A 44,369-nucleotide genomic window follows, 5' to 3' on the forward strand; every position below is an offset into this window, starting at 1 on the left:
ACTTCTGCTGGTTCTTCGTACGGTCCAGGTCCTGGCCCGCGAAGGCGTGCCGGGTCCGGACGAAGGCGAGCGCCTGCTGTCCGTTGAGGGTCTGCTTGCCCGCCGGGAAGTCGGCGCCGGAGTTCTTGTCCTTGAACGCCTTGGGGATGTCCATCTCCACGCCGCCGATGGCGTCCACGATGCCGGCGAAGCCGGCGAAGCCGATCTCGACGTAGTGGTCGATGTGCAGATGCGTGTTGAACTCGACGGTGCGCACCAGCAGCTCGGGGCCGTCCTCGGCGTAGGCCGCGTTCAGCTTGGTGTGCCGTCCGGTGCCCGGGTACTTCTTGCCCGAGTCGGAGCCGACGAAGGTGGGTATCTCGACGTCCGAGTCGCGCGGCAGCGAGATCAGCGTCGGGCCGTTGGCGCCGTCGTGCAGGATCATCATGGAGTCGGTGCGCTTGCCCTCGGCGGAGCCGGTGTGCAGCTTCTTCTTCTCCGCGGCCGACATGCCCTCGCGGCTGTCCGAGCCCACGATCAGGTAGTTCGTGCCGTCCCCGGTCGCCGGCCGGTCGATGACCTTGCTCAGGTCCACCTGGCGGCGCAGCTTGCCGTCCGCCCAGAAGTACGTGGCGACGGAGGTGACGGCCAGCACCACGACCAGGGTCAGCACGGTCCACTTGATGCGGCGTCCCCAGTTGGGGCGCGGCCGGGCACCGCGGCCGCCCCGGCCGTAGCCGTCCTGGCCGTCGCCGCCGCCCCGGCCGCCACCGCCGTAGACCTGGCCGGTGTTGTAGTCGCTGCCGTAGTCGTCGTAGCCCTGGGACTGCTGCGGCGGCACGGAACCGCGCCGCGGCGACATCTCCGGGGGCAGCGGGGGTTCGCTTCGCGGGTAGCCGGATCCTGCGTCACGCCGCACCTGCCGCATGGCGCGCGCACCTTCCGGATCGGCGCTGTTGCTGCCGCGTCCGTACCGGTTGCCGTTCTGGTCCCCGGACTGCATGTCGGGCCACTCATTCATAACCGGCAGTGTGCACGCCGCGCGGGGGTGCTCCATAGAGCAGGTACCGGATCGGGCCAGGGCTGTTGCAGACCTGATGCAAAGCGACGAGGCCCTTCCGGGCCATATCGCAAGGGGCTGTGACCATTCCGGCGCGAGTGTCGGAACCCTTCATTCCGGATGGTCCGGGACGGGACCGGGGAGACGAGCGTCACGCCGGGAGACAGTGGTCACGAGACGGGCGTCACGTCCGCTCCGGGACGTCCTCACCCCCGCCCCGCTTAGGCTTGGTCCCATGAGCGAACTCGTCACCGACAACCAGGAGGGCGAGGTCGCGGGCAAGCCCACTTCCGTGTCCCGCACGACGTTGTCGCACATCATGACCGCCGGCGACACCAATCTCCTCGGGACGGTGCACGGTGGCGTGATCATGAAACTGGTCGACGACGCGGCGGGCGCGGTGGCCGGCCGCCACTCCGGCGGCCCGGCCGTGACGGCCTCGATGGACGAGATGGCCTTCCTGGAGCCGGTCCGGGTCGGCGACCTCGTGCACGTCAAGGCCCAGGTGAACTGGACCGGCCGCTCCTCCATGGAGGTCGGCGTGCGGGTCCTGGCCGAGCGGTGGAACGAATCCACCCCCGCCCAGCAGGTCGGCTCCGCCTATCTCGTCTTCGCCGCCGTCGACGAACACGGCAAGCCGCGCCGGGTGCCGCCGGTCCTTCCGGAGACCGAGCGCGACAAGCGCCGCTACCAGGAGGCCCAGATCCGCCGCACCCACCGGCTCGCCCGGCGGCGCGCGATCATGGAGCTGCGGGAGCGGCGGGCGGCCGAGGGACTCGACGAGGTGTAGCGGCGCGCCCGTGGCGGTCTTGCCGGGCGGGGGAGGGGCGGCCAGTCTGGTCGCACCGGGCCGCCGGCCGCCGGCGCGCCCTCTCGCACACCTGGAGTGAGAGTGGCTTCCTTCGTCCTGCCCCACGCCCTGCACGGCCGGGGCCCCCACAAGGTCATCGCCGTCCACGGATGGTTCGCCGACCGCTCCGCCTTCGACCCGGTCCTGCCGGATCTGGACCGCGAGGCGTTCCGATACGCAGTGGTCGACCTCCGGGGCTACGGCGAGGCGAAGGGCGCGCACGGCGCGTACACCACGGGCGAGGGGGCGGCCGATGTGCTGGCGCTCGCCGATCGGCTGGGCTGGGACCGCTTCTCGGTGATCGGCCATTCGATGGGCGGCAGCGTCGCCCAGCGGGTGCTGGCCGCCGCACCGCACCGCGTCCGCAGGATCGTGGGCATCTCCCCGGTGCCCGCCTCCGGGCTGCCGCTGCCGCCCGAGCAGTGGGAGCTGTTCTCCGCCGCCGCCCACACCCCGCAACACCGCCGGACCATCATCGACCTCACCACCGGCGGGCAGCGCCCCGACGCCTGGCTGGACCGGATGGTGCGACGGTCGTTGGAGTGCAGCGACGCGACGGCGTTCCGGGCCTGGCTGGACTCCTGGGCCGGGGAGGGGTTCGCCGCCGAGGTCGAGGGCTCGGCGGTACCGGCGCTCGCGGTCGCCGGGGCGCTGGACCCCGCACTGACCACCGAGCTGACCCGGCAGACGTGGATGCGCTGGTACGCCAACGGCCGGCTCGTCGAGCTGCCGGCAGCCGGGCACTACGCCATGGACGAGACGCCGCTGGAGCTGATCCGTGCGGTGGAGGACTTCCTGCGCGCCGACGGCACCGAGGACGCCGAGGACGCCGGAGAGGTCGAGGACGGCGGAGAGGCCGATGAGGCCGATGAGGCCGGAGGGACCGGCACCGGGAGCGGCCGGCCGAACGTCGGATGACCGGGCCCGTCGTGGGCGCCGCGGCAGCGGACGTGCCGGACGTCTTCGACCCCCGCCGCTATGCCGACGGACTGCCGCACGCCGCGTACCGGCAGCTGCGCGACCGGCATCCGCTGGCCTGGCAGGAGGAGCCCGAGGTGCTCGGCTGGCCCGCCGGCCCCGGATTCTGGGCCGTCACCCGGCACGCGGACGTCGTCCGGGTGCTGAAGGACGCACGGACCTTCTCCTCCCACCTGGGCGCGACCCAGATCCGCGATCCCGACCCCGCCGACCTGCCCTTCATTCGCCGCATGATGCTCAACCAGGACCCTTCCCCGAGCTCTCGTCCCCGTTCGGGCAGGGGAGAACCCCATGACCACGGGCGGCTGCGGCGCCTGGTCAGCCGGGCCTTCACCCGCGGCCGTATCGACCGGTTCACCGACCGGATCCGGGACCGGGCCCGCGAGCTGCTGACGGCGGCGGCCCACGCAGCACGCGCCGGGGACGGCGGCTGCGATGTCGTCGCCCACGTCACGGACGACTTCGCGCTGCTCAACCTCGCCGACCTGCTCGGCGTGCCCGCCGGTGAGCGCGGACTGATCCTGGACTGGACCCGGCGCGTGATCGGCTACCAGGACCCGGACGAGGCGGGCCCGCCCGCCACCCGCCCGGACGGCCGCCCCGCCGACCCCCGCTCCCCGGCGATGCTCCAGGACATGTTCGCCTTCGCGCGGGAGCTGGCCGCCCACAAGCGGCGCCACCCGGGCGACGACGTCATGACCGTCCTGGCCTCCGACGACGAGCTGGCCGCCCCCGAGCTGGAGATGTTCTTCTTCCTGCTGACCATCGCCGGCAACGACACCGTGCGCAGCGCAGCCCCCGGGGGCCTGCTGGCCCTGGCCCAGCATCCGGACGCCTACCACGCGCTGCGCACCGGGGCGGTGGGGACGGCGACCTGTGTGGAGGAGCTGCTGCGTTGGCATCCGCCGGTGCTCAGCTTCCGCCGGACCGCGGTGCACGACACCGAACTGTCCGGCCACCGGGTCCGCGCCGGCGACAAGGTGGTCGTCTTCCACGGCGCGGCCAACTACGACGAGCGGATCTTCGCCGACCCGCACCGCCTGGACCCGGCACGTACTCCCAACCCCCATGTCTCGTTCGGCGACGGCCCCCACGTCTGCCTGGGCGCACACCTCGCCCGGCTGCAGCTGCGGGTGCTCTACGAGGAGACATGCGCCCTGCTGCCCGCGCTGGCCGTCGCCGCCCCGCCGCAGCGCCTGGTGTCGAACTTCATCAACGGCCTGAAGTCGCTGCGTCTGCGCCTGGTGGATGCTCCCGCACCCTGAGCCCGTCCCGATAGGTCCACTCGATCGCCGTGGTGACGGCGGTGGCGGCGGTGACGGCGGTGGCGGCGGTGGCGGCGGTGGCGGCGGTGTCGGCGGTGGCACGTGCTCGGTTCAACGGCGCGGATGCGGGCCGTCCCGACGTGGTGCGCGAGCGTCCGCAGGGCTGCTTCGGCCTCGACCGTCTGTCAACCCCCCTCATGGAGCAAAGGCGGCCAAGGCACCACCGGATCGTCCGATGACGACCCCCGGTCGGTCGGTCGTACGGTGCAGTCGTTTCGTACGGACCGAAGGATCGACACCGTGATCGCTCTGCTGCTGGCCCTGGGCAGTTCCCTCGCCTATGGATGCGCCGACTTCCTCGGTGGCCTCGGTGCCCGCAAGGCCCACGTGCTGCGCACCGTGATGATCGCCGCCCCGGCCTCCCTGGCGGTCGAGCTGCTGCTGTGGCCTTTCCTCGGTGCGTCCTTCAGCGCGCAGACCCTCGCCTGGGGTGCCGCCTCCGGCGTCGCGTCGGCCGCCGCGTTCGCCCTGCTCTACCGCACCCTGGCCATCGGCCCGATGAACGTGCTCTCCCCGGTGACCGCGCTGATCTCGGCCGTGCTGCCGGTGGGGGTGGGTCTGGTGCAGGGTGAGCACCTGGGCCCGGCCGGGCTGGTGGGCCTGCCGCTCGCGCTGGTGGCGGTCGTGCTGGTCAGCGCCGGGCACGGCGCCGGAGCGACCCGCCCCTCGCGGACCGCGCTGCTGCTCGCCCTCGGCGCGGGTGCGGCGATCGCCCTTCAGCTGGTCTTCCTGCACCAGGCGCCGTCCGACAGCGGTGTCGGCCCGCTCATCGCGGGCCGGGCGGTCTCCTCGGCCGTCACCCTGACCGCGGCCGGGCTGCTGCACCGCAGGCTCGGAGCCGAGAAGCCCGCGTATGCGATGTCGGCCACCGCCGGCGTCCTCGACTCGGTGGCGAACCTGCTGTTCCTGCTGGCCTCCCGCAGCGGCGACCTCGCCGTCGTCGCCGTGATCACCGCTCTCTACCCGGTCGGTACCGTCCTGCTCGCCCGCAGCGTGCTCGCCGAACGCATCCACCGCGGCCAGCTCGTCGGTCTGGGCGCCGCCGCCGTCGCCGTCAGCCTGCTCGCCCTCACCTGACCTGCCTGCCTCGGTGCCCGCCAGCCCACTCCGCCGCATCAGGACCGAGCCGGGACGCTCATTTGCCGCGTAGATCGGTTACGGGACGGCTCGGCGACGGGTGAGTCCGAAGTCCCACCCGCCCTGCCCCGGTCGCCACCACCCGTGCCAGCAGCCCCAGTGCCGCCCCGGCCGCCGTCCCGGCCGCCGCGGACAGGACGTCGTCGATGTCGGCGACCCGGCCGGCCCGCATCAGCAGCTGGGCCGTCTCGATGCCCGCGCACAGGCCCACCCCGAGGAGGAACGCCGCGGCGGCCGACCAGCGCGGTGCCGCGAAGCGCAGCAGCAGCGGCCCCGGCACGTACAGCGCGGCGTTGGCGAGGTGCACTCGGACCAGCATCTCCAGTTCCTGGGGCTGCGGCGGCGCACCGGGGCCGAAGAGGCTCTCGCCGGGCCGCCACCACACCGTGGCGTCGCCGGAGCCGATGGGCTGGGTGGGGGTGAGCGTCACCGCCAGCAGCAGGAGCAGCCAGAGCGCCAGGAGCGCGGTGGCCGTGGTGCGGGGGCCGGGGCCGGGGGAGCGGGCGCCCCATACGGCGAGACTCAGGGCCAGGGCCGCCAGGACGGTGAGGAAGAGCGCCCCGCTGGTGGGCGTGAGGGCCAGTAACGCTACCTGCCACATGTCGCGCTCCTTGCGGGGGACGGCCCGGAGCCCGGGCACCGGGAGATCAGGCGCAGCTCCACCGGGTGACGAAGACCGTCCCGCGGTGCTCCATGACGCCGCGGATGCATTCGTCCGGCAGCATCTCCACGCGGCCCCCGAGGGCGACGTCGCCGTGCCGCAGCCGGCGGGTGCCGAACCAGCCGGGGAAGGCGGTGATCCGCGCGTTCTTGCGCTGGTAGCCCAGCCGTACGGTGACCGACCCGCCCGCCGGTCGCCGGTAGGCCGTCGTGTACGCCCCCGTCGCACCCACCGGGCCGTGCAGGCAGAGCCGGCCGTGGGTCAGGTCGCCGCAGCCGGTCGGGGCGGCGGGGGCCGGCGGCGCCGCGGCGGCGGTGGCCGCGACCAGGCCGAGCGCGGCGAGGGTGGCGGCGGCCCGGGGGGCGATACGGCGCGGTGCCGACCGGCCGGCCGACGCGCGGGGCCGGGTGCCGCGGGGGGCGGGGACGGTCACCGGCACACCGCCTCGTCGCCGGTGATCGCTCCCACACCGCCCGGGGTCTGCGGCGGCTGCTCCGCCTTGACCGGTGTCACCGCCTTGAAGTCGTCGCCGACCGTCACCTGGAGCACCGGACCGCGCCCGGCCATCGGGCGCAGCTGCGCACCGGGCAGCGCGGCGGCCAGCGTGCGGGCCGAGCGGTCCCAGCGCGGGTCGTAGTCGATGACCGTACGGGGGACGCCGCCCGCCGTCGTGTCCCCCGGCACGCCGGCCCCGACGAAGCCGGTCGCGCCCAGGGCCTTGGCGACGGTGCCGCCCAGGCCGGGCCGGGCGGTCCCGTTGTCGACGTGGACCTTGACCTGCGACGGCGGGACGTCCACCACCGCAGCGCGCTGCTTCTTCTGCACGGGGCGCGCGGCGATCGGCCGGTCGTCGCGGACGGCCTCGAAGAGCCGGCGGGACGCCGCCGGATCCCAGCGGACGGCCTCGCCGCCGCCCGGCAGCCGCAGGTTCTCCTTGGTCAGCGGCACGGAGACGAACTCCGAGGAAGAGGGGGTGAAGCCGCGCATCGCCTGGCCGAGGTCGACCAGGTCGTTGGCCTCGAAGCCGGAGTCGGCCCGTACCGAGTCCAGCATCGTCTCGGCGACGTCCTTGAAGCGGATGGGGTTCATCAGCACGCCGGAGGAGGTGATCTTGTGGATGAGGGAGGCCAGGAAGCGCTGCTGGCGGTGCATACGGCCGAGGTCGGCGGAGGCGTCGATGTGGCGGGAGCGGACGTACTGCAGGGCCTGGCCGCCGCCCAGGAGCGTCTTGCCCGCGGGGAGGTCCAGGCCCGTGAAGCTGTCCTTGAGCGGACGCGCGGAGCAGATCTCCACCCCGCCCACGGCGTCCACGCTCCGCATGAAGCTGGTGAAGTCGACCTCCAGGTAGTGGTCGATGTGCACGCCGGTCATGTGCTCGACGGTCCGCACGGTGAGGTTGGGCCCGCCCTCGGCGTACGCGGCGTTGAGCTTCACGGGGTGCCGGCGGTGCCGGCGGCCGGTGGCGTCCTGGTGGGCGGGGACCTCGGCGTAAGAGTCGCGCGGCAGGCTGATGATGCTGGCGCGGTCCCGTTCGGCGGAGAGGTGCACCAGCATCAGCGTGTCGGTGCAGTGGCAGGGCGCGCCGCCCAGGTGGTAGGTCCGCTTCTCGTCCCGGGTGAGCTTGTCGCGCCCGTCCGTGCCGACGACGAGGAAGTTCAGGCCGCTGCCGCCGCCGGGCCGCTCATCGGTCGGCATGCCCTGGAAGGCGTCCACCCGGCCGATCCGCGTCTCCACGCCGGTGACCATCGCGTGGCCCACCCCGCTCGCGCCCAGCAGCACGGCGGCGGCGACGGTGCTGACCCGCAGCCCCCAGCGTTTGCGCGGCGGGCGCCGGTGCCCCGTGGGCCGGGTGGCCCGGTTCGAGGTGGAGCGGGAGGAGCGGGACGGGGCGGTCACGGGGGCACCTCCGCGGCGGGACGGCGGGAACGACAGCCGGGATGGGGGGCAGCCGGGGGGCCGGCGGGTCGATGCGGTCAGAAGTCTGGACGAATCGGAACGAATGCGGCAGGAACACCGTAGGCCCATATGATCGACTGCAAAGCATCACACGCCGGACGCCGATCGCCCGGCCACCCGTCCGACGTCCGCCCCTGTCCCCCGTTCGCGGTAACGTGAGGCGCGATACCGCAGTCTCCCGGCGGGCGCTGCCGCCCATGGCGGCTCGCCGCGGGCCGTACCCCCGAGGAATCATGCCGCAGCAGCAGCCCCCGGCCGTCTCCGTGATCATGCCGGTGCTCAATGAGGAACGTCACCTGCGCAATTCGGTCCGGCACATCCTGGAGCAGGAGTACGCCGGCGAGATGGAGGTGGTGATCGCCCTCGGTCCGTCCACGGACCGTACGGACGAGATCGCCGCCGAGCTGGTGAAGGAAGACGCACGGGTGCACACCGTGCCGAATCCGACGGGACGCACGCCCGCCGCGCTCAATGCCGCGATCAAGGCGTCGCGCCATCCGATCGTGGTGCGCGTCGACGGACACGGCATGCTCTCGCCGCACTACATCACCACCGCCGTGCGCCTCCTGGAGGAGACCGGCGCGCAGAACGTCGGCGGCATCATGCACGCCGAGGGCGAGAACGCCTGGGAGGACGCCGTCGCCGCCGCGATGACCTCCAAGGTCGGCGTCGGCAACGCCGCCTTCCACACGGGTGGGGCGGCGGGCCCCGCCGAGACCGTCTTCCTGGGCGTGTTCCGGCGCGCGGCGCTGGAGCAGCAGGGCGGTTACAACGAGGAGTTCATCCGCGCGCAGGACTGGGAGCTGAACTTCCGGATCCGCGAGGCGGGCGGACAGATCTGGTTCTCGCCGGAGCTGAAGGTGCGCTACCGGCCGCGGCCGAACATCAAGGCGCTGGCCAAGCAGTACAAGGACTACGGCAAGTGGCGGCACGTCGTCGCGCGCTACCACGCCGGATCGATCAACCTGCGCTACCTGGCGCCGCCGACCGCGCTGTGCGCCATCGCGGCCGGGGTGGTCGTCGGTGCGGCGGTCACGCCCTGGGGCTTCGCCGTCCCGGCCGGCTATCTGGCGGCCATCGCGGCGGGCTCGCTCCCGGCCGGCAAGGGGCTGTCGCTCAAGGCCCGCCTCCAGATCCCCGTGGCGCTCGCCACGATGCACATGTCGTGGGGGTACGGCTTCCTCACCAGCCCGCGCTCGCTCGCCCGGAAGGTCATCGCGAGCCGGCGGCCGGCGGTGCTGTCCCCGGCGGCCGAGTAGCGGCCGACGACGGAGCGGGGCGGGCCCCTGGGCCCGCCCCCGGCCCGGTTCTCAGAAGGTGTACTGCGGGTTCACCTTCATGCACGCCTTCTTGTCGTCCCCGTGGAGGGCGTCGGCGCTGTCCGGCGCCTTGTCCGCGGCCTTGTCGCCGCCCGGCTTCTTCGGGTACGCCGTGCCGCTGCGCCAGTCGTTGCCGACCACCAGCCGCATCCCCGACGCCGAACTCGACTCCTTCACCGCGCTCTTGGACAGGCCGAGCGCCTTGGCGAGCGCGAGGGCGTCGCCGCGCTGCGCCGAGTCCTTGTACGTGATGGTGGTGTCGGCCTGGGCGGTGAGGGAGGAGTCGGTGCCGGTCGCCGCGTAGCCGAGCCGGACCAGCTCCTGCTGGACGACGCTCGCGCGGCCGGAGACCGGACCCGTCACCGTGCCGTCGGTGCCGTTCTGGACGACAACCTTCAGCTCGCCCTTGGCAGTTGACGGCTTGGGATCCGGCGCCGGCTTCTTCTTGGCGCCCTTGCCGTCCAATGCGGTGTCGTTGCGCATCATCGCGAAGGTCTGGTCCGCGTCACCGGGCTTGGGCAGCACGTACGACTCACCGGGGCCGTACACCCAGGGCATGGTGACCATGGTGATGCGCTTGGTGGGCACGCGGTTGAGGTCGCCGCCCAGGTCGTAGAGCTTCGTGACGGTGTCGAGGCCCTCGTCGACGGTCAGCGCCTTGGTCGCGGCCTCCGCCAGATCGCGCAGCTGCCCGGCGTTGGTGAGCTTGGCGCCCGCCTTCAGCTGGCGGACCATGGAGTTCATGTACATGTGCTGGGCCTTGGCCCGGCCGATGTCGGTGTTGTCCTCGAAGCCGTAGCGGGTGCGCAGCCACTGCAGCGCCTGGACGCCCTTGACGGAGTGGGTGCCCGCGGTCAGCTTCAGGCCGCTGCCGTGGCCCTTGCTGTCGTGCGAGTAGACGTTGCGGTCGACGCACACCGGGACGCCCCCGATGGCATCCGCCATGTCCACCACGCCGGAGAAGTCGACCATCATGAAGTGGTCGATGTAGATGCCGGTCAGCTCCTGCCAGGTGGCGAGCGTGCAGCCCGGACCGCCGTGCTGGAGCGACTGGTTGATGGCGGCGCTGGTCTGCGGGTAGACCTCGTGGGTCTTGGGGTCGGTGCACTTGGGGATGGTGACGCGGGTGTCCCGGGGTATGGAGATCACCGACATGTTGCTGCGGTCGGCGGAGACGTGCAGCAGCATCTGGACGTCGGCCAGCGGCTTGCGGTCCCGGTCCTGACGGGCGCCGCCCAGCTCGATGTTCGCCTCGCTGTTGCGCCCGTCGGACCCCAGCAACAGGATGTTGAGCGGCGTCTGCCCGAACGCGTTGGGGTCGGGCTTCTTCAGATTGCCGCCGCCCAGGGACCGCGGGGCCTTGCGGAGGTTGGCGTTGAGGTGCTCGTAGTACCAGTAACCGGCGCCCGCCCCGGCGACCAGCAGGAAGCCGAGCCCGAGCGCCGTCCAGCGCACCACCTTGCGCCCTTTGCCGCCTTTCCTGCGGCGGCGCTGGCCCCCTTTGCGGGACCCGCCGTCGGAGGAGGCCGGTACCTCGCCGCCGTCGCCGTCCCCCGGTGTCCAGCCCGGCGCGTCCGGTGGCAGCGCGCCCTCGGCCACGCTGTCGTCCCAGCCCAGCCGCTGCGCACCGGACCCTTCCCCGCGTGATCGCTCACCACGCACACTGCTCTGCCGCATTCGGCCTCTCCCCGTTGTCAGTTCTGTGCGCTCGGCGACGTCTCCGACGGCCGGATCCCGCTCGGGTCACTTGGCGCAGATGTTCTTGTCACCTGCATTGACGTTCTGGACACCGTCCGGGGTTTCGGTCGGCGCCTCGATCGGCGAACCGGGAGCCGTGAAGTCCTTGCCGAGGACGAGCTTCATGGGCACGCGGTCGCCGGCGTCCTGGGAGGACTTGTGCAGCGCGCTCTTGGGCAGCCCCATCCACTCGGCCAGCGAGGCGGCCTGGTCGGCCTGGTTGGGCGCGTAGTCCAGGCGGGTCTTGGCCAGCTTCTCCGGGGCGTTGCCGGCGTTGGTGGAGAGCCGGGCGCCCTGGTTGTTCTGCAGCCAGTCCACGGTTTCCTGGGCCGCGCCGATCGGCCCGCCGCCGTTGGTGACGTCGACCCGCACGAGCTCCGGCGGGGCCTTCTTGACCGGCGCCTTCCTGCCCTTGGACTTCTTGCCCTTGGCCAGCGCGTGGTCGGCCTGCACCATCCGGAACAGCGGGTCGGCCTTGCCCTGGTCGAGTATGACCGTGGCCGGGTCCTTGGGGTTGTCCAGCACCGGCACCGTCGCGAAGGTGATCTTCTTCATGTCCACCTTCTTCATGTCGTTGCCGAAGTCCATCAGCTTGCCCGCGGTGCCGATACCGGTGTCGACGGTCAGCGCGTTGGTCGCCGCCTTGGCGACGGTCAGCAGCTTGCTCGGACTGCCGAACGCGCTGGACTTCAGCTTGCGCACCAGCGAACCGATGAACTGCTGCTGCATCTTGATCCGGTCCAGGTCGCTGCCGTACCCGATGGCGTGCCGGGTCCGGACGAACGCCAGCGCCTGCTCGCCCTTGACGACGTGTCGGCCCGCCTTCAGGTGCAGGTGCGACTTGGGGTCGTCGAGGTCCTTGCCGGCGCACACCTCGACGCCGTCCACCGCGGTGGACAGCTCCTTGACCGCGTTGAAGTCCGCCATCATGAAGTGGTTGATCTTCAGCCCGGTCAGCTTCTCGACGGTGCGCCAGGTGCAGCCCGGGTCCCGACCCTCCTGGCCGAGGCTGGTGTTGAAGCGCACCTGCTGCTCGCCGGGGATGGTCTTGACCTTGCCGTCCTTCTGCTTCGTCGGGCAGTTGGGGATGTCGGTGATCAGGTCGCGCGGGATGCTCAGCGCGGTCGCGTTCGTGCGGTCCTTGGAGATGTGCATCAGCAGCGTGGTGTCCGCGTGGCCGACACTGCCGGTGTCGCCGTAGCCCGCGTTGCCCTTGCCGGCGCGCGAGTCCGTGCCGATGACGAGCAGGTTGACCGGCCCGTCGGAGACCGCGTCGTTGTTGAAGCCGACGTCGACCTTCTTGATGTTGCCGTCGAGCTGCTGGTAGATGACGTACGCACCGGTGCCGGCGGCCACCAGGACGAACCCCAGCACGCCGGACGTCCAGTACAGCGCCTTCTTCTTCCCGGACTTCTTCGGCTTGGGCCGACGGCGGCTCGCGGCGCCCGCGGCGGCCGCCCCGCCCTTGGCCGCGGCCCGGCGCTGGGCCCGGCCGCCGGCCGGCCGCTCGTCCGCGCCGCCGGCCCGTGCGTCACTCCGGCGGTCGCGCTGGGTGGGCAGCGGGCGGGTGTCGGTGTCGTTGTCCCGGTCGGCCGGGCCTCTCCGGGAACGTCTGGGGCCGGGGCCCTTGCGGCCGGCAGGCCGGTCCCCGGCTTGACCGGCAGGGTCAAGCCGCAGTTCGTAATTGCCGGTGTCCGGGTCGAACACCCACTGATCGGCGGGGTCGACGTTGTCGTCGCCCGCCCGCCCACGGCCCTGCGCGTCCACGGTGCCCTGAATCCTCCGTCGGTGGCGCGGCGCCTCCCCCTCAAGGCGCTCGGTCGGTCGATCGTGCAAAACATCTCATCGGACCGCTGGTCGGGCGGACCGGATCGCTCACACTATCCGCCCAGTTCAGCGCCGGGCGACGCCGGTGACAAATTCCACTTCCCTACAACTGGGCAATCCGCCCAATCCATTCACGACCCCGCGGGTTCCTTTGCAGCATCTTTATTCGCAGGTGCCGCGCTCCGCGGTGGTTCCCGGAAAGGCGGGGCCGGGGTCGGGGGACGGCGAGGGCGGGGCATCGGCCTTGTCGTCCGAGGCGGCCTCGGTCTCCCGCGGGTCCTTGGCGGGCGCCACCACCACCGGGCGGTCCTTGCGCAGTTCGCCGAAGAGGCGGTCGGCGGCGGGCTGCACCAACTCGTCGCGGTTGGGGTCGTAGCGGTACTCCTGCCGCGGCACGGTCAGGAACTGCACCCGGCCGGTGGGAATGCTGCGCATGCTGCGGACCAATTCGTACAGGCCGGTGAGCGAAGCGAGATCCGCATCGGTGGTCAGGGAACTCGTCGCGGCGTCCAGCACCGGATACAGCCGCGTCGGATTGAGCAGCACACCATTGCTTTGCACTTTCTTCACGAGCGCGCCAAGAAACTCCTGTTGGCGTTCCATACGCTGCGTGTCACTGCCGTTACCCAGGCTTTTCCTGGCCCGTACGAAACCGAGCGCATCCTCCCCGAGCAGGGTCTGCCGGCCGGCGGGAAGCACCAGATGTGCCTTGTCGTCGTTGATGGGCCGGCGCAGACAGACCTCGACGCCGTCCACCGCGTCCACCACCTTCTTGAAACCGACGAAGTCGATGATCATGTGGTGGGTGACCCGGATCCCGGTCATCTTCTCGACCGTGCGGATCGTGCAGGCGGCACCGGCGAACTGGAACGCCCAGTTGAACTGCGCCGTCTGCTCGGCGATCTCCTTGCCGTCGGAGCGCTTGCAGTGCGGCACCTGCACCATCAGGTCGCGCGGGATGCTGACCGCGGTGGCGCTCTTCCGGTTCGCCGCCAGGTGCAGCAGGATCGTGGTGTCCGAGCGCTGCGTGCCGCTGTCCGTGCCGTACTCCTGGTTGCCGTCGCCGCGGTTGTCGGAGCCGACCAGCAGGATGTTCTCGGCGTTCGGCGGGCCCGGGTCGGGCCGCTCGGACTCGTACTTCTCCAGCTCGTTCTGGGTGTCGCTGTCGAAGTGGATGTTGCCGTTGAGCTTCGTGTACAGGCCCCAGCCGAGGACCCCGGTGACCAGCACGGCGCCGGCCGTACCCAGCGCGGCCCGGCGCATCCAGTGCAGCGGCGAGGGCGGGGTGCGCGGCGGGCCGGGGCCGTCGCCCGCGACGCCCGAGCGCAGCGGACGCGCGCCCCAGCCGGGGAACCCCGTTCCGCGCCCCCGCCGGCCGGGCCCCTCGCCCGCTCGGCCGGGGGCCTCGGCAGGGCCCTGGCGGCCGGACGGGGTCTCGGGGCTCTCGGTCACGTGTGCGTCCCTCCCTCACGGAGTCGGCGTCGCGCCCGTACACGGTGCCCGGCCGATGGAGACGGCCGAAAGTCGCGCATGGTGGTACGTACACAAGATCCTGGACCCAAACGGGCGGGTCGGCCCGCCTGGCGGGGGATCTCGTCCGCCGGACGGGGGAGGGAGCCCTCAGGACAGGGCGCGCGGCGCCCGGTGGGTGACCTTCTCGTCGGACTCGCGGGTGGCTGTCCCGGCCTCGTCCAGCCGCTCGAGGTGGCGGCAGAGCACCACCGAGCCGCCGGTCGCCAGCGGCGCGTAGAGCCCGTACGACAGGCCCTGCCAGGTGTCGTACGGCAGCCCCGACAGCACCCTCGGCGCCTCGGGCATCCCGGCGGCCGCGGCATCGGCCGATGCGCGGCGGCCGATCTCGCGGCCGGTCAGCTCCTCGCCGCCCACCGCCAGCGCCACCGCACCCGGGTCCACCGGCGCGAACGGCGCGAAGCGGTCGCCCTGCCCCGGCACCTCGACGGCGTAGTCCGCGAAGCCGGCGGGCGGCTGCGGGAAGCGCCCGCCCATCGGGCGCAGCGCCAGCGCCACCCGCTCCCCGGAACAGGCCAGGGCCGCATCGAGGGTGTCCGGCCCGCTGACGACGAGGTCGGCCGCGGCCGGATCGCCGCCCACCTCCGCGACCACGCCGACCGACGAGCAGGCCAGCAGCCAGACGGCGGACTGCCAGTGGGCGGGCAGCAGCAGCGCGAGCCGGTCGCCGGGCTCGGCGGCCAGATCGCCCTGGAGATAGTTGGCGGTCTTCGCCACCCAATTGGCGAAGGTGGCGACGGACAGTTCCACGCGCTCGCCGGTGGCGTCGTCGTAGAAGGTCACCAGCGGGCGGGCGGGATCCGCGGCGAGCGCGGATCGCAGCAGGTCGGCGGGGGTGCGATCGGTGGCGTTCATCGCGGCAAGGGTACGCGCGGCGCCGGCTGACGGTCGGTCGGACGCGGCACGCCCGGCCACCGGTTCGGCCCAGGCGCCCGCCACCGTTCGGCCGATGCCCCGTCAGATCTGCGATGGCGCCCGTCGGCCTGCCGTGCCAACGATGTGGTCCATGCGCCCTCTTGTGACGACGACCCTCGGTGCCCTGTGCGCGGCCGGCCTCGCCCTCTCCCTCCCGCCGCTCCAGCCGTCCGCCCCCGCGGCCGCCGCCGGCCGCTCCCTCGCCGCCCCCGCACCCACCGACGACGCATCGGGCAGCACGCAGTCCGTACCGCTGGCAGACCTCGAGAAGGCCTCGTCCCGCGCGTCCGAGCCGTCCCCCGTCCCCGGGACGCGGATGCTGCCGGTCCGTGAGGTGCGCCCGTTCTCCCTGCTCGGCGTCGTATGGGACGACCCCGAAGTCGAGCTGCGCGGCCAGATCCAGGTCCGCACCCGCACCACCGGCAGCCGCACCTGGTCGGGCTGGCAGGACGTGCAGACCCACAACGACGACCTCCCCGACCCGGAATCCGCCGAACGCCGCAACAGCCGGGTACGGGGCAGCACCGCACCGCTGTGGGTCGGCGCCTCCGACGCCGTACAGCTGCGCTTCGCCCCGGAGAACGGCGACCGGGCACCGGCCCCCTTCCCGGGCGGGCTCCAGCTGGAGCTCGTCGACCCGGGGGCCGCACCGGCGGTGGCGCAGGGCACGGCCACCGAACTCTCGCCGCTCGGCCGCGCCGAAGCGCAGGCGGAGGACCGGACCCAGGCTTCCGAGGACGGCCGCGGCACGTCCGGCAAGGCGTACGGCGGACCGCGCCCGCGGATCGTCACCCGGGCCGGCTGGGGCGCCGACGAGACGCTGCGCGAGCCCGACTTCACCTACACCGGCGCCGTGCAGGCCGCGTTCGTCCACCACACCGCGACCGGCAACAACTACACCTGCGCGCAGTCCCCTTCGGCCGTCCGCGCCATCTACCGCTATCACGTCAAGAGCAGCGGCTGGCGGGACATCGGCTACAACTTCCTCATCGACAAGTGCGGGGTCATCTACGAGGGCCGCGCGGGCGGCGCCGGCAGGGCGGTCATGGGCGCCCACACCCTCGGCTTCAACGAGCACACCACCGGCATCGCCGTCCTGGGCTCCTTCACCGAGACCGACCCGTCGAAGGCCTCGGTCGAGGCCGTCTCCGCCCTGACAGCCTGGAAACTCGGCCTGAGCGGCGTCGATCCGCGCGGCACGGCCCGCCTCACCTCCGCCGGCGGCAACCGCTTCGAGAAGGGCGAGGTGGCTCGGCTCCACGTCATCTCCGGCCACCGCGACGGCTTCCGGTCCGCCTGCCCCGGCGACCGCCTCTACGACCGGCTCGCCGCCACCCGCACCGCCGCGGCGAGGCTCCAAGGTCGCTGACCGGGCCCCGCGGCGGTTACCGTCCGGTTGTGCCCCTGATGAACCACGCCCGCGCGCGTCACGTCCTACTGGCCGTGACGCGCGTTTCCGCATCTCCGGCTTTCCTTCGGAGCGCGGCCGAGAGCCCGTCTGCCTACACTGGTCGGCCGTTCGCCGACCCCAGCAGGAAGCAGAGAAGACAAGGTGACTGAAGCGATCCTCCTGGTCGGCGGCAGAGGCACCCGGCTGCGCCCGCTGACGGTGCACACGCCCAAGCCGATGGTCCCGGCGGCCGGTGTGCCCTTTCTCACGCACCAGCTGGCGCGGGCCCGCGCCGCCGGCGTGACGCACATCGTCCTGGCCACCTCCTACCTCGCCGAGGTCTTCGAGCCGTACTTCGGCGACGGTTCGGCGCTCGGCCTGCACCTGGAGTACGTCACCGAACAGGAGCCGCTGGGCACCGGCGGCGCCATCCGCAACGTCGCCGAGCGCCTGCACTCCGCCCCCGGCGACCCGGTGCTCATCTTCAACGGCGACATCCTCACCGGCCTGGACATCAAGGCCCTGGTGGAGACCCACCGGACCACCGGGGCCGATGTCTCGCTGCACCTGACCCGGGTCGAGGATCCGCGCGCCTTCGGCCTCGTCCCCACCGACGCCACCGGCCGGGTCACCGCCTTCCTGGAGAAGCCGCAGACCCCCGAGGAAATCGTCACCGACCAGATCAACGCCGGCGCGTACGTCTTCAACCGGTCGATCATCGACACCATTCCGGCCAACCGTCCGGTCTCCGTCGAACGCGAGACCTTCCCCGGGCTCCTCGCCGACGGCGCCCACCTCCAGGGGATGGTCGACTCCACCTACTGGCTCGACCTCGGCACCCCGCAGGCCTTCGTCCGCGGCTCCGCCGACCTGGTCCTGGGCCGCGCCCCGTCCCCGGCCGTGCCCGGCCGCTGCGGCGACCGCCTCGTCCTGGAGAGCGCCGAGGTCGCCGCGGACGCCAAGCTCACCGGCGGCACCGTCGCCGGCCCGCACACCGTCATCGGCGCGGGCGCCCGGGTCGAGGGCAGTGCGGTCCTCGAAGGCGCGGTGATCGAACCGGGCGCCGAGATCCGCGACTCCCTCATCGGCGCCGGGGCACGCATCGGGGCCCGTACGGTCCTGGACGGCGCGGTGATCGGCGACGGCGCGGTGATCGGCGCCGACAACGAGCTGCGCGGCGGCATTCGCATCTGGTGCGGCGCCGACATCCCGGCGGGCTCGGTGCGCTTCTCCTCCGACCAGTAGCGGCCGCCGGACGTCCGCCCCCATCGCCTAACCTGGCCGCATGCCCGCCCGCCGCTGGGTCCCGCCCGGCCCGTACGACCTGCACCGCACCCTGTGCGTGCTGCGGCGCGGCCCCGGCGACCCCGCCTTCGCGGTGCGCGGCGGGGAGGTGTGGCGCTCCTGCCGGACGCCCCAGGGCCCCGGCACACTGCGCCTGGCGGCCCGCCCGGCCGCCGGAGACGTCGAGGCCGAAGCCTGGGGGCCGGGCGCCGACTGGCTGCTGGACCGACTGCCCGAACTGCTGGGGGAGCTCGACGAACCGGACCGGCTCACCGCGCGGCACCGCATCGTCCACGACGCCCACCGCCGCCACCCCGGTGTCCGGCTCGCCCGGACCGGCCTGGTCCTGGAGTCGCTGATCCCCTCGGTGCTGGAACAGAAGGTCACCGCCGACGAGGCGTACCGCGCCTGGCGGCTCCTCCTCCAGCGGCACGGCGAGCCCGCGCCGGGGCCGTGGGACCGGATGCGGGTGATGCCGGACGCCCGCACCTGGGCGCTGATCCCCTCCTGGGAGTGGCACCGCGCCGGCGTCGACGCCAAGCGCTCCGCGGCGATCCTGCGCGCCGTACGCGCGCACCGCCGCATGGAGGAGGCCGCCGGCATGGACCTGGCCGACGCCACCCGCCGACTGACGGCCATCCCCGGCATCGGCCCCTGGACCGCCGCCGAGACGCTGCAGCGCACCCTGGGCGCCCCGGACGCCATCACCGTCGGCGACCTCCATCTGCCGAAGATCATCGGCTATGCCCTGACCGGTCGCCGCGGCACCACCGACGCGCAGATGCTCGAACTCCTCGCGCCCTACGAGGGCCAGCGGCACCGGGCGGCCCGGCTGATCCTGCTCTCCGGCGTCACCCCGCCGCGGCGGGCGCCGCGGTTCCCGGTGGGGGACATCGCCCGGCTCTGAGGCTCAGCGCACCACGACGAAGTCGGCGCCGTCCCGCGCCGGCCGCTCCTTCGGCGGTGCCGCCGCACGCCCGATGGCCACCGCTCCCATCGGCTCCCAGTCGTCGGGCAGCCCGAGCACCTCGCGCACGACGTCCCGGCAGAACATCGTCGACGAGATCCAGGCGGAGCCGAGGCGCTCGCCCGCCAGCGCGATCAGGAAGTTCTGGATACCGGCGCCGTGGGCGACCACGAACATCTCCCGTTCGGCGGCGCTGCGTCGCGCGTCGGGATAGCTGTGCGAGCCGTCCGTCACCATGCAGGGCACCGCCAGATACGGCGCGTTGCGCAGCACGTCGCCGCGCCGCACCCGCCGGGCGATCGACTCCTCCGGCCTGCCGTCCCGCCGCAGATCCGCGATCCAGGCGTCCCGCATGGCGTCCAGGAGCCGGACCCGCGCCGCCGCGCTCTCCAGCAGGACGAACCGCCAGGGCGTGGTGTGGTGCGGCGCGGGTGCCGTCAGCGCCGCCGCGACGGCCCGCCGTACGGCGCCGCCGTCCACCGGGTCGTCGGTGAACTCCCGGACGGTACGCCGCAGCGTCACCGCCTCGCGCACCGCCTCCGAGGTCCCCAGCCGGAACATGTCGTCCGCGGCGTTTCGCACCAGCGCCCGCGCCCCCTCGCCGTCGCCCGTCTCCTCGACGACATGGGGGAGCCCGCGCACCACGGCGACCGGCAGCCCCGTGGCCTTGCCCTTCACCAGGTCACCGGCGGCGGCCAGTTCGTCGGCGGTGGCCACCACGGTCGCACTCAGCGGATTGCCGTGCGCGTCGGTGCCGCCGCGCAGATCGTCCAGGACCCGCACCCCGGCCGCCCCGATGGCGACGTCGGTGAGCCCGCTGCGCCACGGGCGCCCGAAGGTATCGCTGATGACGACGCCGACGTCGACGCCGAGCGCGTCGCGGACGCCCGCGCGCAGGGCACGGGCCGAGGCGTCCGGGTCCTCCGGCAGCAACAGCACCGTCCCCGCAGGGGTGTTGGAGGCATCGACCCCGGCCGCGGCCATGACCAGGCCCTGCCGGTTCTCGACGATCCGCAGCCCACCGCGGCGCGCCACCACCCGCACGGTCTCCTGATCGATCGCCGCCTCGCGGTCGGTGGCCTCGATCATCCGGCCCTCGGCCTTGCTGACGATCTTCGAGGTCACCAACAGCACGTCGCCGTCGACGAGTTGATCCGCCCCGTCGGCGGTGGCCGCCGCCGCGATCAGCTTGACGAGGTCGTCGCCGGGCCGCACCTCCGGCATCCCCGGCAGGGCCCACACCCGGTAGGCGGGCACCTCGGGGGTGCGGCTCACGCGCGTACCTCCTCGGCCAGCGCCAGCGCCTCGCGCACCATCGCGGCCGTGGTGTCCACGTCCGTCATCATCAGCGGGACGGCCCGGCAGCGGATACCGGCCGCCTCGACCTCTGCCACCGTGCCCTCGTCGACGGAGTCGACCAGCCAGCCGTCCAGCAGCCCCGAGCCGTAGTGCTGGGCGACCGCCGCGGCCGTCGCCTCCACCCCGACCGCCGCCAGCACCTTGTCGGCCATCCCGCGGACGGGGGCGTCCCCGACGATCGGGGAGAGGCCGACCACCGGCACCCCGGCGTCCGCGATGGCCTCACGGATGCCCGGCACGGCCAGGATGGTGCCGATGCTGACGACCGGGTTGGACGGCGGGAAGAGCACCACGTCCGACTCGGCGATGGCCTCCAGCACGCCCGGTGCCGGCTTGGCCTGGTCGGCGCCGACCGGCACGACGGCGTGCGCGGGCACCGAGGCGCGCATCCGCACCCAGTACTCCTGGAAGTGCACCGCCTTGCGTTCGCCGTCCTCGTCGACGGCCACATGGGTCTCGACCCGGTCGTCGGACATCGGCAGCAGCCGCACGCCGGGCTTCCAGCGGGCGCACAGCGCCTCGGTGACGGCGCTGAGCGGATAGCCGGCGCCGAGCATCTGGGTGCGCACGATGTGCGTGGCGAAGTCCTGGTCACCGAGCCCGAACCACTCGGGTCCGACGCCGTAGGCGGCCAGCTCCTCCTTCACCCGGAAGGTTTCGTCGGTGCGGCCCCAGCCCTGCTCCTCGTCGATGCCGCCACCCAGCGTGTACATCACGGTGTCCAGGTCGGGGCACACCTTGAGCCCGAACAGATGGATGTCGTCGCCGGTGTTCCCGATGACGGTGATGTCCGCGTCCGGAACCGCTGCCTTCAGTCCCCGCAGAAAGCGGGCGCCGCCGATACCGCCGGCCAGAACCACAATGCGCATAGAGACAGTGTGTCAGCCGGAGGCGGACTCCATCAGGGGCGGTGGTCGGGCGACGGGTGGGCAGTGTGTCAGCCGGAGGCGGACTCCATCAGGGGCGGTGGTCGGGCGACCTGCCCGGCTCAGCCGCCGGCCGGCTCGACCAGGGCCTGCGGTGCGCACTGGGCGCTGTGCATCGGCATCTCCGTCAGGCCCGGGAAGTAGACGTGCAGGCTGACCGCCGGCGTCAGGGAGTCGTTGACGACCTCGTGGACGTACTCCGGGGCGAAGACCCGCTGGGCGCCGGCCGTCAGTGTGCGGGAGCCGGTTGCGCCGTGCTCGGTCAACTCGCCCTCGAGGACGGTCAGCACACCGGATGAACGTCCGTGGCCGTGCCGGCCGCTGCCCTGGCCGGGCACCCAGCTCAGCAGCCACACCTCGTAGCCGGGGCCGGTGCGCAGCCGGTGGTACCAGCGGGTGGTGGCGTCGTAGCGGACGAGCGGGGCCCAGGCGTCGCGGTCGGCGGCGAGGGAACGGGCCAGGCCCACGAAGCCGGCGACGGTGGCGGGGTGGGCGGGGACGGGCGGCAGCAGGTGGGGGATGGCGAGCGGGTCGCCGGCGATCTGGACGTCGCTGTTCATGGGGGTGTCGGGTTCCTCGGCACAAGAGCGGGGTGACGCGCGAACGGGGGTGCGGCGCGGCGCGGGCTTTCCCTGTGGGGTGCACGGCGCGGGCTCGCGGAAGAGCGGGGCGCTGCGGGGTGGTGCGAGCGGGACGGCTGGAGCTCAGTGGCTTCAACAGCTGGAACAGCGACAGCGAGCCTGCGCAGCGCAGAGCGACCCGTAGGCACGGGTCAGTCGGGGCGCGGGATTCACTGGCATGCGCTCAAGGAGACCGGGTTCACGGCGGGATGTCAACCGGATGTCGTGTTTGCCACGGATGTTTCACCTCATCCGGTTGCGCTGCCCGGTGAAAGGTTTGTGCAGCCGCTGACCAGGAGATGTCGCCCACCAACCGCGCATCCAAACGCCGTTGTGGTTCTGTGATCCGGCTGTGATCTTTCCCGCTGTCGGCGTGCGGAGTGCAACGTGAATGCCATCCGGTCGCGTCTTGACCGGTGTGGAGGAGGAACCGGACGGCATGCCCGGGGAAGTGTCCTGTTTTTTAGTGATTTGAACACTTTCCGCATACGCTTGGTTCCACAGAGTGAATAAGAGGCCCAATAGCAGATCTCGGCTTGACTGGCCCGGATCAGCACACTTGTAATTTCACTCGTGTCGTTCAGCCAAAAACGATCACGGCTGGATCACGGGGACGTAAAGACGGACGAGGGGCGCACATGACCGAGCTGTTCCAGGAATTGCTGGTCGAGGAGGCGGACGAGGAGCTCGGCTGGCAGGAGCGCGCACTGTGCGCCCAGACCGACCCCGAATCCTTCTTCCCGGAGAAGGGGGGGTCCACCCGCGAGGCCAAGAAGGTCTGCCTCGCGTGTGAGGTCCGCTCCGAGTGCCTTGAATACGCGCTCGCCAACGACGAGCGCTTCGGCATCTGGGGCGGTCTGTCCGAGCGCGAACGGCGCCGGCTGAAGAAGGCCGCCGTCTGACGATGTCTCGGCAGCCGGCAACACCCGCGGCGCGCGGCTTCGCGCGGCCCGCCGCAGTACCACGCCAACTCCCCATATCACCCGATAGAGAACTCTCCGCCTCCAGCGACCTGACCGCCGGAGGCGGACTGCTGTGTACGGACCCGGTCGGGGCACCGGCACGAACCATTAGTGTGGGGCACCGTCCGAGATGCGCCGCCGCCCTGCCGGGCGCGCGCGTCGCCTCGTAGTCCGTCGCAGTGTCTTCCGGGGGCGGGGGCCTTGAGCGACTTCGCCGCGGGCCCCGGGCTCCCGGGTCCGGAGGGCCCGTACCTCGATGTCCGTGCACAGCCAGTCGGCGGCCCAGGCCGCCTCATACACAGCTGACACCCCAGAGTTCCCGCGGCATGTCGTCACCGCAGTGATCGTCTCCCACGACGGTGCCCGCTGGCTGCCCGACGCGCTCGCCGGGCTGCTCGGCCAGGAGCGCCCGGTCCAGAACGTCATCGGTGCCGACACCGGCAGCGCGGACGACTCCGCCACGCTGCTCGCCGACGCCATCGGGGACGAGCGGGTACTGCACCTCGCCCGCCGCTCCGGATTCGGCACCGCCGTCGACGAAGCCGTCCGTACGGCCCCCGTGCTCACCCCCGACGACCTGCCCTATCTGCGCCGTCCCAGCGGCTGGGACCCGGTCAGCCGCACCTGGCGCGACGACGCCTACGACATGCCGGAACTCCCGCACGGCGAGCCCGTCCAGTGGCTGTGGCTGCTGCACGATGACTGCGCCCCCGAGCCCGATGCGCTCGCGGAACTGCTGCGGGTCGCCGACGCCGGCCCCTCCACCGCCGTCGTCGGCCCCAAGCTGCGCAGCTGGTACGACCGCCGTCAGCTCCTCGAAGCGGGCGTCAGCATCGCGCGCAGCGGCCGCCGTTGGACCGGCCTGGACCGCCGTGAGCAGGACCAGGGCCAGCACGACCAGATCCGCCCCGTGCTGTCCGTCTCCACCGCCGGCATGCTCATCCGCCGCGACGTCTACGAGCGGTTGGGCGGCTTCGACCGCCGGCTGCCGCTGATGCGCGACGACGTCGACCTGTGCTGGCGGGCCCAGGCCGCCGGCCATCAGGTGCTCGTCGCCCCGGACGCCATACTGCGGCACGCCGAGGCCGCCGCCCGCGAACGCCGTCCCATCGACTGCGTCGGCCGCTCGGTCGCCAACCCGCACCGGGTCGACAAGGCCGGTGCCGTCTACACGCTGCTCGCCAACAGCCGCGGCGCGCTCTTCCCGTACACCCTGCTGCGGCTGCTGACCGGCACCTTCCTGCGGGTCCTGGCCTACCTCGTCGGCAAGGTCCCCGGCCAGGCGCTCGACGAACTCGCCGGGCTCTTCGGCACCCTGCTGCGGCCGGGCAAGATCCTCGCCGCACGCAAACGCCGAGGCCGCCCGGCGGTGGACGCCGCCGAACTGCGGCCGCTCTTCCCGCCGCCCGGCGCGACGGTACGCGCCACCGTCGAGCAGGTCGCCGGCAACCTCGCGGGCCGGGCCGCGCCCGACGTGGCATCGGCCGGCCGGCACGGCGCCGTGGAGTCCGGCCCCGGTGGCGACGACGCCGACTTCCTGGAGGTCGAGCAGTTCGCGCGGCTCAAGCGGATGGCCCGCAGACCCGCCCCGGTGCTCTTCCTCCTCCTGCTGGTGATCTCGCTGATCGCCTGCCGGGGACTGCTCGGCTCCGGCGCACTGACCGGCGGGGCGATGCTGCCCGCGCCCGACAGCGTGGCGGACCTGTGGTCGGCGTACCTCGACAGCTGGCATGCGGTCGGCACCGGCGACGCCGCCTCCGCCCCGCCGTATCTGGCCGTCGTCGCGCTGGTCTCCACGGTCTTCCTCGGCAGCACCGGCTTCACGCTCACCCTGCTGCTCGTCTGCTCCGTCCCGCTGGCCGGTCTGACCGCCTACTTCGCCTCCCGCCCGCTGGTCGCCTCCCGGCTGCTGCGGGCCTGGGCGAGCATCGCGTACGCCTTCCTGCCCGCGGCCACCGGCGCGCTCGCGGGCGGCCGGTTGGGCACCGCGGTGCTCGCCGTCGTGCTGCCCCTGATGGCCCGCGCCGCGGTCGCCGCCGGCGGGCTGCGGCTGAGCCCCGGCACCCGGCCCGGCTGGCGCGCCACCTGGGCGTACACCCTGCTGGTCACCTTCACCATGGCCTTCACCCCGGTCGTCTGGCCGATCGCCGTCCTGCTCGGCATCGTCCTGCTCGTCCGGCGGGTCGTGGGCGGCAGCCGTGAGCTCCTGCTCGGACAGGTGCTGCGCCTCCTGGCCGTGGCTGTGGTGCCCGTCGTGGTGCTCGCCCCCTGGTCGCTGTCGCTGCTCGGCAACCCCTCGCGCTTCTTCCAGGAGGCGGGGCTGGACTACGGCGCCGGATCGGCCTCCGCACTGGACCTGATCGGCCTGAGCCCCGGCGGCCCGAAGGCGGCCGGCGGGGTACTGCTGATCGGTGTGGTGCTCGCCGCGCTGGCGGCGACGCTGCGCGACAAGCGGCAGACCGCGATCCGTACCGCCTGGGTGGTGGCGATCGCCGGGCTGCTGTGCGCGGCGCTGGGCAACGGCTCCGGATGGACCGGCCCGGCGATGCTGGTCTACGGGCTGGCGCTGCTGTGCGCCGCGGTGATCGGCGCCGAGGGCATCCGCACCCGGATGGCCAGCCTGGGCTTCGGCTGGAAGCAGCCGGTCGCCGTGCTGATCGCGCTGGCGTCCGTGCTCGCCCCGGTCTACGCCGCCGTCGGATGGATGCTCACCGGTGCCGCCGGGCCTCTGGAGCGGCGCGACCCGTCCCAGGTGCCCGCGTTCGTCGCCGAGGAATCCGGTACCGCCGACCGGGCCCGCACGCTGGTGCTCGACGGCAGCACCGGCCATGTCGGCTACACGCTGGTCCGCGGCTCCGGCGCCCGGCTCGGCGACGCCGACCTGGCCACCACGGCCGGCGAGGACCGGCGCCTGAGCGGCATCGTCGCCCACCTGGTGGCGGGCTCCGGCGCCGACCAGACGAGCCGGCTCGGCGGCTACGCGGTCCGCTACATCCTGGTGCGCGACGGCGCGCCCCGCCAGATGGGCCGGGTGCTGGACGCGACCCCGGGGCTGACCCGGCTCAGCCAGGACGACGGCAGTTCCCTGTGGCGGGTCGACCGCCGGGTCTCGCGGGTCTCCATCGTGCCGGCCCGGGCCACGGACGACACCAGCGCCGCCGCGCCCGTCGCCGTACCCTCCGGCCCGGTCGAGGCGCACACCGACAAGGTGCCCGCCGGCCCCGCCGGCCGGGTGCTGCGCATCGCCGACGCCGCCGACCCCGGCTGGCAGGCCACCTTGGACGGCACCGCGCTCAAGCCCGTCACGGTCGACGGCTGGGCGCAGGGCTTCCGCCTTCCCGCGGCCGGCGGCCGGCTCGACCTCACCTACGAGAACCCGCTCGGCCACACCGTCTGGCTGTGGATCCAGGGCCTGCTCGCCGTCGTCCTGGTGGTGATGGCGCTGCCGGGTCGCCGCCGGGAGATCGACGACGACCTGCCCGAGGACGCGGCAGTCGTGGCCGCCCAGACGGCCACCGGGGACGGCCGCCGGGCGCGCCGGCTGCGGGCCGCCGCGGAAGCGGCCGGCAACCAGGCAGCACCGGAGGCCGGCGGCCCGGCGGCGGATGCCGGTGCCGGCGAGGAGGCGCAGGCCGCCGGCCCGATGACCGGGGCGATCCCCGGTCAGGACGCGGTGCCCATGGGTGCCCCGCAGACCGTGGCGGACGGCGATCCGTACGCGGCGGTGCCCCAGCAGCAGTCGTACGAGCAGTGGCAGGCCGCCCAGCAGGGCATGCCGGTCCAGCCCGGCGAGCAGCAGCCCTACGCGCCCGCCGACCCGTACCAGGGGCAGTACGCCCAGCAGCCGCCGTACCCGCAGGCCGACCCGTACCAGGCCGCCGACCCGTTCGCGGCGGACCCGTACCAGGCGGGCGCCTACGACCCGTACGGCTACGCGCAGCAGCCCCAGCAGCCCCAGCAGCCCCAGCAGCCCTACGACGACGGCACCGAGTACCCGGGGTACTCCGGCTCCTACCCCGAGCCGCGCCGTGACGGGAGCGACCAGCAGTGAAGCGCACGATGATGTCCCTGATCGGCGCGGCGGCGGGGCTCGCCGCCGTCACCGGCGTCGCCGTCGTGGCCGCCCCCGACGGAGCGGCCACCGCGACGCCCCAGGGCGCCAGCAGGCTGCCCGTCCAGCGTTCCTCGCTGCTCTGTCCGGCCCCCACCTCCTCGGAGCTCGGCGACACCACGTACACGTCCTTCGTCCCGAAGGGCGCGGCGGCCGGAGCGGACGCCGGGAAGGGCACCGCCAGGCTGCTGCCCGCCGGAACGGTCAAGGACACCGGCGGCGGGACCAAGGGCGGCAAGAAGGCGGGCAAGAAGGGCGCCAAGGACGACGGCGCGAACGCGGGCGGCACGACGGTCCCGCCCCGCGACACCAAGCCCGTGGCGCCCCTCCGGGAGGCCGGGAAGCCGGTGACCGCCACGACCGGCAGCGCCGACGCACCGGCCCTGGTGGGCGACGCGGACGGCACCCTCGCCCCCGGCTGGACCGTCCAGCAGACCACCTCCGTCACCGCCGGCAACGGCCGCGGCCTGCTCGGGCTGGGCTGCACCACCCCGGACACCACGTTCTGGTTCCCCGGTGTGAGCACCGACAAGGACCGCCAGGACTACGTCCACCTGACCAACCCCGACACCACCCCCGCCGTGGTCGACCTCGAGCTGGCCGGCAAGGACGGCTCGCTGACCGGCTCGTCCGGTGAGGACATCACGGTGCCGCCGCACACCACCGTCCCGGTGCTGCTCTCCACCCTCACCGGCAGCCCGGCCACCAACGCCGCACTGCACGTCGTCGCCCGCGAGGGCCGGGTCGGCGCCGCCGTTCAGGCCGCCGACGCCGAGCTCGGCAGCGACTGGCTGCCGCCCGCCGCCGATCCGGCCGCCGCTCTGGTGCTGCCCGGCATCCCCAAGGACGCGACCTCCGTGCGTCTGGTGGCCGTGGCGCCGGGGGAGGCGGACGCCGACCTCAAGGTGCAGCTGGCCACCCCGACCGGCCTGATCACCCCGGCCGGAGTGGAGACGCTGCACGTCAAGAGCGGTATGACCACCGCGGTCGACCTCAAGGGACTGACCAAGGGCGAGGCCGGGTCGCTGGTGCTCACGCCCTCCGACGACAGCTCCAAGGCCCCCGTCGCGGCGGCACTGCGGGTGACCCGGGGCAAGGGCGCCGACCAGGAGATGGCGTTCATCCCGGCGACCCGCCCGGTGGACAAGCGCGCCACCGTCGCGGACAACCGGGCCAAGGGCGGCACCCTCTCGCTCGTCGCGCCGGAGAAGGGCAAGGACGCGAAGGTCAAGGTCACCGCGTCGGCCGGGAGCGGCGGCGGCACGCCGCTCACCAAGACGTACACGGTCAAGGGCGGCACCACCCTCGCCGTCGACCCGCCCCGCCCGCAGGGCCTCAAGGGCTCCTACGCGCTGACGGTGGAGCCGCAGCCGGGCAGCGGCCCGGTCCACGCGGCGCGCACCTTGTCGCAGCCGCTGGGCCGTGTTCCCGCCTTCACCGTGCAGACCCTGCCGGACGACCGGGGCACGGTCGTCGTCCCGACGGCGGGCCAGGACCTGTCGCTGCTCAACGACTGACCGGCGCCGAACCCGCGCTACGGCCCCTCGTCCTGGCCGTAGCGCGGGTCCACCGACTCCGGGGACAGCCCCAGCAGTTCGGCGACCTGCTCGACGACCACCTCATGGACCAGCAGCGCGCGCTCGTCGCGACTCTTCGTGCGGATCTCCACCGGCCTGCGGTAGATCACGATCCGGTCGCGATGTCCGTCGGCGGCGGGCAGCGCCCGGCCCAGCGGTACGGTCGCGTCGTCCGTGTCCGGATCCGGCCGCCCGTCGGGGCCGAAACCGGGCACGTCCAGGACGAGGAAGTCGACCTCCGCCAGCTGCGGCCAGCGTCGCTCCAGCCGGTCCCGGGAGTCGTAGACGAGATCCACGAAGGCGTCGGCGCGGCTCACCGACAGCGGCACCTGCGGCGGCGCGATCGGGCCGCGCATGCCACGGCCGTGCCGGTCGCGGCGGCGGATCCGCGGCTGGGGAGGTCGGGGAGGTACGGGGCTGTCCATCAGCATCGAGCGTAACCGTCGCGGGCGGGGCGGCACCGTGAAGCGCGACAAGACGCCGGATGTCGCCGGGTGACCGCTCCGGTCCGGGTTCCGTTCGGTTGCCTTCCGCCATCGGATCGCGGATCGCCCGCGAAATGCCATCAATTGGACCGACCTGTGACGTCTTTCCGCACCGCGCGCCGTCCGTCCCGGCCTGCCCGGACCGGCCCGGGGCGAGCGGGTGCAGGTCAGACGCATCGGACGAAGTGGGACGACACGGTTGGGTGAGCCGGGGGAGAGTCGTCGCGGCCCGCTCAAGAGTGCGGTAGCGTCCAACGTCGTGAGCCCTGTACGTCGCTGTTCGCGCACTGCGTGCGGCCGCCCCGCCGTCGCAACGCTGACGTACGTCTATGCGGATTCGACCGCCGTGCTCGGACCGCTCGCCACCTACGCCGAACCGCACTGCTACGACCTGTGCGCCGAGCACTCCGAGCGGCTGACCGCGCCCCGCGGGTGGGAGGTCGTCCGGCTCGCCATCGACACCGGCCCGGCCCAGCCCAGCGGCGACGACCTCGAAGCGCTCGCCAACGCCGTCCGCGAGGCCGCGCGGCCCCAGGAGCGCGCCCCGGGCGGCGACGGACCGCAGCCCGCCGGTCGCGACGGCCGGCCCATGGAGGTCGCCCGCCGCGGCCATCTGCGAGTGCTGCGCTCACCCGACTCCTGAGCCCCGGCCCCGCCCGACGGAAATCCGGCCCGGCCGGTCGGTGACGGAGCATTGACGCCGACTTGGCGCGGACACGACCATGCCTCCACTCCCGCGTGATCGGCTTTCGCATCGCGGAAACCCGATCGCGGAATCACCACCGGGAGCCGCCCACCCCGGGAGGCCGCGTGTACGTCCAACAGCTGGAGCCCATCGCCGACTCGCTCGCCCTGTCCGCCCTCGTCGCCGCACTGCCCCTGCTCACCGTGCTCGTCCTGCTCGGCGCGGTACGGATGCGCGCCCACCTCGCCGGTCTCATCGGCCTCGCCGCCGCCTTCGCGGTCGCCTGCCTCGGCTACGGCATGCCCTTCGGTCAGACGCTCTCCAGCGCCGCCCAGGGCGCCGTCTTCGGCCTCTTCCCGATCCTGTGGATCGTCGTCAACGCCCTGTGGGTCTACCGGATGACGGTCCGCACCCGGCACTTCGACGTCCTGCGCCGCTCCTTCTCCCGGCTCTCCGCCGACCCCCGCATCCAGGCCCTGGTCATCGCCTTCTGCTTCGGTGCGCTGCTGGAGGCGCTGGCCGGTTTCGGGGCGCCCGTCGCCATCAGCGCGGTGATGCTGGTCGCGCTCGGCTTCGACCCGGTCAAGGCCGCCGTCGTCGCCCTCGTCGCCAACACCGCACCGGTCGCCTTCGGCGCCATGGGCACCCCGGTCGTCACCCTCGCCCAGGTCACCGGGCTGCCGCTGGACGACGTCGCCTCCGTGGTGGGCCGTCAGACGCCGTTGCTGGCGCTGCTCGTACCGCTGCTGCTGGTCGTCCTGGTCGACGGGCGGCGCGGCCTGCGCGAGACCTGGGTGCCCGCGCTCGCCTGCGGGGCCGCCTTCGCCGCCGTGCAGTTCCTGGCCGCCAACTTCGTCTCGGCGCAACTCGCGGACATCGGGGCGGCGCTGGCCGGCGCCGCGGCCCTGGTGGCCGTGCCGAGCGCCCGCCGGCCGGCCGCCGAGCCGGTACGCGCCGCGGTCCTCACCGGGGTGCGCAGCCAAGACCCGGACCCGGCCGACGAGCGCCGCGAGGTGCTCCGCGCCTACGCCCCCTACGCGCTCATCGTCGTCATCTTCTCGCTCGCCCAGATCCCGCCGGTCAGGGACCTGCTGGCGAGGGCGACGAGGACCTTCGACTGGCCGTTCCTGGACGTCGCCGGCCCCGACGGCACCCCGGTGGGCGGCAACGTCCTCACCCTGCCGCTGATCGCCACCGGCGGCACACTGGTGCTGCTGGCCGGCGTCCTGACCGCCGCGCTGCTCGGCGTACCGGCGGGCGCGGCGGTACGCGAATGGGCCGCCACCGTCCACGAGTTGCGCCGCGCCCTGCTCACCGTGACCTCCGTGCTGGCCCTCGCCTACGTCATGAACCTCTCCGGACAGGCGGCCACCATCGGCCATTTCGTCGCCGCGGCCGGCGCCGGGCTCGCCTTCCTCTCGCCCGTCCTGGGCTGGTTCGGCGTGGCCGTCTCCGGCTCCGACACCTCCGCCAACGCCCTCTTCGGCGCCCTCCAGGTCACCGCCGCCCAGCAGTCGGGACTGGCGCCCCAACTCCTCGCCGCCGCCAACAGCTCCGGCGGGGTGCTCGGCAAGATGATCTCGCCGCAGAACCTGACGATCGCGTGCGCGGCCGTCGGACTCGCGGGACGCGAGGGCGACCTGCTGCGCAGGGTCCTGCCCTGGAGCCTGGGGCTGCTGCTGGTGATGTGCCTGATCGTGGTCGGGCAGAGCACCGCCGTACTGGGCTGGATGTTGCCGTAGGGCCCGCCGGACCGGCCGCGGCGCACACCCCGGCCGGTTCGCGGCCCCCGCACAGGTCGGGCGGGTAGGTTGGGCTCCGTAGCGACTCAGCGACTCCAGGAGGGCTGGCTGTGACCGATCTGTCGCAGATCGTCAAGGCGTACGACGTGCGCGGTGTGGTCCCCGACCAGTGGGACGAGACCCTCGCCGAACTGTTCGGCGCGGCCTTCGTCCAGGTCACCGACGCGGACGCGATCGTGACCGGGCACGACATGCGGCCCTCCTCGCCCGGTCTCGCCCGGGCCTTCGCCCGCGGCGCGGCGGCCCGCGGCGCGGACGTCACCGAGATCGGCCTCTGCTCGACCGACCAGCTCTACTACGCCAGCGGCGCGCTGGGCCTGCCCGGCGCCATGTTCACCGCGTCGCACAACCCGGCGCAGTACAACGGCATCAAGATGTGCCGGGCGGGCGCCGCCCCGGTCGGCCAGGACACCGGCCTGTCCGAGATCCGCGCCCTCGTCGAGGGCTGGTCGCAAAGCGGCGCCCCGGAGCCGGTCGCCGCCACCGGTGCCGTCACCCAGCGCGACGTCCTCGCCGACTACGCGGCCCATCTGCGCGAGCTGGTGGACCTGACCGGCATCCGCCCGCTGAAGGTCGTCGTGGATGCGGGCAACGGCATGGGCGGCCACACCGTCCCCACCGTCTTCGAGGGCCTGCCGCTCCAACTCGACGCGATGTTCTTCGAGTTGGACGGATCGTTCCCCAACCACGAGGCCAACCCGCTGGACCCGAAGAACATCGTCGACCTCCAGGCCCGGGTTCGCGAGACCGGCGCCGACCTCGGCCTCGCCTTCGACGGCGACGCCGACCGCTGCTTCGTCGTCGACGAGAACGGCGACCCGGCCTCCCCGTCCGCGATCACGGCCCTGGTGGCCGCCCGCGAACTCGCCAAGCACCCCGGCGGCACGGTCATCCACAACTGCATCACGTCCTGGTCGGTCCCCGAGGTCGTCAAGGAGAACGGCGGCAAGGCGGTCCGCACCCGGGTCGGCCACTCCTTCATCAAGCAGGAGATGGCCCGGACCGGCGCCATCTTCGGCGGCGAGCACTCCGCGCACTACTACTTCCGCGACTTCTGGAACGCCGACACCGGCATGCTCGCCGCGCTGCACGTCCTCGCGGCCCTCGGCGGCCAGTCCGGCCCGCTCTCGCAGCTCGTCGCCCAGTACGACCGCTACGCGGCCTCCGGCGAGCTCAACAACACCGTCGACGACCAGGCCGGCCGCCTCGCCGCCGTCAAGGCCGCCTACGAGAACCGCACGGGCGTCACCATCGACGAACTGGACGGCCTGACCGTCACCGCCGCCGACTGGTGGTTCAACGTCCGGCCCTCCAACACCGAGCCCCTGCTCCGCCTGAACGTCGAGGCCCGCGACGCGGCCACCGTCGACCGGGTCCGCGACGAGGTCCTCGCCGTCATCCGCGCCTAGCCGGCCAGGGACCCTTCGGATCACCCGGACCCGGACGATCCGAAGGACCCCTGCCCCGGTGGCGACCCGCCGCCGCCCCCGCCCACCTCCGCACTTCGTCTCCGAGCAGGACCCGGCCCCCCGTGCGGCGGTACGCTGGCGGGGCCGCAACCACCCCGAAGGAGCAGCCTCCATGCCGGTCGAAGCCAGCCTGATCGAGATCCTCGCCTGCCCGGCGTGCCGTGCCCCGCTCGAGGACCGCACCGAGGCCGACCCCGCCCGGCTGACCTGCACCTCCGCCGACTGCGGCCTCGCCTACCCCGTCCGGGACGGCATCCCCGTGCTCCTCGTCGACGAGGCCCTTCCCCACGACCCCGAAGGCGCGGGAGACACCACCCCCGCCTGACCGGGCAGCGCCGGGCCCGCCCCGGCGCCGCCCGGTGACACCCCGCCCGCACCGGCGATCGGAGGCCGCGCGCACCATGCTCGACGAGTCACTCCTCGACACTCCCGAGGCGCTGGCCGGCGCCGACCGCTACGGACTGCTGCGCGGCGTGGCCGAATCCGGCGCCCGGGTCCGTACCGCCGTCCGCAGCGCCACCGAAGCCGGCATCCCCGACCTCACGCCCGACGGACGGCCGCGCGCCGTCCTCGTGGCCGGGCCCGGCCCGGCCGCCTCCATGGTCGCCGAACTCCTCAGCGCCCTCGGCGGCGGCAGCGCCCCGGTCACCCTGATCCGGCCCACCGGCGTCGCACCGGTCCCCGGCGCCCTGCGCTGGACGCTGCCGGGCTGGACGGGCCCCCTGGACCTGCTGCTGCTCGCCGGACCCGACGGCTCCGACCCCGGCCTCGCCGAGCTGGTCGAGCAGGCGTACCGCCGCGGCTGTGCCGTCGTCGCCGTCACCCCGGCCGACGGACCGCTCGCCGAGGCCGTCACCCAGGCCCGCGGCCTGACCGTCCCGCTGGCCACCACCCCCTACGACGCCGAGTTCGACGTCGAGGGCGCGCCCCCGGCCGCCCCCGGCACCCTCTGGTCGCTGCTGATCCCGCTGCTCGCGCTGGCCGACCGGATCGGTCTGCTCAGCGCTCCGCCCGAGGCGCTCGACCGCCTCGCCGACCACCTCGACCAGCTCGCCGAACGCTGCGGTCCGGCCACCGCCACGTACACCAACCCGGCCAAGACCCTGGCCGCGGACCTCGCCGAGGCGCTGCCGCTGATCTGGACCGAAGGCACCGTCGCCGGGGCCGTCGGCCGGCACTTCGCGACCGTGCTCGCCGGGCTCGCGGGCCTCCCCGCGCTCGCCGCCGAGCTGCCCGAGGCGCTCACCACCCACCGTCCGCTGCTGGCCGGCTCGCTGGCCGCCGGCGCCGACCCGGACGACTTCTTCCGCGACCGCGTCGAGCAGCCCGCCGCCCTGCACGCCCGGATCCTGCTGCTGCGCGACCGGCGGGAGGCGGGCCCGCACTCCGCCACCCGTGCCGCCGGCGCGCTCGCCGAGGAATGCGACACCGCCCTCAGCGAGCTCCAGCCGGAGAGCGGCAGCGAACTGGAAGCCGCCACGGAACTGCTCGCCATCACAGATTTCGCCGCCGTTTACCTCGCGCTCGCCGACACCGAGTGATCATTGGCCCGACCCGTCAGCCGGCGGCAGTGCCGACATCAGGAAGCAGCAGCCCCATGGACCGCCTCGCCAATACCGTGCGCCCCTATGCCTGGGGTTCCACCACCGCCATACCGGAGCTCCTCGGCGTGGCTCCCACCGGCGCCCCCCAGGCCGAGATGTGGCTGGGCGCCCACCCCGGCGCCCCCTCCCGGGCGGACCGCGGCGCGGGCCCGGTCTCCCTGGCCCAGTTGATCGACGCCGCCCCCGAGGCCGAACTGGGCGACGCCGCCGTCCGCTCCTTCGGCCCCCGGCTGCCGTTCCTGCTCAAGCTGCTCGCGGCCGGCTCGCCGCTCTCCCTCCAGGTCCACCCCGACCTGGCCCAGGCGAAGGAGGGTTTCGCCGACGAAGAGCGACGCGGCGTCCCCAGGGACGCCGGACACCGCAACTACAAGGACGCCAACCACAAGCCCGAGCTGATCTGCGCGCTCACCCCCTTCGACGGCCTGTGCGGCTTCCGGCACCCGGCCCAGGCCGCCGACCTCCTGGAGGGGCTGGCCGTCGACGACCTCAAGCCGTACGTCGACATCCTGCGCGCCGGCCCCGAGGAGGCGGCGCTCCGCGAGGTGCTGACCGCCGTCCTGAGCGCCGAACGCGAAGCGATGGCCGCCACCGTCGAGCGCGCCGCCGCCGCTGCCGGAGCGCTCGGCGACCGGGGCGGCCCGCACGCCGCCGACTACGCCGCCTACGCCGACCTCGCCCACCACTACCCGGGCGACCCCGGCGTCATCGCCGCCATGCTCCTCCACCACGTCCGACTCCAGCCCGGCGAGGCACTGTTCCTCGGAGCCGGCCTCCCGCACGCCTACCTCAGCGGCCTCGGCGTCGAGCTGATGGCCAACTCCGACAACGTCCTGCGCTGCGGCCTCACGCCCAAGCACGTCGACGTCCCCGAGCTGCTGCGGATCGTCCGCTTCGAGCCCGGCGACCCGGCCGTGCTGCGCCCCGAGGCGATCGACGGCGAGGAGGTCTACGACACCCCCATCGACGAATTCCGGCTCTCCCGCTTCGTCCTCGCCCCCGGGGCCGCGCCCCGGCCCCTGGACTCCGGCACTCCGCAGATCCTGCTGTGCACGGCGGGCACGGTCCGGCTGGCGGACGGCTCCGAGGAGCTCACCCTCACGCCCGGCGGATCCGTCTTCGTCCCGGCCGGCGAGCGCATCGCCCTCTCCGGGGAGGGCACCCTCTTCCGCGCCACGGTCATCGCGTAGCGGTGCCGCCCGGACGTCCGCAGGACGGCCTCGTGGCATCGCTCCCTCGGCGGGCTGCAACAATGACCGCCGCAGGTATTAAAGGGGCGGTAAAGCGGGAGAGCTCCGTCGACGGAAGGGACTAGCGGCACACATGAGCGCATCAGGCGGGACAAAGGCGATCGTCGCGGCGCTGGGCGCCAACCTGGCGATCGCCGCAGCGAAGTTCGTGGCCTTCGCCTTCAGCGGCTCGTCCTCGATGCTGGCCGAAGGCGTGCACTCCGTCGCGGACTCCGGCAACCAGGGCCTGCTGCTGCTCGGCGGCAAGAAGGCCAAGCGCGCGGCGACCGAGGAGCACCCCTTCGGCTACGGCCGCGAGCGGTACATCTACGGCTTCCTGGTCTCCATCGTCCTGTTCACCATCGGTGGCGTCTTCGCGCTCTACGAGGGCTACGAAAAGGTCCACGAGCCGCACGCGCTGGACAACTGGTTCTGGCCGGTCGGCGTCCTGGTCTTCGCGATCATCGCCGAGGGCTTCTCCTTCCGCACGGCCATCAAGGAGTCCAACGAGCTGCGCGGCAAGCAGACCTGGGGCCAGTTCATCCGCCGCGCCAAGGCCCCCGAGCTGCCGGTCGTCCTGCTGGAGGACTTCGGCGCGCTGATCGGTCTGGTCCTCGCCCTGGCGGGCGTCGGCCTCACCCTCGCGACCGGCAACGGCATCTGGGACGGCATCGGCACCATGTGCATCGGCGCACTGCTGGTGGTGATCGCCCTGGTCCTGGCCGCCGAGACGAAGTCGCTGCTGCTGGGCGAGGCCGCGGGCCCCGAGCAGGTCGCCAAGATCCGTGCGGCGATCGTCGACGGCGACGTCGTCACCCGCGTCATCCACATGCGCACCCTGCACCTCGGCCCCGAGGAGCTGCTGGTCGCCGCCAAGATCGCGGTCGAGCACGACGACACCGCCGCCCAGGTCGCGAAGGCCATCGACGCCGCCGAGACCCGCATCCGCGCGGCGGTGCCGATCGCCCGGGTCATCTACCTGGAGCCGGACATCTTCAGCGAGGACGCAGCGGGTGCGGGTGCCGACCCGGAGTCGACACCGGGCGGTCGCTGAGCCGTCCCGCGAGCTCGGGCCCCCGCACTCACCGAGTGCGGGGGCCCTGCCCGTTCCTGACGGGCCGCGGCAATCGGGCCCGTTCCTGAGGGCCGGGGGTTACTGGATCTCGCCGAGCACGCGCAGCACCGCCGCCTCGTCCGTGGCCGTCTGGAGCCGGGCCCGGAAGTCCGTGTCCATCAGCTTGCGCGACAGCAGCGCCAGAATCCGCAGATGCTCGTCGCCGGCCGCCGCCTGAGGCACCGCGATCAGGAACACCAGCTTGGCCGGGGTCCCGTCCGGCGAGCCCCAGTCGATGCCCTCCGCGGACCGCGCGAAGGCCACGACCGGCGCGGTCACGGCGTCCGTCTTGGCGTGCGGAACGGCGATCTCCTCGCCGAGCCCGGTGGTGCCCTGCTCCTCCCGCGCCAGCGCGACCCTTACCAGCTCGGCCACGTCCGTCACCCTGCCGCCGGCGGCCGCCAGCTCGGCCATCTCGCGGATGGCCGCCTCCTTGCCGGCCGCGGCGAGCCCGGTCCGGACGGTCCGCGCGGTGAGGTGGCCGGACAGCACCTCGGGGACACCGTCGGCCTCAGGGGCCTCAGGGGCCGCAGGGGATCCGGCCGAAGCGTCGGCCTCCGACCCGGCGCCTGCCTCCGACCTGGTGCCTGCCTCCGCCCTGCGGTCGGCCTCGGCACGGGACTCGGGCTCGGATTCGGGCTCGGACTCGGCGCCGGCCCCGGTGGTGGCCGCCGGGGCCGTACCGACGGCCGCCCCGACCCCCACCAGAGCGGGCTCCGCCGCCCGCACCGCGAGGGCCGCCGCGGCCCGCACCTTGCGCCGCTCCGACACGTCCACCAGCGTCACCGTCGCCAGCGCCGTGACCACCGCGCCCGCCGCGACGGCCACGAAGAACAGCGGCACGCCGCCGACCGCCCCCAGCACCGCGACGATCGGCCCACCGTGCGGCACCGCGTCCGACACCCCCGCCATCCCCGCGATCGCACCGGCCACCGCGCCGCCGAGCATGTTGGCCGGAATCACCTGCGCGGGCCGCGCCGCCGCGAACGGGATCGCTCCCTCGGAGATCCCGAACAGCCCCATGAACAGCGAGGCCATCCCGGTCTCCCGCTCCTGATCCGTATAGAGCCGCCGACGGATCAGCGTCGCCAGCCCCTGCCCCAGCGGCATGACCGGAATCGCGGCGGCGCACATGCCCATCACGGTCTGGTTGCCGGAAGCGATCAGCCCCGAACCGAAGAGGAACGCCGTCTTGTTGACCGGACCGCCCATGTCGAACGCGATCATCAGCCCCAGAAGCGCGCCCAGCACGATCGCACTGGTCCCGGTCATCTGGCCGAGCCAGTCCGTGAGATGTGTGAACACCCAGGAAATCGGCCTGCCGAGCACGTAGATGAAGAACAGCCCGAGCGCCGACGCGGCCACGATCGGAATCACGATGATCGGCATGATCGGCTGGACGAACCGGGGAACCTTGACCTTCTTGATCCACACGACCAGATAGCCGGCGAGGAACCCGGTGGCGATCCCGCCGATGAACCCGGCCCCCGCGTCCTTCATGCCGTACAGCTCGCCGTGGGTGGCGATCCAGCCGCCGATCATGCCCGGTACCAGCGCGGGCCGGTCACCGATCGCGTACGCGATGTAGCCGGACAGGATCGGCACCATCAGCGTGAACCCGATGGTCCCGATGTTGTTGAGGTCCGCCCAGAACGACCCCGGCGGGATCTTCAGCCCCTCCGGCGTCGGATGGCCGCCCAGCGCCAGGGATATCGCGATGAGCAGGCCGCCGACCACCACGAACGGGATCATGTAGCTGACGCCGTTCATCAGCGCCTTGTACCCGATGCTGCGCTCCTTGCCGCCCGCTGCGCGCTCCGGAGCCGCGCCGCCCCCCGCGTGCACCGGCGCGCGCCGCGCCCGTTCGATCAGCTCCTCGGGATGACGGATGCCCTCCGCGACCCCGACGGCCAGCACCCGCTTGCCGGCGAACCGCTCGCGGTCCACGTCCTTGTCTGCGGCGATGATGACCGCATCCGCCTCCCTGACATCGTTGTCAGACAGTACATTCTCAGCCCCGATGGAGCCCTGGGTCTCCACCTTGATCTCATGCCCGAGGGACTGCGCGGCCTGCGTCAGCTTCTCCGCGGCCATGTACGTGTGGGCGATACCGGTCGGGCAGGCGGTCACGGCGAGCAGCTTCAGCCGCTGCCCGTCCCTCCCCGCAGCCTCGGCGGGATCGGCTGGACTCGTCGTCACGTGGTTCTCCTTACGAACGTGCGCGCGGCCGTGCAGATGTTCCGCGCTCCGGGCATCCTGCATCACCGGCAACCATCGGCACACCCCCCGGACCAGGCCCTGGGGCGCCACCCGCCCGGCGCCACCGTTCGGGATCCGGCGCAGTACCCACCGCTGTGGCCGGGACCGCACGGAATCGGCCCGACCGGGCTGGGGTTCACTGGGCCGATCGGTGTAGATTCGTGCCCAGTGCCAGACGTCGCTGCTGATGGCGGTCGGGCGGACCGCCCAGCGGACCGGCCGAGGGAGAGAGGGCCTCCGACGGACTGCGCTGCGGCCAGGGGAGAGGTGTGTCCGCTTCCGCGAACGCCCCGGCTCCCAGTCACGCTGGGGGACCCCAGCCCGCGCCGCAGACTGCCCAAGCCCCGAAATACACGCGACGCTCGAGGAGCAGCCCGCATGACGACAGCAGCCACCGGCCAGGACTTCAAGGTCGCCGACCTGTCCCTCGCCGCCTTCGGCCGCAAGGAGATCACCCTCGCCGAGCACGAGATGCCCGGCCTGATGGCGATCCGCAAGGAGTACGCCGCCACGCAGCCGCTGGCCGGCGCCCGGGTGACCGGTTCGCTGCACATGACCGTGCAGACCGCCGTCCTGATCGAGACCCTGGTCGCGCTCGGCGCCGAGGTCCGCTGGGCTTCCTGCAACATCTTCTCCACCCAGGACCACGCCGCCGCGGCCATCGCCGTCGGCCCGAACGGCACCCCCGAGGCCCCGCAGGGCATCCCGGTCTTCGCCTGGAAGGGCGAGACCCTCGACGAGTACTGGTGGTGCACCGAGAAGGCCCTGACCTGGCCGAACTCGCCCACCGGCGGCCCGAACATGATCCTCGACGACGGTGGCGACGCCACCCTCCTCGTCCACAAGGGCGTCGAGTACGAAAAGGCCGGCAAGGTCCCCGCGATCGAGACCGCGGAGAGCGAGGAGCACCACTCCATCCTGGAGCTGCTCCACCGCACCCTCGCCGAGACGCCGCAGAAGTGGACGAACCTCGCCTCCGAGATCCGCGGCGTCACCGAGGAGACCACCACCGGCGTCCACCGCCTGTACGAGATGCACCGTGACGGTGACCTCCTCTTCCCGGCGATCAACGTCAACGACGCCGTGACGAAGTCGAAGTTCGACAACAAGTACGGCTGCCGCCACTCCCTGATCGACGGCATCAACCGCGCCACCGACGTCCTCATCGGCGGCAAGACCGCCGTGGTCTGCGGCTACGGCGACGTCGGCAAGGGCTGCGCGGAGTCGCTGCGCGGCCAGGGCGCCCGGGTGATCGTCACCGAGATCGACCCGATCTGCGCGCTGCAGGCGGCGATGGACGGCTACCAGGTCACCACCCTCGAAGAGGTCGTCGAGACCGCCGACATCTTCGTCACCACCACCGGCAACAAGGACATCATCCTGGCCTCGCACATGGCCCGGATGAAGCACCAGGCCATCGTCGGCAACATCGGTCACTTCGACAACGAGATCGACATGGCCGGCTTCGCCAAGATCGAGGGCATCGTCAAGGACGAGGTCAAGCCCCAGGTCCACACCTGGACGCACCCGGACGGCAAGGTCCTGATCGTGCTGTCCGAGGGCCGTCTGCTGAACCTCGGCAACGCCACCGGCCACCCGTCCTTCGTGATGTCCAACTCGTTCGCGGACCAGACCCTGGCCCAGATCGAGCTGTTCACCAAGCCGGAGGAGTACCCGACCGACGTCTACGTGCTCCCCAAGCACCTCGACGAGAAGGTCGCCCGCCTCCACCTCGACGCCCTCGGCGTCAAGCTCACCGAGCTGCGCCCGGAGCAGGCCGCCTACATCGGCGTCCAGGTCGAGGGCCCGTACAAGCCCGACCACTACCGCTACTGAGCCGGCTCCCGATCCCAGTGTTCCGCTCCCGGCGATCCGACGCCCGGCGATCCGACCCCTGACGATCGGAGCCCGGCCCCCACCAGCGGCCGGTGACAGCACGACCAGGCCCTCGCCACTCTTGGCGGGGGCCTGGCCCATAAGGGCCCCACAGGCCCCGACCCCGCCCCCACCGGCCCGTCCGAAGGACTGCACGCCCCATGCCCCGCGGCCACTACTCCCTCCACGACCCGCACGATCACACCCCCCTCGGTGAAGAGCACTTCCACTGCGCCACCGGCCCCTCCGGCTGGCGCTACGTCTCGCAGATCGTCACCCCCGACGGCGAGCACTCCGGCTCCGTCGACCTCACCCTCGACGAACTCGGCCGCCCCCTGCGCCTGGAACTCCACGCCTCCGCCTGGCAGGTCCGCGGCGCCGCCCTCGAGGGCGTGACCTGGGTCCGCACCGACCCCACCGGCGAACACGCCACCGAAGGCAACGTCCCTGCCCACGCCTTCACCGGAGCGTCCCCCGCCTTCCTCATCGCCACCGCCCGGCTGCTGCGCCCCGCCCTCGGCGCCGGCGCCGTCCGCACCCGTCTGGTGGCGCTCACACCCCCCGTCCTCGCCCCCCGCACCCTCGACCAGTCCTGGGCCCTGCGCTCGAGCACACCACACGCCACTGACAACGCCCCGCTGATCGCCGACGAGTACCAGGTCAACGACCTGGAAACCGGCGAACAGCACACCGTCCACATCGCCGGTGACGTCGTCCTCTCCGCCCCCGGCATCGAACTCGAATCCCTCGAATCCCCGCCGTCGACGTTCCCGTAGCGCCACCCACGGGCCCACCGCCGCCCCGACCCGGCGCCCGCCCCTCACGCCGGCGGCGCAAAGCCCGTCCGTGACGGCCGCCCGGTCGCCCCGCTCGTGCCGTCCGGCCGTCCCGCCGCCGGTCCCGCGGGCCCGGACGCAGCGCTCCCGGCCCCGGACACCCCGGCCCCGGGCGCCGCCCACCGCCCGGAGTCGGCCGAGGCAGCCGTCCCAGGAGCCACCGCCGGCGCATCTGCCGCCCGGGCCGCCGGGGCGCCCGCAGCCGGCGCGTCCCACGACGCACCGAACGCCCGCCGCGCCTCCCGAGCCTGCCGCTCACCCACCACGGCGGCCAGATAGGCCGCCGGATGCACCTCCGCAGGCATCCCCACGCCCGTGAACCCCCGCAGATCCTCCGCGAGGCGCCCCGCCATCGCCCCGCCGGCCTGCGGATCCAGCTGTGCCATCCGCCCCAGGTACTGACGCACGGTCAGCCACCACCTGTCCGGCACCCGCGACAGGTCCAGGGCCCCGGTCTCCGCAGCCAGCCATGGCGGAGGCGCCGGCAGCTCCGCCCACATCTCCTCCGCCGGAACCCGCTCCCGCACCACCAGCGTCCCGGCGAACACGTCGCCCACCCGCCGCCCCCGCGCCGAGACCAGCGACGCGATGGACGCCACGACCCCCATCGTCAGCACGATCTCAAGGGCCCCCATGGCTCCCCGCACCAGCGCGTGCCGGAACCGGATCGGTCCCCCGTCCTCCCGCACCACCCGCAGCCCGCAGATCAGCTTCCCCAGCGACCGCCCGTGGCTCAGCGTCTCGACCACGATCGGGATCCCGACCTGGACCAGCACGAACGCCGCCACCGAGGCCGCTGCCAGCGCCGCGCTGTCCAGCGACGACATCGAACCCAGCAGCACCAGCGACACCACGATGTACGTCCCCCAGGCCACGGCCAGGTCCACCAGTACCGCCAGCCCCCGGCTCGGCAACCTCGCCGGCCGCAGCCCCAGCACCACCGCTTCACCCGTCACGAGCTCACTCACCGTGCCCCACTCCCTCTCAACTCCCGCCCGCCCCGCGCCGGCCGCGGCCCAGTCTGCCAAGCTGGCTGGCACCCACCCACGGCGCTGCGAGGAGTGACACCGGTATGGACCTCGACGTCTTCGTCACCGCCCATCGCGCCGAATGGGACCGCCTCGAATCGCTGTTGCGCCGCGGACGCCGCCTCACCGGCACCGAGGCCGACGAACTCATAGCCCTCTACCAGCGCACCACCACCCACCTCTCCCTTGTCCTCTCCAGCGCCCCCGACCCCGCACTCACCGGCCGTCTCACCTCCCTGGTGGCGCGCGCCCGCAGCGCGGTGACCGGCGCCCGCAAGGCTTCCTGGCGCGACGCCGCCCGCTTCTTCACCACGACCTTCCCCGCGGCGGTCTACCGCCTCCGCCACTGGTGGATCCCCACCGCGGTGCTCTCCACCGCCGTCGCCGCCCTCCTCGGCTGGTGGATCGCCGCCCATCCCGAGGTCCAGGCGGCCATCGGCGCCCCCGAGGACCTCCGTGCCATGACGCGCCCCGGCGGCGAGTACGAGACCTACTACTCCAGCCACCCCGCCGCCGCCTTCGCCGCCCAGGTATGGACGAACAACGCCCAGGCCGTCGCCCTCTGCCTGGTCCTGGGTGCCTTCGCGGGCATCCCCGTCCTGTGGGTCCTCCTCCAGAACATGCTCAACCTGGGCGCCGGCATCGGATTGATGTCCTCGGCGGGCCGCCTCGACACCTTCCTCGGACTGATCCTCCCGCACGGCCTGCTCGAACTGACCGCCGTCTTCGTCGCCGCGGGCATCGGCCTGCGCCTGGGCTGGACCCTCGTCGACCCGGGCCCGCGCACCCGCCGCACCGCCCTGGCGGAAGAGGGCCGCTCCGCCCTGGGCGTCGCCGTCGGCCTCGCCGCCGTCCTCTTCGTGTCCGGCGCCCTCGAAGGCTTCGTCACCCCGTCCGGCCTGCCCACCTGGGCCCGCATCACCATCGGCGTCGTCGCCGAGCTGGCCTTCCTGGCCTACGTCTACGTCCTGGGCGGCCGAGCCGCCCGCACCGGCGAGACCGGCGACGTGGCTGCCACAGACCGGGAAGCCCTCCTCCCGACCGCCGCCTGATGTGCATCCAGGCCCGCTGACCTGCTAATCTCCTGTCCGTCCCAGAAACTCCGTTGACACGGGGGGCCTGGGGAGGTAGATTTTAACGGTTGCCACGAACTAGACAGGTTCGACCGCGACAGTTAGTCTCTTCTTCGCTTCGGCCGGATCGCTAATTCGGCGAGGCGCATCGATCATTTACCGGAAGCTCCGGTCGATTAATTCGACCAATAATCTTCTGATAAAGTCGATAAAAGCCGAGAGGCAAATCCCTCCGATGGGAAAGCGAAATCACGTCCGAGCCGGAAACGGCGAAGATGGGATCTGCTAAAGTCGGAAAGGCCGGAAAGCGAAAGCCGGAAGGTCGACCCCGCTCCAACGGGGGACCGAAGACGGAAACGGATCTGGTAAGGTTGGAAACGCGAAGAAGCCGAAAGGCGGAAACGCACCGGCGAAAATCGGGCCCGCAAGGATCTGATAGAGTC

35 protein-coding genes (1 of these 35 running past the window's edge) are annotated in these 44,369 nt (G+C 73.0%); 21 read left to right on the plus strand and 14 right to left on the minus strand.

Features of this window, described 5'->3' with window-relative positions:
- Window positions 1–1,000 carry the 5' portion of an LCP family protein gene (locus ACGFML_RS33370; RefSeq protein WP_393549384.1) on the minus strand. 296 nt of this gene lie to the left of the window's left edge, so 1,000 of the gene's 1,296 nt are visible here — the first part of the coding sequence; it begins with the start codon at window positions 998–1,000; its stop codon lies beyond the left edge, outside the window.
- Between the two features lie 274 nt (window positions 1,001–1,274).
- On the opposite strand from ACGFML_RS33370, the gene ACGFML_RS33375 reads away from it, so the two are divergent.
- The 4 genes from ACGFML_RS33375 to ACGFML_RS33390 all read left to right on the plus strand — a co-directional run bounded on the left by ACGFML_RS33375 (window position 1,275) and on the right by ACGFML_RS33390 (window position 5,269).
- Window positions 1,275–1,829, plus strand: coding sequence for an acyl-CoA thioesterase (locus tag ACGFML_RS33375; RefSeq protein ID WP_393549385.1), 555 nt, complete (start codon window positions 1,275–1,277; stop codon window positions 1,827–1,829).
- Window positions 1,830–1,931: 102 nt separating this feature from the next.
- Entirely contained in the window at window positions 1,932–2,807 is an 876-nt protein-coding gene (locus tag ACGFML_RS33380) for an alpha/beta fold hydrolase (protein ID WP_393549386.1), read from the plus strand.
- Window positions 2,804–4,132: a cytochrome P450 gene (locus tag ACGFML_RS33385; protein ID WP_393549387.1), complete on the plus strand. Its 1,329-nt coding sequence runs from the start codon at window positions 2,804–2,806 to the stop codon at window positions 4,130–4,132. Before ACGFML_RS33380 ends, ACGFML_RS33385 begins: the two co-directional genes overlap by 4 nt.
- A 300-nt stretch (window positions 4,133–4,432) precedes the next feature.
- Window positions 4,433–5,269, plus strand: a complete 837-nt coding sequence (locus ACGFML_RS33390; RefSeq protein ID WP_393549388.1) for an EamA family transporter — start codon at window positions 4,433–4,435, stop codon at window positions 5,267–5,269.
- Window positions 5,270–5,327: 58 nt separating this feature from the next.
- Here ACGFML_RS33390 and ACGFML_RS33395 read toward each other — a convergent pair whose 3' ends face one another.
- From ACGFML_RS33395 to ACGFML_RS33405, 3 genes are read right to left on the minus strand one after another with little or no spacing between them, the layout of a single operon-like run.
- Window positions 5,328–5,930: a VanZ family protein gene (locus ACGFML_RS33395; RefSeq protein ID WP_393549389.1), complete on the minus strand. Its 603-nt coding sequence runs from the start codon at window positions 5,928–5,930 to the stop codon at window positions 5,328–5,330.
- A 46-nt stretch (window positions 5,931–5,976) separates the two neighbouring features.
- Entirely contained in the window at window positions 5,977–6,423 is a 447-nt protein-coding gene (locus tag ACGFML_RS33400; RefSeq protein ID WP_393549390.1) for a hypothetical protein, read from the minus strand.
- On the minus strand, window positions 6,420–7,886 hold the full coding sequence (locus tag ACGFML_RS33405) for an LCP family protein (RefSeq protein WP_393549391.1): 1,467 nt from the start codon (window positions 7,884–7,886) through the stop codon (window positions 6,420–6,422). The genes ACGFML_RS33400 and ACGFML_RS33405 overlap by 4 nt, the downstream gene beginning before the upstream one ends.
- A gap of 293 nt (window positions 7,887–8,179) precedes the next feature.
- On the opposite strand from ACGFML_RS33405, the gene ACGFML_RS33410 reads away from it, so the two are divergent.
- Entirely contained in the window at window positions 8,180–9,205 is a 1,026-nt protein-coding gene (locus ACGFML_RS33410; protein ID WP_393549392.1) for a glycosyltransferase family 2 protein, read from the plus strand.
- Window positions 9,206–9,256: 51 nt separating this feature from the next.
- Here the strand turns inward: ACGFML_RS33410 and ACGFML_RS33415 are convergent, their stop codons facing one another.
- The 4 genes from ACGFML_RS33415 to ACGFML_RS33430 all read right to left on the minus strand — a co-directional run bounded on the left by ACGFML_RS33415 (window position 9,257) and on the right by ACGFML_RS33430 (window position 15,214).
- Window positions 9,257–10,942, minus strand: a complete 1,686-nt coding sequence (locus tag ACGFML_RS33415) for an LCP family protein (RefSeq protein ID WP_393549393.1) — start codon at window positions 10,940–10,942, stop codon at window positions 9,257–9,259.
- Window positions 10,943–11,008: 66 nt separating this feature from the next.
- Complete coding sequence (locus ACGFML_RS33420; protein WP_393549394.1) at window positions 11,009–12,769, minus strand: LCP family protein; 1,761 nt, start codon at window positions 12,767–12,769, stop codon at window positions 11,009–11,011.
- A 222-nt stretch (window positions 12,770–12,991) separates the two neighbouring features.
- Window positions 12,992–14,281 (minus strand): LCP family protein, encoded by a 1,290-nt coding sequence (locus tag ACGFML_RS33425; RefSeq protein ID WP_393549395.1) that lies wholly within the window; start codon window positions 14,279–14,281, stop codon window positions 12,992–12,994.
- A gap of 168 nt (window positions 14,282–14,449) precedes the next feature.
- On the minus strand, window positions 14,450–15,214 hold the full coding sequence (locus tag ACGFML_RS33430) for a TIGR03089 family protein (RefSeq protein ID WP_393549396.1): 765 nt from the start codon (window positions 15,212–15,214) through the stop codon (window positions 14,450–14,452).
- A 151-nt stretch (window positions 15,215–15,365) separates the two neighbouring features.
- Here ACGFML_RS33430 and ACGFML_RS33435 point away from each other — a divergent pair, with 151 nt between their 5' ends.
- The 3 genes from ACGFML_RS33435 (at window position 15,366) to ACGFML_RS33445 (ending at window position 18,855) form a co-directional block, all read left to right on the plus strand.
- Window positions 15,366–16,643 (plus strand): peptidoglycan recognition protein, encoded by a 1,278-nt coding sequence (locus ACGFML_RS33435; RefSeq protein ID WP_393549397.1) that lies wholly within the window; start codon window positions 15,366–15,368, stop codon window positions 16,641–16,643.
- 183 nt (window positions 16,644–16,826) lie between these two features.
- Window positions 16,827–17,909 carry a sugar phosphate nucleotidyltransferase gene (locus tag ACGFML_RS33440; RefSeq protein WP_393549398.1) on the plus strand — a complete coding sequence of 361 codons (1,083 nt, stop codon included), beginning with the start codon at window positions 16,827–16,829 and terminating at the stop codon, window positions 17,907–17,909.
- A 40-nt stretch (window positions 17,910–17,949) separates the two neighbouring features.
- Window positions 17,950–18,855 carry a DNA-3-methyladenine glycosylase family protein gene (locus tag ACGFML_RS33445; RefSeq protein WP_393549399.1) on the plus strand — a complete coding sequence of 302 codons (906 nt, stop codon included), beginning with the start codon at window positions 17,950–17,952 and terminating at the stop codon, window positions 18,853–18,855.
- A gap of 3 nt (window positions 18,856–18,858) precedes the next feature.
- On the opposite strand, the gene ACGFML_RS33450 is transcribed toward ACGFML_RS33445, so the two are convergent.
- The 3 genes from ACGFML_RS33450 to ACGFML_RS33460 all read right to left on the minus strand — a co-directional run bounded on the left by ACGFML_RS33450 (window position 18,859) and on the right by ACGFML_RS33460 (window position 21,760).
- Entirely contained in the window at window positions 18,859–20,190 is a 1,332-nt protein-coding gene (locus tag ACGFML_RS33450; protein WP_393549400.1) for a coenzyme F420-0:L-glutamate ligase, read from the minus strand.
- Entirely contained in the window at window positions 20,187–21,143 is a 957-nt protein-coding gene (gene cofD, locus ACGFML_RS33455; protein ID WP_393549401.1) for a 2-phospho-L-lactate transferase, read from the minus strand. Before cofD ends, ACGFML_RS33450 begins: the two co-directional genes overlap by 4 nt.
- 119 nt (window positions 21,144–21,262) lie before the next feature.
- Window positions 21,263–21,760 carry a cysteine dioxygenase gene (locus ACGFML_RS33460; protein ID WP_393549402.1) on the minus strand — a complete coding sequence of 166 codons (498 nt, stop codon included), beginning with the start codon at window positions 21,758–21,760 and terminating at the stop codon, window positions 21,263–21,265.
- Between the two features lie 698 nt (window positions 21,761–22,458).
- Here ACGFML_RS33460 and ACGFML_RS33465 point away from each other — a divergent pair.
- The 3 genes from ACGFML_RS33465 (at window position 22,459) to ACGFML_RS33475 (ending at window position 28,410) form a co-directional block, all read left to right on the plus strand.
- Window positions 22,459–22,722, plus strand: coding sequence for a WhiB family transcriptional regulator (locus tag ACGFML_RS33465; protein ID WP_003983763.1), 264 nt, complete (start codon window positions 22,459–22,461; stop codon window positions 22,720–22,722).
- A gap of 316 nt (window positions 22,723–23,038) precedes the next feature.
- Window positions 23,039–26,833, plus strand: coding sequence for a glycosyltransferase (locus ACGFML_RS33470; RefSeq protein WP_393549403.1), 3,795 nt, complete (start codon window positions 23,039–23,041; stop codon window positions 26,831–26,833).
- Window positions 26,830–28,410, plus strand: a complete 1,581-nt coding sequence (locus ACGFML_RS33475; protein WP_393549404.1) for a DUF5719 family protein — start codon at window positions 26,830–26,832, stop codon at window positions 28,408–28,410. Before ACGFML_RS33470 ends, ACGFML_RS33475 begins: the two co-directional genes overlap by 4 nt.
- 17 nt (window positions 28,411–28,427) lie before the next feature.
- On the opposite strand, the gene ACGFML_RS33480 is transcribed toward ACGFML_RS33475, so the two are convergent.
- Window positions 28,428–28,895, minus strand: a complete 468-nt coding sequence (locus ACGFML_RS33480) for a metallopeptidase family protein (protein WP_393549405.1) — start codon at window positions 28,893–28,895, stop codon at window positions 28,428–28,430.
- Window positions 28,896–29,154: 259 nt separating this feature from the next.
- Here ACGFML_RS33480 and ACGFML_RS33485 point away from each other — a divergent pair, with 259 nt between their 5' ends.
- From ACGFML_RS33485 to ACGFML_RS33515, 7 genes are all read left to right on the plus strand, one after another.
- On the plus strand, window positions 29,155–29,598 hold the full coding sequence (locus ACGFML_RS33485) for a DUF3499 domain-containing protein (RefSeq protein WP_393549406.1): 444 nt from the start codon (window positions 29,155–29,157) through the stop codon (window positions 29,596–29,598).
- 167 nt (window positions 29,599–29,765) lie between these two features.
- The gene (locus tag ACGFML_RS33490; RefSeq protein ID WP_393549407.1) at window positions 29,766–31,382 is read left to right on the plus strand and encodes an L-lactate permease; all 1,617 of its coding nucleotides are present in this window, start codon (window positions 29,766–29,768) and stop codon (window positions 31,380–31,382) included.
- 110 nt (window positions 31,383–31,492) lie between these two features.
- A complete protein-coding gene (locus ACGFML_RS33495; protein ID WP_393549408.1) occupies window positions 31,493–32,851 on the plus strand; it encodes a phosphomannomutase/phosphoglucomutase in 1,359 nt (452 codons plus the stop codon).
- Window positions 32,852–33,023: 172 nt separating this feature from the next.
- A complete protein-coding gene (locus ACGFML_RS33500; protein WP_393549409.1) occupies window positions 33,024–33,236 on the plus strand; it encodes a Trm112 family protein in 213 nt (70 codons plus the stop codon).
- Between the two features lie 76 nt (window positions 33,237–33,312).
- Complete coding sequence (locus tag ACGFML_RS33505; RefSeq protein ID WP_393549410.1) at window positions 33,313–34,452, plus strand: SIS domain-containing protein; 1,140 nt, start codon at window positions 33,313–33,315, stop codon at window positions 34,450–34,452.
- Window positions 34,453–34,508: 56 nt separating this feature from the next.
- Window positions 34,509–35,702, plus strand: coding sequence for a mannose-6-phosphate isomerase, class I (gene manA / locus ACGFML_RS33510; RefSeq protein ID WP_393549411.1), 1,194 nt, complete (start codon window positions 34,509–34,511; stop codon window positions 35,700–35,702).
- Window positions 35,703–35,835: 133 nt separating this feature from the next.
- Entirely contained in the window at window positions 35,836–36,795 is a 960-nt protein-coding gene (locus ACGFML_RS33515; RefSeq protein WP_393549412.1) for a cation diffusion facilitator family transporter, read from the plus strand.
- Between the two features lie 99 nt (window positions 36,796–36,894).
- Here ACGFML_RS33515 and ACGFML_RS33520 read toward each other — a convergent pair whose 3' ends face one another.
- Complete coding sequence (locus ACGFML_RS33520; protein WP_393549426.1) at window positions 36,895–38,985, minus strand: fructose-specific PTS transporter subunit EIIC; 2,091 nt, start codon at window positions 38,983–38,985, stop codon at window positions 36,895–36,897.
- A gap of 507 nt (window positions 38,986–39,492) precedes the next feature.
- Between ACGFML_RS33520 and ahcY the strand changes: the two genes are divergently transcribed.
- Both ahcY and ACGFML_RS33530 read left to right on the plus strand, forming a co-directional pair.
- Window positions 39,493–40,950, plus strand: coding sequence for an adenosylhomocysteinase (gene ahcY, locus ACGFML_RS33525; RefSeq protein WP_393549413.1), 1,458 nt, complete (start codon window positions 39,493–39,495; stop codon window positions 40,948–40,950).
- 200 nt (window positions 40,951–41,150) lie between these two features.
- Window positions 41,151–41,765 (plus strand): hypothetical protein, encoded by a 615-nt coding sequence (locus ACGFML_RS33530; protein WP_393549414.1) that lies wholly within the window; start codon window positions 41,151–41,153, stop codon window positions 41,763–41,765.
- Window positions 41,766–41,809: 44 nt separating this feature from the next.
- Here ACGFML_RS33530 and ACGFML_RS33535 read toward each other — a convergent pair whose 3' ends face one another.
- Window positions 41,810–42,793 (minus strand): RDD family protein, encoded by a 984-nt coding sequence (locus tag ACGFML_RS33535; RefSeq protein WP_393549415.1) that lies wholly within the window; start codon window positions 42,791–42,793, stop codon window positions 41,810–41,812.
- A gap of 104 nt (window positions 42,794–42,897) precedes the next feature.
- On the opposite strand from ACGFML_RS33535, the gene ACGFML_RS33540 reads away from it, so the two are divergent.
- Window positions 42,898–43,905 (plus strand): stage II sporulation protein M, encoded by a 1,008-nt coding sequence (locus ACGFML_RS33540; RefSeq protein ID WP_393549416.1) that lies wholly within the window; start codon window positions 42,898–42,900, stop codon window positions 43,903–43,905.
- The last annotated feature ends 464 nt before the right edge of the window (window positions 43,906–44,369 follow it).

Source organism: Streptomyces sp. NPDC048650, from assembly GCF_043199095.1.
GTDB lineage: Bacteria > Actinomycetota > Actinomycetes > Streptomycetales > Streptomycetaceae > Streptomyces.

Bases quoted from the DNA above. Each gene is read 5' to 3' on its own strand.
- ACGFML_RS33375 (WP_393549385.1), top strand. From the start codon at position 1,275: ATGAGCGAACTCGTCACCGACAACCAGGAGGGCGAGGTCGCGGGCAAG.
- ACGFML_RS33385 (WP_393549387.1), top strand. From the start codon at position 2,804: ATGACCGGGCCCGTCGTGGGCGCCGCGGCAGCGGACGTGCCGGACGTC.
- ACGFML_RS33395 (WP_393549389.1), bottom strand. From the start codon at position 5,930: ATGTGGCAGGTAGCGTTACTGGCCCTCACGCCCACCAGCGGGGCGCTC.
- ACGFML_RS33410 (WP_393549392.1), top strand. From the start codon at position 8,180: ATGCCGCAGCAGCAGCCCCCGGCCGTCTCCGTGATCATGCCGGTGCTC.
- ACGFML_RS33415 (WP_393549393.1), bottom strand. From the start codon at position 10,942: ATGCGGCAGAGCAGTGTGCGTGGTGAGCGATCACGCGGGGAAGGGTCC.
- ACGFML_RS33430 (WP_393549396.1), bottom strand. From the start codon at position 15,214: ATGAACGCCACCGATCGCACCCCCGCCGACCTGCTGCGATCCGCGCTC.
- ACGFML_RS33435 (WP_393549397.1), top strand. From the start codon at position 15,366: ATGCGCCCTCTTGTGACGACGACCCTCGGTGCCCTGTGCGCGGCCGGC.
- ACGFML_RS33445 (WP_393549399.1), top strand. From the start codon at position 17,950: ATGCCCGCCCGCCGCTGGGTCCCGCCCGGCCCGTACGACCTGCACCGC.
- cofD (WP_393549401.1), bottom strand. From the start codon at position 21,143: ATGCGCATTGTGGTTCTGGCCGGCGGTATCGGCGGCGCCCGCTTTCTG.
- ACGFML_RS33460 (WP_393549402.1), bottom strand. From the start codon at position 21,760: ATGAACAGCGACGTCCAGATCGCCGGCGACCCGCTCGCCATCCCCCAC.
- ACGFML_RS33465 (WP_003983763.1), top strand. From the start codon at position 22,459: ATGACCGAGCTGTTCCAGGAATTGCTGGTCGAGGAGGCGGACGAGGAG.
- ACGFML_RS33470 (WP_393549403.1), top strand. From the start codon at position 23,039: ATGTCCGTGCACAGCCAGTCGGCGGCCCAGGCCGCCTCATACACAGCT.
- ACGFML_RS33480 (WP_393549405.1), bottom strand. From the start codon at position 28,895: ATGGACAGCCCCGTACCTCCCCGACCTCCCCAGCCGCGGATCCGCCGC.
- ACGFML_RS33500 (WP_393549409.1), top strand. From the start codon at position 33,024: ATGCCGGTCGAAGCCAGCCTGATCGAGATCCTCGCCTGCCCGGCGTGC.
- ACGFML_RS33505 (WP_393549410.1), top strand. From the start codon at position 33,313: ATGCTCGACGAGTCACTCCTCGACACTCCCGAGGCGCTGGCCGGCGCC.
- manA (WP_393549411.1), top strand. From the start codon at position 34,509: ATGGACCGCCTCGCCAATACCGTGCGCCCCTATGCCTGGGGTTCCACC.
- ACGFML_RS33515 (WP_393549412.1), top strand. From the start codon at position 35,836: ATGAGCGCATCAGGCGGGACAAAGGCGATCGTCGCGGCGCTGGGCGCC.
- ahcY (WP_393549413.1), top strand. From the start codon at position 39,493: ATGACGACAGCAGCCACCGGCCAGGACTTCAAGGTCGCCGACCTGTCC.
- ACGFML_RS33530 (WP_393549414.1), top strand. From the start codon at position 41,151: ATGCCCCGCGGCCACTACTCCCTCCACGACCCGCACGATCACACCCCC.
- ACGFML_RS33540 (WP_393549416.1), top strand. From the start codon at position 42,898: ATGGACCTCGACGTCTTCGTCACCGCCCATCGCGCCGAATGGGACCGC.